At 45.7% G+C, this 57,671-nt stretch carries 46 protein-coding genes (2 of these 46 cut by a window edge); 19 read left to right on the top strand and 27 right to left on the bottom strand.

All coding sequences use genetic code 11. The annotated features are described in order from the left end of the window. The 3 genes from epmB to QQL66_RS05550 all read left to right on the top strand — a co-directional run. On the top strand, nucleotides 1-702 hold the 3' portion of the coding sequence (gene epmB, locus QQL66_RS05560; RefSeq protein WP_284379740.1) for an EF-P beta-lysylation protein EpmB. 306 nt of this gene lie to the left of the window's left edge; only the last 702 of its 1,008 coding nucleotides appear in the window; the start codon falls outside the window, past its left edge; its stop codon occupies nucleotides 700-702. 212 nt (nucleotides 703-914) lie between these two features. Then, a complete protein-coding gene (locus QQL66_RS05555; protein WP_284379739.1) occupies nucleotides 915-2,750 on the top strand; it encodes a GTPase in 1,836 nt (611 codons plus the stop codon). Between the two features lie 79 nt (nucleotides 2,751-2,829). Further along, nucleotides 2,830-4,917: an EAL domain-containing response regulator gene (locus tag QQL66_RS05550; RefSeq protein ID WP_284379736.1), complete on the top strand. Its 2,088-nt coding sequence runs from the start codon at nucleotides 2,830-2,832 to the stop codon at nucleotides 4,915-4,917. Nucleotides 4,918-4,994: 77 nt separating this feature from the next. Here QQL66_RS05550 and serB read toward each other — a convergent pair whose 3' ends face one another. Next, entirely contained in the window at nucleotides 4,995-6,209 is a 1,215-nt protein-coding gene (gene serB, locus QQL66_RS05545) for a phosphoserine phosphatase SerB (RefSeq protein ID WP_284379733.1), read from the bottom strand. A gap of 313 nt (nucleotides 6,210-6,522) precedes the next feature. Here serB and QQL66_RS05540 point away from each other — a divergent pair, with 313 nt between their 5' ends. Further along, nucleotides 6,523-7,773: an adenylate/guanylate cyclase domain-containing protein gene (locus QQL66_RS05540; RefSeq protein WP_284379731.1), complete on the top strand. Its 1,251-nt coding sequence runs from the start codon at nucleotides 6,523-6,525 to the stop codon at nucleotides 7,771-7,773. A gap of 42 nt (nucleotides 7,774-7,815) precedes the next feature. On the opposite strand, the gene QQL66_RS05535 is transcribed toward QQL66_RS05540, so the two are convergent. The 4 genes from QQL66_RS05535 to alr all read right to left on the bottom strand — a co-directional run bounded on the left by QQL66_RS05535 (nucleotide 7,816) and on the right by alr (nucleotide 12,360). Continuing rightward, nucleotides 7,816-8,271, bottom strand: a complete 456-nt coding sequence (locus tag QQL66_RS05535; protein ID WP_284379729.1) for a DUF4288 domain-containing protein — start codon at nucleotides 8,269-8,271, stop codon at nucleotides 7,816-7,818. 79 nt (nucleotides 8,272-8,350) lie between these two features. Then, nucleotides 8,351-10,372 (bottom strand): sensor domain-containing diguanylate cyclase, encoded by a 2,022-nt coding sequence (locus tag QQL66_RS05530; RefSeq protein ID WP_284379726.1) that lies wholly within the window; start codon nucleotides 10,370-10,372, stop codon nucleotides 8,351-8,353. A gap of 75 nt (nucleotides 10,373-10,447) precedes the next feature. Beyond that, complete coding sequence (locus QQL66_RS05525) at nucleotides 10,448-11,278, bottom strand: methyltransferase domain-containing protein (protein WP_284379723.1); 831 nt, start codon at nucleotides 11,276-11,278, stop codon at nucleotides 10,448-10,450. Nucleotides 11,279-11,283: 5 nt separating this feature from the next. Continuing rightward, nucleotides 11,284-12,360, bottom strand: a complete 1,077-nt coding sequence (gene alr, locus QQL66_RS05520) for an alanine racemase (RefSeq protein ID WP_284379720.1) — start codon at nucleotides 12,358-12,360, stop codon at nucleotides 11,284-11,286. Nucleotides 12,361-12,781: 421 nt separating this feature from the next. Here alr and QQL66_RS05515 point away from each other — a divergent pair, with 421 nt between their 5' ends. Next, nucleotides 12,782-13,708, top strand: a complete 927-nt coding sequence (locus QQL66_RS05515; RefSeq protein ID WP_284379719.1) for a porin — start codon at nucleotides 12,782-12,784, stop codon at nucleotides 13,706-13,708. A 114-nt stretch (nucleotides 13,709-13,822) separates the two neighbouring features. On the opposite strand, the gene QQL66_RS05510 is transcribed toward QQL66_RS05515, so the two are convergent. From QQL66_RS05510 to QQL66_RS05495, 4 genes are all read right to left on the bottom strand, one after another. After that, a complete protein-coding gene (locus tag QQL66_RS05510; RefSeq protein ID WP_284379718.1) occupies nucleotides 13,823-14,566 on the bottom strand; it encodes an SDR family NAD(P)-dependent oxidoreductase in 744 nt (247 codons plus the stop codon). 69 nt (nucleotides 14,567-14,635) lie between these two features. Further along, nucleotides 14,636-16,837: a GspE/PulE family protein gene (locus tag QQL66_RS05505; RefSeq protein WP_284379716.1), complete on the bottom strand. Its 2,202-nt coding sequence runs from the start codon at nucleotides 16,835-16,837 to the stop codon at nucleotides 14,636-14,638. A 115-nt stretch (nucleotides 16,838-16,952) separates the two neighbouring features. Beyond that, nucleotides 16,953-17,648 carry a fumarylacetoacetate hydrolase family protein gene (locus QQL66_RS05500; RefSeq protein ID WP_284379713.1) on the bottom strand — a complete coding sequence of 232 codons (696 nt, stop codon included), beginning with the start codon at nucleotides 17,646-17,648 and terminating at the stop codon, nucleotides 16,953-16,955. Beyond that, entirely contained in the window at nucleotides 17,641-19,044 is a 1,404-nt protein-coding gene (locus QQL66_RS05495) for an FAD-binding oxidoreductase (RefSeq protein WP_284379710.1), read from the bottom strand. Before QQL66_RS05495 ends, QQL66_RS05500 begins: the two co-directional genes overlap by 8 nt. 163 nt (nucleotides 19,045-19,207) lie before the next feature. Between QQL66_RS05495 and serA the strand changes: the two genes are divergently transcribed. Further along, nucleotides 19,208-20,437, top strand: a complete 1,230-nt coding sequence (gene serA, locus QQL66_RS05490; protein ID WP_284379708.1) for a phosphoglycerate dehydrogenase — start codon at nucleotides 19,208-19,210, stop codon at nucleotides 20,435-20,437. A 163-nt stretch (nucleotides 20,438-20,600) separates the two neighbouring features. Further along, complete coding sequence (locus tag QQL66_RS05485) at nucleotides 20,601-21,206, top strand: LPP20 family lipoprotein (RefSeq protein ID WP_284379706.1); 606 nt, start codon at nucleotides 20,601-20,603, stop codon at nucleotides 21,204-21,206. Between the two features lie 81 nt (nucleotides 21,207-21,287). Here the strand turns inward: QQL66_RS05485 and QQL66_RS05480 are convergent, their stop codons facing one another. The 14 genes from QQL66_RS05480 to tkt all read right to left on the bottom strand — a co-directional run bounded on the left by QQL66_RS05480 (nucleotide 21,288) and on the right by tkt (nucleotide 39,950). Further along, a complete protein-coding gene (locus QQL66_RS05480) occupies nucleotides 21,288-22,316 on the bottom strand; it encodes an LPP20 family lipoprotein (protein ID WP_284379704.1) in 1,029 nt (342 codons plus the stop codon). A 66-nt stretch (nucleotides 22,317-22,382) separates the two neighbouring features. After that, a complete protein-coding gene (locus QQL66_RS05475; RefSeq protein ID WP_284379703.1) occupies nucleotides 22,383-23,000 on the bottom strand; it encodes a penicillin-binding protein activator LpoB in 618 nt (205 codons plus the stop codon). A gap of 77 nt (nucleotides 23,001-23,077) precedes the next feature. Then, complete coding sequence (locus QQL66_RS05470; protein ID WP_284379701.1) at nucleotides 23,078-24,835, bottom strand: COG3014 family protein; 1,758 nt, start codon at nucleotides 24,833-24,835, stop codon at nucleotides 23,078-23,080. Nucleotides 24,836-24,889: 54 nt separating this feature from the next. Next, entirely contained in the window at nucleotides 24,890-25,876 is a 987-nt protein-coding gene (locus QQL66_RS05465; RefSeq protein WP_284379699.1) for an alpha/beta hydrolase, read from the bottom strand. A gap of 99 nt (nucleotides 25,877-25,975) precedes the next feature. Beyond that, on the bottom strand, nucleotides 25,976-26,536 hold the full coding sequence (locus QQL66_RS05460) for a nitrous oxide reductase accessory protein NosL (protein WP_284379696.1): 561 nt from the start codon (nucleotides 26,534-26,536) through the stop codon (nucleotides 25,976-25,978). Beyond that, the gene (locus QQL66_RS05455; protein WP_284379694.1) at nucleotides 26,536-27,363 is read right to left on the bottom strand and encodes an ABC transporter permease; all 828 of its coding nucleotides are present in this window, start codon (nucleotides 27,361-27,363) and stop codon (nucleotides 26,536-26,538) included. The genes QQL66_RS05460 and QQL66_RS05455 overlap by 1 nt, the downstream gene beginning before the upstream one ends. After that, a complete protein-coding gene (locus QQL66_RS05450; RefSeq protein WP_284379691.1) occupies nucleotides 27,360-28,319 on the bottom strand; it encodes an ABC transporter ATP-binding protein in 960 nt (319 codons plus the stop codon). Before QQL66_RS05450 ends, QQL66_RS05455 begins: the two co-directional genes overlap by 4 nt. Then, nucleotides 28,316-29,647, bottom strand: a complete 1,332-nt coding sequence (locus QQL66_RS05445; protein ID WP_284379689.1) for a nitrous oxide reductase family maturation protein NosD — start codon at nucleotides 29,645-29,647, stop codon at nucleotides 28,316-28,318. The genes QQL66_RS05450 and QQL66_RS05445 overlap by 4 nt, the downstream gene beginning before the upstream one ends. 181 nt (nucleotides 29,648-29,828) lie before the next feature. Beyond that, nucleotides 29,829-31,739 (bottom strand): TAT-dependent nitrous-oxide reductase, encoded by a 1,911-nt coding sequence (nosZ, locus tag QQL66_RS05440; RefSeq protein ID WP_431356887.1) that lies wholly within the window; start codon nucleotides 31,737-31,739, stop codon nucleotides 29,829-29,831. Nucleotides 31,740-31,829: 90 nt separating this feature from the next. After that, a complete protein-coding gene (gene nosR, locus QQL66_RS05435) occupies nucleotides 31,830-34,028 on the bottom strand; it encodes a transcriptional regulator NosR (protein ID WP_284379687.1) in 2,199 nt (732 codons plus the stop codon). Nucleotides 34,029-34,306: 278 nt separating this feature from the next. Beyond that, the gene (gene fba / locus QQL66_RS05430; protein WP_284379685.1) at nucleotides 34,307-35,371 is read right to left on the bottom strand and encodes a class II fructose-bisphosphate aldolase; all 1,065 of its coding nucleotides are present in this window, start codon (nucleotides 35,369-35,371) and stop codon (nucleotides 34,307-34,309) included. Nucleotides 35,372-35,460: 89 nt separating this feature from the next. Beyond that, entirely contained in the window at nucleotides 35,461-36,621 is a 1,161-nt protein-coding gene (locus QQL66_RS05425) for a phosphoglycerate kinase (protein WP_284379683.1), read from the bottom strand. A gap of 66 nt (nucleotides 36,622-36,687) precedes the next feature. Then, a complete protein-coding gene (locus QQL66_RS05420; RefSeq protein ID WP_284379679.1) occupies nucleotides 36,688-37,776 on the bottom strand; it encodes a glyceraldehyde 3-phosphate dehydrogenase NAD-binding domain-containing protein in 1,089 nt (362 codons plus the stop codon). 176 nt (nucleotides 37,777-37,952) lie between these two features. Continuing rightward, the gene (tkt, locus tag QQL66_RS05415) at nucleotides 37,953-39,950 is read right to left on the bottom strand and encodes a transketolase (protein WP_284379677.1); all 1,998 of its coding nucleotides are present in this window, start codon (nucleotides 39,948-39,950) and stop codon (nucleotides 37,953-37,955) included. A gap of 282 nt (nucleotides 39,951-40,232) precedes the next feature. Between tkt and QQL66_RS05410 the strand changes: the two genes are divergently transcribed. From QQL66_RS05410 to QQL66_RS05360, 11 genes are all read left to right on the top strand, one after another. Next, nucleotides 40,233-41,201: a hypothetical protein gene (locus tag QQL66_RS05410; RefSeq protein ID WP_284379676.1), complete on the top strand. Its 969-nt coding sequence runs from the start codon at nucleotides 40,233-40,235 to the stop codon at nucleotides 41,199-41,201. Between the two features lie 30 nt (nucleotides 41,202-41,231). After that, on the top strand, nucleotides 41,232-42,290 hold the full coding sequence (locus QQL66_RS05405; RefSeq protein WP_284379674.1) for a hypothetical protein: 1,059 nt from the start codon (nucleotides 41,232-41,234) through the stop codon (nucleotides 42,288-42,290). Between the two features lie 317 nt (nucleotides 42,291-42,607). After that, entirely contained in the window at nucleotides 42,608-43,270 is a 663-nt protein-coding gene (locus tag QQL66_RS05400; protein WP_284379672.1) for a CsgG/HfaB family protein, read from the top strand. Between the two features lie 137 nt (nucleotides 43,271-43,407). Further along, entirely contained in the window at nucleotides 43,408-43,761 is a 354-nt protein-coding gene (locus QQL66_RS05395; protein WP_284379670.1) for a DUF4810 domain-containing protein, read from the top strand. Further along, a complete protein-coding gene (locus QQL66_RS05390) occupies nucleotides 43,761-44,447 on the top strand; it encodes a DUF799 domain-containing protein (RefSeq protein ID WP_284379669.1) in 687 nt (228 codons plus the stop codon). The genes QQL66_RS05395 and QQL66_RS05390 overlap by 1 nt, the downstream gene beginning before the upstream one ends. Before the next feature lie 279 nt (nucleotides 44,448-44,726). Next, nucleotides 44,727-46,622 carry a hypothetical protein gene (locus QQL66_RS05385; RefSeq protein WP_284379668.1) on the top strand — a complete coding sequence of 632 codons (1,896 nt, stop codon included), beginning with the start codon at nucleotides 44,727-44,729 and terminating at the stop codon, nucleotides 46,620-46,622. A 112-nt stretch (nucleotides 46,623-46,734) separates the two neighbouring features. Continuing rightward, nucleotides 46,735-47,739: an ArsR/SmtB family transcription factor gene (locus QQL66_RS05380; protein WP_284379667.1), complete on the top strand. Its 1,005-nt coding sequence runs from the start codon at nucleotides 46,735-46,737 to the stop codon at nucleotides 47,737-47,739. Nucleotides 47,740-47,826: 87 nt separating this feature from the next. Continuing rightward, nucleotides 47,827-49,038 carry a methionine adenosyltransferase gene (metK, locus tag QQL66_RS05375; RefSeq protein WP_284379665.1) on the top strand — a complete coding sequence of 404 codons (1,212 nt, stop codon included), beginning with the start codon at nucleotides 47,827-47,829 and terminating at the stop codon, nucleotides 49,036-49,038. A gap of 90 nt (nucleotides 49,039-49,128) precedes the next feature. Then, nucleotides 49,129-50,508: an adenosylhomocysteinase gene (gene ahcY, locus QQL66_RS05370; protein ID WP_284379663.1), complete on the top strand. Its 1,380-nt coding sequence runs from the start codon at nucleotides 49,129-49,131 to the stop codon at nucleotides 50,506-50,508. Between the two features lie 183 nt (nucleotides 50,509-50,691). Then, on the top strand, nucleotides 50,692-51,537 hold the full coding sequence (gene metF / locus QQL66_RS05365) for a methylenetetrahydrofolate reductase [NAD(P)H] (RefSeq protein ID WP_284379660.1): 846 nt from the start codon (nucleotides 50,692-50,694) through the stop codon (nucleotides 51,535-51,537). Nucleotides 51,538-51,711: 174 nt separating this feature from the next. Next, nucleotides 51,712-52,116: a hypothetical protein gene (locus QQL66_RS05360; RefSeq protein ID WP_284379658.1), complete on the top strand. Its 405-nt coding sequence runs from the start codon at nucleotides 51,712-51,714 to the stop codon at nucleotides 52,114-52,116. Between the two features lie 13 nt (nucleotides 52,117-52,129). Here the strand turns inward: QQL66_RS05360 and QQL66_RS05355 are convergent, their stop codons facing one another. Further along, complete coding sequence (locus tag QQL66_RS05355) at nucleotides 52,130-53,812, bottom strand: Na/Pi cotransporter family protein (protein WP_284379655.1); 1,683 nt, start codon at nucleotides 53,810-53,812, stop codon at nucleotides 52,130-52,132. Nucleotides 53,813-54,020: 208 nt separating this feature from the next. Between QQL66_RS05355 and QQL66_RS05350 the strand changes: the two genes are divergently transcribed. Then, nucleotides 54,021-54,749, top strand: a complete 729-nt coding sequence (locus tag QQL66_RS05350) for a 16S rRNA (uracil(1498)-N(3))-methyltransferase (protein WP_284379654.1) — start codon at nucleotides 54,021-54,023, stop codon at nucleotides 54,747-54,749. Nucleotides 54,750-54,771: 22 nt separating this feature from the next. Here QQL66_RS05350 and QQL66_RS05345 read toward each other — a convergent pair whose 3' ends face one another. The 3 genes in view from QQL66_RS05345 to QQL66_RS05335 are tightly spaced (at most 31 nt apart) and all read right to left on the bottom strand, a layout consistent with a single transcriptional unit that may run on beyond the window. Next, nucleotides 54,772-55,221 (bottom strand): chemotaxis protein CheW, encoded by a 450-nt coding sequence (locus QQL66_RS05345; protein WP_284379652.1) that lies wholly within the window; start codon nucleotides 55,219-55,221, stop codon nucleotides 54,772-54,774. A 31-nt stretch (nucleotides 55,222-55,252) separates the two neighbouring features. Continuing rightward, the gene (locus QQL66_RS05340) at nucleotides 55,253-56,401 is read right to left on the bottom strand and encodes a chemotaxis protein CheB (protein ID WP_284379650.1); all 1,149 of its coding nucleotides are present in this window, start codon (nucleotides 56,399-56,401) and stop codon (nucleotides 55,253-55,255) included. Nucleotides 56,402-56,413: 12 nt separating this feature from the next. Next, a protein-coding gene (locus QQL66_RS05335; protein WP_284379647.1) for an Hpt domain-containing protein crosses the window boundary here: on the bottom strand, nucleotides 56,414-57,671 show its final stretch. It continues 7,019 nt past the right edge of the window; only the last 1,258 of its 8,277 coding nucleotides appear in the window; the start codon falls outside the window, past its right edge; the stop codon is at nucleotides 56,414-56,416.

Raw genomic sequence — 57,671 nt, 5'->3', positions numbered from 1 at the left:
CTTATCCACAAATACCACAACCGAGTACTGTTGATTGGCGCTCAAACCTGTGCGATCAATTGTAGATACTGCTTCAGACGCCATTTTCCCTATCAAGAGAACCGCTTGAGCTCCCAGCAACTGTCTGACATCGAGCATTACCTCCATGCACACCCCGAAGTAGACGAAGTAATCCTGAGTGGCGGCGACCCATTAGCCAACAATGACCAACAGCTAGCAAAACTCATTACGCGGTTGAATAACATTCCGCACCTTGAACGCTTGAGAGTACACACCCGCTTGCCCGTGGTGATTCCATCCAGAATTAACGATGCCTTGCTGGACTGGGTCAACCAGAGCCGCCTGCCCATCACCTTTGTGTTGCACATCAACCACCCGAATGAAATCAATGATGAGCTTAAAGACGCCGTTGCTCGATTAAAGAGCACATCCAGCATCCTTCTGAATCAGGCCGTGCTCCTTAAAGGGATTAATGATGATGCGGATACCTTGCTGGCACTGAGCAAGAAACTGTTCAACGCTGGAATACTTCCCTATTACTTAAATCTGTTGGATAAAGTACAAGGCAGCCAGCACTTTGAGGTTTCAGAAGAAGAGGCACGGGAACTCTACCAAGCACTGATGAAGCGTACTTCAGGGTATCTTGTACCTAAGTTGGTTCGAGAACTGCCCGATGTTCCCTATAAGAAGCCAATAAAGTAGTTCCCAGAAGCCTCAGCAAAGTCGTTTAACTAGTTGATATTCCTAGCTCTTAGGGTATTATCGGAAGCTACTAATAACAATAATTCACAGAGATTCGAGCAACTTGGCACGAATTTAAGTATTTTTCTGCATTTACTTTGAAATATTTAAGCCAAGGTAAATTATAAAACTATACTTAGGTTTCCAGTTGAGCGAATACTTGGTTCTTAGGCATGAGTGCACCGAAATCTATCAAGCTAAATATCCCTGAACAGGATTTAACCCGCCTGACATTCTGCGATGCGAATGTTCGAAGCCTACAGGCTTGGGTTGATGGATTGCCAATGACCAACATTGGAGAAACCTCTAAGCGCCTATACCATGCGATTATTGAACTCAACCGGTTACATCTGACACCACAAGTTCGTTATCAACTCCTTGAGCTACTCAGGCCCGCGATTTACTTCATCAGTCGAGCCCTAGGCAAACACTATCTTCAACAACCCGTGGTCATGCCGGAAAAGCCACTCAAGATTGCAAATCTTGCTCAGGCACTTCAAGCGCATTTAGCCGCAGGTTATAAAATTGCTATCGCTCAAGGGCTGGAGTTATCGAACAACGAAAAACACCGTAAATTATTGGCGTTCTGCTCACATAGAGCGATCTCTGATCTTGGTAGAACCATTCTTCGAGCTTATCAACTGTATCGACCGACTCCCGCAAATACCTGGTCTGAAATTCATCAACTCTATATGCTCGCGGAAAATCGAAACCTGCTGGACTACCGGGTCATCGACAAACCGAACTGTAAGCGTGATCACACTACAATCACGGATGCCTATCTTCGAATATGTTTATTAGGTACCGCAAAGCCGAACCAGATTCGCCAACAAGAATTAACCAAGACCTATGATGCTCTGGAAAACTGGGTTGATTATGTAAAGGTCTGTTCTCCAGAAGAAAAACATGCCCTGTTTGTGGCTCAACTAACCAATGATGCGCCACCGATTTATCGCATCAAAGCCACCAGCGCCAGTAAAGATTTACAACGAGGGATTGAAACCCAGCACTTAGTTGATCTGCTAAACCAGCAAAGCAACTTACCAGAAAAGAGTGACGAGTTTTTCATTCAAATCCCTCAGGATATCGGCCCTAACTTGCTTCAGCACCTCACCATTGCCTGGGGGCGAATGACTGAGCGAGGATTTGCACGCGCACCAGCTCATGGGTCGATGGAATTACTGATCGGTCTAGCCTCTGTGCACTTTCATCTTGCAGGCGAGCGCACTCTACATGAGCAACTAGGCCAGGACATCGAAACCGTGGTCTTAGGAGGAAGCGACAATCCCTTCCTTCAATCCAAAGTTGGACGTTCGAATGTCGGTAATGGTACCGATGCGTGGTCCAACGCCTTCGATGCAGGTGGTGGCGCCATGCCAAACATGGACGGCATCTCCATGGACAGCATCAACTTCATGCCAAACCAGCTGGCCGATGAAGAACGGGAAAGAATCAAAAAACACCAGGCGCCTATCCATATCATTGACACCCTGGATACCAGTCCTGGAGGCTACTGTTTACGCTGGAGTTCTGATGTGCCACTCAAGGCACAATCAGGAGAGATCATTGCGTTAAGAGAGAACCAACATCAAGGTTGGAGTATCGCAGTTGTGCGCTGGATCCGACATATCAATCAAAAAGGCACTATGATGGGCGTCGAACTATTAGCCCCCTCAGCATCACCTTGTGCAATCAGATTGATACAAAAAAGTGGAACGATGTCTGAGTTTTTACATGCGCTATTGTTGCCTGAGTTGGCTGCAATAGGTAAACCCATGTCAATCATTGCCCCACGACTTCCGTTTAAAGTCGGCAATAAAGTGATGGTAAACCTGGCAGGAAAAACTTCACAATATCAATTAAATAAAAGACTTACAGCCACTGCGAGTTTTAACCAGTTTCAGTTAAAATCAGCAAGCTCAAACATAAACATTACAGAAAAATCCAAAACTGAAAAGCCTTCTTCTTCCTTAGGAGACGACTTTGACTCTCTTTGGCCTAATCTTTAATTGTTTCATCGCCTGCTCATTTACTACCACCAAGAGCTAGCGTCGCCAAAGAGACTACAAGGAAATAGTTGTACATTACATGCGTGAAATAAAGTTTGATCAGACCATTAAGTTGTTACTTCTGGACCATTCTCAAAATGATGCAGAATTGATGGTTAGCTACCTCAGGAACTCGGGCCATGCCACCCGAGCAGAGTACGTAGACTCTTTAGAAACCTTTTCAGAGCTTATCAAATCAGGACACTGGGATCTGATGATTGCTCGTTATGAAGCAGAAAACCTGCCGTATAACGAAGCGATCGATGAAATTCTAAAACAAGACAAGGACATTCCAAGCGTCATTGTCTGTGATAACTTCACGCCTGAGCTCGTTGTAGAAACCATGATCAACGGTGCATCTGCGTTAGCCCCAAGAGATGATGCAGACCATCTTTTGCCAGTCATTAAAAAAGAATTACTCAGTCTGGCGTATCGCAGAGAATTAAGAAGCACCTACATTAATCTGCGAGAAGCAGAAAAACGCTGTAATTTACTTTTGGCTAACTCAAAAGATGCCATCGCCTATGTGCATGAAGGCATGCACATCTACAGCAACGATGCCTATATGAGTCTCTTCGGATATGACGACCCAGATGAGTTGGCTTGCATTCCGATCATCGACCTTGTTTCATCCGACAATCAAGACGATTTCAAACAGTTCCTGAAAGATTACCGAACGGATCCATCCAAAAAAGAATTCTCATGCTTGGTCAGTCGAGCCGATGACAGTGATGTTAAAGTCATCATGGAATTTACCGACGCCACTTATGATAACGAACAGTGCACCCAGGTAATTATTCGTCCAGACCAAGACAGTGAAAAGCTGGAAGCAAAACTGAAAGAAATCAGCAGCCAGGATTTGTTAACCGGCCTGTTCAATAGAAACCATTTACTGGAACAACTTGAAACGGCGTGTTCGCATGCCATCCAACACAACAAACCAAGTTCCTTCATGTACATCGAAATCGATGACTTCACTACCGCCAATATAGGCGTCAGTGTTTCTGATCTCGATATCATTCTGACTGACATTGCTCAATTGGTTCAGACACAACTGGGCGAGAAAGGTTTATGTGCGCGAGTAGGCGATGATGACTTTGGAGTCCTGTTCCCGCATTCTGACATTGAAGGCTGTAAACAACTTGGCGAAGAATTAAGACAACTGATCGAAGACCACTTATCTGAAGTAAACAGTCGCACGATTCAGGTGACAGCCAGCCTATCTTTGGTTCCAATCAACGAGACCACTACCAGTGCGAATGAAATTCTGACCCGCGCTACGGACACAGTCGCAAAAGGCAGGGAAAATAGCGAAAACAAAGGCAACTTCGTTCTCTTATACGTTCCTGAAAAGCCGAAATTGAGCGGCGAAAGCGCCATGGCAGAAGAACTCAAACAAGCGATAGAAGATAATCGCCTGAAAGTGCTCTTCCAACCAATCATTAGCCTTCGAGGTGATTCAAGAGAGATCTATGAAGCTCTGATTCGAATGGTGGATGAAGATGGCAAAGAAATCGAACCAAGCGACTTCCTGAAAGCCGCAAATCTTCACGGCATGTCGCTGGCGATGGACAAATGGGTCATCATCAACAGCATTAAACTGTTAAGCGCCCATTTATCCAAAGGGCATAATACCGTTCTCTTCATCAATATCACTGCTGCTAGCTTGTTAGAACCAACATTGCCGTCCTGGATCAGCAAAGCCCTAAGAGCTGCACGATTGCCAAATGATGCAATCGTCTTCCAGATTGCAGAAGAAGATGCCATTACGCATTTGAAACAGGCAAAAGAGTTCACTCAAAAACTGGCCGAGTTGAAATGTAAAGCGTCCATAAGCCACTTTGGTTGCGCTACTAACCCTTACAACACGCTGAAGCATCTGGTTGTGGAATACATCAAAATTGATGGTTCCTACACATCTCAGATTGAAAAGAGTGATGAAGGCTACGACGAGCTCACAGATATGATCAACGCGATTCAGGGCCAGGGAAAACTGTCTATTGTCCCTATGATTGAAAGCGCCTCAACCTTAGCTCAACTCTGGCAGACAGGTGTTAACTACATTCAGGGATACTTCCTGCAAGCGCCATCCAATACGATGGATTACGATTTTGGCGGAGATATCTAAGAAATTCAGCAATACACCACCATTAAAAAAGGCACCTTAAGGTGCCTTTTTTAATTCATCCTAATGACAATCATAAATCAAAGATGACTCTCGTCCCGATCTCTCATGCCAATTAGATAAAGAATTGCATCCAAGCCTAGATTTGAGATAGCGTGTTTTGCGGTTTTTCGAACTAATGGTTTTGCACGGAAAGCAACCCCCAAACCTGCCACACTCAACATCGGCAAGTCATTGGCACCGTCACCGACAGCAATTACCTGATCGAGAACAATACCTTCACGCTCAGCAATCTCCTTCAACAACTCGGCCTTTCTCTCACCATTTACAATGGTGCCCACCACGTCACCCGTAACCTTACCGTCCTGAATATCCAGCTCGTTTGCATGAACATAATCAATATTCAGTTTTTTCTGTAAATGCCGTGCAAAATAGGTAAAGCCACCCGATAAGATTGCAGTTTTATAACCCAAGGTATTCAGGGTTTTCAGTAACTGTTCGGCACCTTCTGTAAGTTTCAGCCGATCAGCAATGGAAGCCAGCACAGACTCATCAAGTCCTTTTAACAAGGCGACTCGACGACGGAAACTTTCATCAAAGTCGATCTCCCCTTGCATGGCTAATTCGGTAATTTCAGAGACCTGCTCACCCACACCCGCTTCTTTTGCCAGCTCGTCAATAACTTCAGCTTCAATTAAGGTTGAGTCCATATCAAAGCATACTAAACGACGGGTACGACGATACATATCGTCCTTCTGAACCGCGATATCCAACTCTAATTCAGCAGATACCTCCAGGAACTTAGCTTTCAATTCCGTCACATTATCAGAATCACCACGCACCGATAGTTCAACACAGGCTTTCTCTCGCTCGCGAGAATCATTCAACCCGATCCGACCAGACAAACGACTGATGTTATCAATGTTCAATTCAAACTCAGCAATAATGCTGGAGACTCTGGCAATGTGTTCAGCGGTAATTTTACGAGATAACAAGGTTACTATATGACGATCTTTCCCCTTATCGGATACCCATTCCTGATAACTTTCAGGCGAAACCGGAGAGAACCGAGACTGCAACCCCATATCATTAATACGGAACAGTACCTCCTTTAAAGCAGGCCACGAATCAGATCCTGAAAACTCTGCCAAAATTCCCAATGCCAACGTGTTGTGAATAACAGCTTGGCCTACATCTAAAATATTTACATTATGTTTTGCGAGAATGGCGGTTACTGAAGAGGTGACCCCTTGTTTATCAGGGCCTGAGATATTAATCAGAATTATTTCTTTCACTACGAAACCTGCATGAGACTCTGTCGTTAGGGTTGGAAAGCGTACGGCGCAAATGGTAACAGACTCGATTACAAAATAAGAGACTCTTGTTCTATTTAATCAACGTGCAAGATATACTTATTTTTTCATCTCTAAGTTATGCAAATCTAATTTTTCGAGCAACAATTATAACTATAGCTCCTCATTGAATGTGTACTCTATCGTGAAACAGTATTTCCTCGCAGTCGTTTCTAATTTTCGCTCATTGCATGCAGTTTTTGTGTGTTTGTTTACCGTGCTCTTATGCATTTCCAGTTGGTTAATATGGAACCAGTTGGATATACACGTTCGCTCCGATCTGATCCATCAATACAAGTCCATTGTTAAAACAACAACGGAACAAGCTGCACAGACCGCAAAGCCACTGATTCAAGCCAACGACCGCCTTAGTCTTCAGGTTTATGCAAAAGAAAGCATTGAGAAAAGACAACTCGACAGCATTACTTTTTACAGTCCATCCCAGGAAATTTTGGCGTATGCCAACCGCAAGAATGCTGCGCACATTTCTCAACGCGTGACCAGCTCAACGCAAATCACGTCAGACGATGTAACGCTTGGGAGTGTTACTGTGGTTCTTTCAACCGAACCAATTGAAAGTGTCCTGAACCAAACTACCAATCAGATTATTCTCATCTCTTTGGCGGTCTGGATCCTTGGAATCATTTTGTTGCGATCCCTGTTCCATGTGTACGATGTAAAAGTATCCTCTTTGGCACAGCGAATTAAGAATCCACAAAAATCGACACCTGAAGCCTCTGGGTTTCTTGAGCTTAAACCGCTTGAAGTTGAGCTCCATGAATTTGAGCAGAAAATTCTCGATCAACAGGAATTATCCAGCAACTTAAATCAACTACTGAACAACCAAGCACTTCAACAAGTATCCAAAGAATCAGAAAACCCTGAACTCTCAGTTCAAACCCGTACATCTTCCATTCTCTACGTTAAGGCGATGGGCCTAGACACCATGAGCCTTACCCTTTCAAAGAAAGAAAGTGCACGCTTGATCTCTGAGTACGTAAATCTATTGCAGCAAGCAGCGAAGCTGTATAACGGTTTTGTTCAGGTACAAGCCAATGGTCTGACGGTAATCTTTGGTGCACCTCAAACCATGAATGACCACTGTCTTCATGCGGTGTGTGCCGCCAGCTTCCTTTACCGACTATTAAATAATTACAATCAACAGCGCCATACTCAATCCAAGCCGCTTCTTAAATTCCAGATAGCGATTCACAGCGGAGATGTACATTGTTTTAACACGCCCGAACAAGCATCTATGGCGATTTTTGGCGATGCGATTTTCGAAGCAGCACAGCTGGCAAGCATGGCAAGGCCAGGACAAATCCTTCTTAGTGAAGAAGCCAGAAAGCAACCGGATTTAGAAAATAAGGTAGTTTGTAAAGGACCTTACAACTTGGGCAATCAGCAAGGGTTGCTGGTTTATCAGGTAAGCAGTTTGGAAGAAAACTATGACCAACTGATCGAACGTCAGGTGAAACATATCTCGTCGTTAAGACAGCCTGCCTAGTATTAACTAGGCAGCTTTACAGAGTCTCAGACTTGGCAACAATTACCAATCTGCATCGATGGTTTCAACAATCTCACCATCAGAATCATCCGCTTCAAATTCCTGACTCAGAAACTTCTTGCTGAATCGCTCATCGTCATCAGTGACTACACCCAAACGCATGTCGGTAATTTCAGTATCAGAGGTATCACGACTGATTAAAGAAGTACTACTAAATACCTCAACCGATTCTGCAGGCGACTCCCCTAACATATAAGCATCACACGCTTCGATATAGTTAATACAGATTCGCTGCCCATAAGGGTTAGTCTGCTCAACTCGGGCATACTCTCGCGCCTCTCTTTCAGCCTGTTCGATGGCATCATCGAAAGAATCTGCACGAAGAAGAACGATTCGCTCTTCCAGCATATCTAAATCTTCACGATAATCCGCATCAGGGTTTTCCACAAAACCATCAGTGAAGGTGCGATATAGCGTTTTAACAGCGTACCAATTCATGTTGAGCTCCTAAGTTAGATACTCGCATTGTAGTAAATTTGGCTTAGCTTACAATGGCTTTCTTCGAACTCCTTTGAGTTCAGTCTAAGTTTGGTGAGTCATCCGCACCAATAACACGATTTCGCCCTGCTTCTTTTGCCTTATACAAAGCCTCATCGGCCAGTTTTATCAATTCTTCATACCGGCCAACTTCTTTCGGCTTGGTCGCCACGAAACCGATACTCATAGACAGTGGTACTCGCTTACCTTCAAACGTCATTTCCAGCGACATAATATTAAGACGAATCATCTCTGCTAAGTATCGGGCTTTCTCTTTGGATGCCCCAGGAAGAATGGCAACAAACTCCTCACCACCGTATCTGGCAATGGTATCGGACGTTCGCTGCACGTTATCACTTAGAACTTTGGCCGTCGCTACAAGGCAAGTATCACCAAATAAATGACCATACTTGTCATTGATCTGTTTAAAGTTATCCAGATCCATCACCAACACAGCCAGTGAATTTCTATCCCGCTGAGCGCGCTTATATTCTTCCTCGGCTTTTGTGTCTAAATACCGTCGGTTATATAAGCCGGTCAAACTATCACGAATAGTTAATTCCTGAAGCTTATCGTTCAATGCTTCTAATTCAGCGGTTCGCTCCTGCACTCGCTGCTCCAAACGTTCGTTATCCTGTCGTTGTAGAGCCAATGCATGTTCTTGTGCTTCACGAGCCAGCCGCTCCTGAACAATAGCTCTCTGCTGAGCAGCAAAGCGCTTTTTCCGTTCCATATTAATCTGTTCAACCAACGCCATGGACAAAAGAATAATCTGCAATGCAGATCCATAGAGAGAAGCATTTTCCGTAAATAAGTTTCTTGGTAAAACACCAAATTTATTGAGCGCCAGAATCAAGCCACCCGCAAATAGGAACAACCAAGCCAAGGTAAAATACTGGATTGACCTACCAATAGAACGCCACAGATATAAGCCACCAGCCATTGCACAAAGACAAATCACTGTGCTCGAAAAGACCATTACACGAATCATAAGGTCATACGACAGGACGAAAGATAGAACGATGCACACGACACCCAACCAGGTTGCCCCTCGATAAAATAATTCCAACCGAGGTGAGCTCAATCTTAGGTCAAGATAAGAACGTATAAAGATGGTACCGAACACCAGCGACAAAGCCAGACTGACCAAAATACTCTGATCATTCCAATGAACGCCGGACGGCCAAATATATTGATACGCCAAACCAATCAAAGACGCCTGAAAAAAGCCATAGCTGACGACATAAAACACATAGTAAAGATTACTGCGCTGCCGCACTGTCAAATAAATCAGGCCATTGTACAAAGCCATCACTAGCAACAAGCCGAAATATACGCCAATAATCAGAATATCAATCTGATCATATTTCATCAGACCGCCATAACTCCACAGCCTGACAGGTACCTGGACAGCACTGCTGGTCTTCACCCGAATAAAGATATCTACCTCATCTAATGGCGATAACGTTACCGGAATGCGGAAATTTCGATGTTCAAATACACGGTTTGAAAAAGGCTGTTTATCCCCTAATTTGTAGAAGCTCTGTACATCGCCCTTCTTAACGACATACAGATCAACAAAGTCCAGAACAGGATAAGCAACTTCCACTACCCAGTCTGAGCTGAAGTGAGCAGCATTTAGTAGTGGCAGATGAAACCAATAAACAGAATGGGAGTAGCCAAAGTTTGGAGGGTTATGTTTGACACGATGCCAGACTCCGGAAGAACTCTCTTCCGACAAATCATTCAATGAGGAACTTCGATTCCGAGTTTGCCACTCTAAAGAAGAGAGTAATACTTCCTCTAAACTGGCCTGCCCTTCGACATCCTCATAAACGTACAGGTTATCAGATATTTCTTGATCTGAGACCTGATCAATACCCGCCAGATCCAACCTAGGGAAAAACTCTTCAGATGCAAAAGATGAGCTGGAAACAACAGATAACAGCGCAACAAGAACAGCCCAACGCCTAAAAAACAACAGTAAATATCGGAAGAGCTGACTCAAGAGAAAACCGTTTTCATTATTATCATAAGTAGGAAAAATACTGAGCGTAACCATAGAGCTTTAAGCCTAGAATCTCAAGTCATAGCTAGGGACAAACAAAGCATAGTAGTAGTGATACTAATAGGCACATCAGTAGAGCTTTTGACCTAAAAAATGAACATAACGCCCCATTGAACAATAAGGGCTACGAACACCAAAATAAGACTCTTTTTCCAAAATATCTTCCTGAGAGTGGCCTTTTGTTAGATGCTTATTTAAATAATCATCTAACACTCGAATGCCGGTCTGCTTGATCACCTGGCAATTTAACTCACTCAACCAGGTTTCCACTGTATCCGGCAGCAAAGGCCCCGGTGGGGTTAAACTTCGACCTTTAATCATCGTCAGAGCGGGATCAGCATTGGGGTCATCCATCTGCTCCATCCAACGATCCACCCAACGAAAATTACCTTTCAGTAAATTCCGGAAATAGACAGCCCCTTTGTTATAAACCGTCAGCGAGAAATACCCACCCGGCTTTACAAACTTTATCACGTGTGTGAGAACGTCTTTGGGATCGATCACCCATTCCAGAACCGCATGACACATCACAAAATCAAATGAGGAACCCGGCAAATGATCTGAAAGTGCCTGAATAGGAGAATGAACGTACTGATACTCTCCCAATAGCTCAGAATTGGATAACTCGCTTAAGTGTGTTCGTTGTGCCAAATTCAACATTTCCTTTGAAATGTCAGAGAGCACCGCATTGTGGCCTAATTGTGCCAACTCAAAACTGAGCTGCCCAAATCCACCACCAGCATCTAGAACAGACAGTTTGTCACCGGAAAACAGCTCGGGGAGGAAATTCTGAAAGTCCGTCCACAACCGGGCAAGACGAATATAGCCTTTTTGACTGCCGTATATTTTAGTAAGAAAGTGCTCAGCTATATCATCAAAATTTCTGTCTTGCTTACTCATTGATATCAACGCACATAATGAAAAGTAACTCGATTCGTTAATCCGGTAAGCAGTACATAACCGATGGTATCGCAACAAGCAGCGACCTGTTCAACAGGCACATGCTCGCCCCATAACTCAACCTGATCGCCCAACTTAACCCCTGGCACATCAGTCACATCAATGGTCAACATGTCCATAGATACACGCCCAACCAACTCAGTCATAACACCATTTATATAGCACGGTGTCCCTGTGGCAGCCGAACGAGGATACCCATCACCGTATCCCAAAGAGACAGTTGCAATCAGACGATCACTTTGACATTGATAGGTCGCGCCATAACCGATCCAATCTCCGGCACTGACGCTCTTTAATGCAATAACAGACGCTTTAAGCGTCATCACAGGGCATAAGTCATCAATCAACTGTTCGCTACCAAATGGAGATACACCATAAAGCATGATACCCGGGCGCACCCAATTACGATGCAAATCAGGCCTAGATAGAATCGCAGCAGAATTAGCAATGGACTGAGCAAAAGGTTCACCATCCACAATCTGCTCAAATACACTTAATTGGTTTCTGTTTTGTACATGCTCAATTTCATCAGCACAGGCCAAGTGAGTCATAACAACGATATCGATATACTGTTCTATTTGGGAAATCAAAGGTCTCGCTTCTAACCACTCAGACGGTGAAAAGCCTAATCGATGCATTCCGGTATCAAGTTTTACCCATACCCTCGAAATACCTTCCACACCCTCTTCAATAAGCTCACGCAGCTGTACCAAATTGTGGATAACAAGGTCTAGCTTATGCTCCTTCGCAACCGCTAATTCATGAGCGAAATTAAAGCCCTCTAGCAATACAATTGGAGCTACAATCCCGACACTGCGTAACGAAGCAGCCTCATCCAAGGTGGCCACACCAAATCCGCCCACCTGCGACTCTATAACTCGAGCCACCTCATTCGCCCCATGCCCATAGGCATCTGCCTTGACCATCGCAAGCACCGAGCTTTCTGGAGCCAAACTACGAATAATGTTTAAGTTATGAGAAATTGCGGCTAAATTTATCGTCGCAGATACACGAGAAGACATAAGTATTTCATACTAAAAACTATAAGAAACAGGCCGATAAGTTTACCAGATAAAAGTGCCAAAATATTAAAACAGTCAGATAAAAAATTTGCACTCGATCACATTCAACAAACCAACATATAAACAACCACTTATCGGCATAACATAAAGTAACTTATTTTTTTTAGTTTCTAACTCGACAAATAGAAATCAGTGACTACACTACGAAATTAATAAATGGGTAACATACGCACCAATTATTGACATATCGCAGTAAGTAAGTGTTAATTACTGGTGCAGTTATCTTAATAATAATTTTCAGGACGCCCACAATCTTAGGGATAAGAATTGGCACAAAGTCTGCTTTACTTACCCCACAAGATTATAGGCACAACCAATAACGGTTGACTTGGATATTTAACGTAAGTAAAAGGAAAACACTATGGCACAATTTACACGTCTTGCAGCAGCAATCGCAGCAGCTTCTCTTGCAGGTGCGGTTCACGCAGGTGATGTTGAAGTAACTATCGGCGGTGAAGTAGACTTCGCTTTTGAATACCACGATAACGATACCACCAACAGCAGCTCTTCTGTATACTTGGACACAGCTGAGATTTCTATTGAAGCTACAGATGGTACAACAACTGCTGGCCTAACAGCTGAATACCAAGGCGACAAAAATGACGTCACTGGCGCTGACAAAAAAGATACTCTAGGTATCGATAACGCCTTCCTAGAACACAAACTAAACGACAATTACTCTCTATTCGCTGAATACGACGACACTGTAATCGGTCTACAAGGCGAATCAATGATGTGGAACGACTCTTTCCACAAAAACGCAATTTATGATTACACCGACACCATGGCTGGTGTAAAAATCAAAGGCGGTCCTATCTCTTCTACCATTTACGTAGCTCAAGGCCGCTCTGGTGACGACGATCTACAAGAGTTCGGTACGTCTGTTGACTACTCTGCAGACATGTTCACTGCACACTTCGGTTATGTAAGTGACGCAGTCGATAGCGTTGGCAGCCCTGTAGGCGCATTCTCTTTCGGCGGTACTGCAAACGTTAACAACATTGTTTTGATCGCAGAATACGTAATGCTTTCTGATGAAGTGAACGACGAAGACCCTACTTTCCTTCAGCTAGAAGCTAACTACGAGATGAATGGTTACACCTTAGGTGCAGCTTACTTCACTTCTGACGAAGCTGAAGCATTTGGAGAGCCAGAAGATCGTATCGCTCTTTCTGTAGCTAAAGACATCTCTGACATGCTTTGGGTTCAAGCAGAAGTTGATTTCGACAGCGCTTATAATGACAACGATGACAACTCTCTATGGCTAGTTGCTGGCGCTTCTTTCTAAGCTGAAGCCCGATACTAGTATCGAGTAAAAAGGCACCCTAGGGTGCCTTTTTTATTTCCACGAAGATATTAAATGAACTTCAAAGCGATTATTTCTGCCCCTCTGTTACTATCTCTAACTTAATTTCGCCAACACAGATTCAGGGACCGCTTTCATCAACTGACTAACTACACTCCAGGGCTTTTTAGGGACAGTAGATACCTTTACTCCCTTCTGAATTAAGCTCAACATTTCTTTTGCACCTTGCTCTGCAGAGATCAGAAATGGACGACTCGCCATATGCTTATTAATGTCAGTATCAATATACCCAGGAAACAAGGTGGTCGTTAGAACCTTAGACCCTATTAACTCCATTGAGAGAGATTCCATATAGCTCTTTACTGCCACTTTCGATGCACAATACGAGGAATGATTTGGCAACCCCCGAAATGCAGCCACAGATGAAATAGCAACAAACTGCCCTGCGTTTCGTTCTTTAAAAAAGGGAAGGATGGCCTCTGCTGTAGCCATAAGACCTAAAACATTAGTTTCAATTACAGATTTATGAGCTTCAAAGCCACCCACACCTACAGGTTTACTCACACTGATACCTGCATTAGCAATGACTATGTCAAGACCACCTAACGACTGATCAGCGACACTAATAACATCAAATACACTTGGGTAATCAGTCACATCTAAAACATAGATTTCAACGTGCGCACTGGGATTCACACTTACAATCTCTTCCCGAACTTCTGCAAGTTGCTCTTGATTACGCCCGGTTAAAGCCAACAAATATCCGTGTTTAGCCATCTCAACAGCCAACGCCCGACCAATCCCCCTTGCGGCACCAGTAATCAAACACGTCTTTGACATATGCTCCTCCTTTTGTTGTAAGAATGAGCATACCCCACATCACGCTATGCTGAAACTTAATCCTACGATCTACTCCAAGCGAACACGATACGCCTCATCCAACGAAATCACACCTTCTCGGGCCAGTTTCAACGCACACTCAGTAAGAGGCGTCATTCCTTCTTTTCTAGCTAATTCTTCCAGCTGAACAGGATTCGGATTGGACACGATCAGTCGGCGCATCTCCGGCCCAACCTGAAGTAATTCATATACTGCCCGACGCCCCATAACACCAGTTTGCATGCAATCCACGCAGCCCTCGCCTTTATGAAACACCTCATCAGCCGATACTCCCACCAACTCACACATACCGGCATCCGGTTGGTATTCGTGAGAGCAATGCGGACAGTTCAAACGAACCAACCTCTGAGCGATCACCGCAATTAAACTGGAATTGATCATATAGGGCTCAATGCCCATTTCCAGAAGGCGACTAATGGATAAACTCGCGCTGTTTGTATGCAGAGTAGAAAGCACCACATGCCCGGTTAACGCACTTTCTGAAGCGATCGTCGCCGTTTCTTTATCCCGAATCTCACCCACCATAATGACATCAGGGTCATGCCGAAGCATCTGTCTAAGCACTCTTGCAAAGGTCATATCAATCTTTGACTTCACTTGAACCTGAAGCACATCAGGCATGTGATATTCCACAGGATCTTCTACGGTAATGACATTCACATTCCGTTTCACAATCTCATTCAGCGCAGCATAGAGCGTGGTACTTTTCCCCGACCCCGTTGGCCCGGTAACTAAAATCATCCCTGAAGAGCGATTGATTAAGTGTGTAAACTTCTCTCTATCCGTCTCGGAAAAGCCAATTTCATCAATACCTTTCAAGCCCGCTGACGTATCAAGAATACGCATAACCACGCTTTCGCCGTAGACACTGGGCAAGATTGAAATCCTCAAATCCACGGCCTTTCCGGAATGTTTCAAATGCGTACGACCATCTTGCGGTAAACGGTGCTCTGCAACGTTCATTCGGCCAATAATCTTGATTCGACTAACCAAAGAAGACAGCATCGACCTAGAGAATCTTTTTATTGGAATTAACGAACCATTAACCCGAAAGATCAGATCAACGTGTTTTTCTTGAGGTCGAATATGAATATCTGATGCTTTCTTATTAATTGCATCCGAGAGAATGTTAGCCACCAAACGAACGGTAGGTCGATCAGAACCGTCAGATTCACTGGTTACCTCTTCAGCCTGATCGTAGAGCTTTTCATCCCCATTATTCGATGACGCCTCCGCCTGAATAAAAATTTCGTCGGAGGAGAGAGGGCTATAGAGATTATCAATTGCGTGTCTCAGTGCCCGCTGATTAGTGACTACCGGTTCAATGTCTTTACCCACCAAAAAGCGTAGTTGTGTCATTACGCCATAGTCAGCAGGATTCGTCATCGCAACGACGACACGATCCTTATGAAACATAATGGGGAAGATATTCAAATTTCTCGCTGTAACTTCATCAAAGAGCGCAATGGCCTTTTGATCCGGCTCGATCATATCGACCTCAACATATGGCAACCCCAGACATTGAGCACGGGCGAGCTGAATATCACCCTCCCGATATATTCCCGTTGCCAATAGATGCTGAATTACATCAGAATCTTTCTTCTTATCCTGTAACTCCATTGTAAGGCTTCTGAATTCGTCTTCAGAAAGGTGATCATTAAACCTTAATTGCTCCAGAATCGACTTCCGGGTAGGTAACAAACCGGTGCGTAACATCTCCCCTAACTGCGCCCGAGAAGTGATCTTCAAATCAACGCTCTGCAACTTGCTCTCGGATTCCACTTTCAGAGATGTTTTCACATGATATTGCAGAAGATGCGCCCTCGGTATCAACACCCGATACACATTGTTATCGTGCACTCGAAATACGTGCAACAAAGCAGGCGTTTCCACAATAGCTACAGCTCGACTGACAAACACCTCTTTATCACTGAAAACAAATTCGTAGCACTGGGCATCCTGCTCAATATCAGCATCAACATCCAATAAGGGATCAGAAAAAACGATGGCTCGATACTCAGACAACAGATCGGTTCGCTTGCAACCATTCTCAAATAAGGTCAAGGTTCCATCTTTTACATCGTAACGAAGTAAGGTTGCAGAGCCCCCTTTTTGATCACAGCGAAAGTACGAGACCGTAGGTTGCTCCAAGGTCATGTCTTTACCGTAGCCATCAGGCGGATTACACCAAGAATCAGATTCAGCGAGCATAAAATTATTTCCCTATAGACACACATTGAGTATATGCCAAGAAACAGGAAACGAAGGGGAAAATGCTCAGGAATTAATCAGAAGACAGCGGTAACGCCATCTCCTGAAAAGAGGATCAAACCGTAACAGATTGAAATGTAAAAGTTTGATCTAGGGACAAGGACAGCGTTTGTCCTGGAAGAATTTGCCCAACCCCTTTTGGAGTTCCGGTCAGAACAACATCCCCCGGCATTAAGCTGAAGAATTGAGAGGTATAACGCAATAACTGCAAAATAGGGGTCAGCATATCGCTGGAGTTGCCAGATTGTACTCTATTGCCATCAATATCCAGTGACACATCCAGGTCAGACAGATCACTTAACTCTGAAGGCTTCACAAATCCACCAATTGGGCATGAACCATCAAACGCTTTGGCTTTTTCCCAAGGCTGACCTTTTTCTTTTAATTGAGACTGCAAGTCTCTCAAGGTCAGATCCAGCGCACCCGCCACGCCAAGAATGGCTTTTTCACAATCAGCCAATGACGGTAACTCACCGTCCTGCGCAATAATGGGCTCACCAATCAAGATGGCTATCTCAGTTTCGTAATGAACCTCACCAAACCCTTGAGGCACTTTGACAGGCTGAGAAAAATCCACCAAAGACGTGGCTGGTTTCATAAACAATAATGGTTCAGTAGGAATCGGGTTATTCAGTTCTTTGGCATGTTCCGCGTAGTTGCGTCCCACACACACGACCTTACCCACAGGAAGAGGAATTTCCTCCCCTCCCTGCCACTGATGTTTGTAAGCAACACGTTGAGTCTTAGACATCCAAGATTTTCCCAGGATTCATAATATTGTTTGGATCGAACGCCAGTTTAAGCGCCTTCATATACTCAATCTCAGCTTCACTGCGAGTATAAGTCAGTGCATGTTTCTTGGTCATACCTACACCATGCTCAGCAGACACAGAGCCCTGGTATTTTTCAACAATCTCAAACACCCAACGACTTACATCCTTACACTTGGCAAAAAAGTCTTCTTTAGGAAGATTTTCTGGTTTCAGGATATTTAAGTGCAGGTTGCCATCGCCGATGTGACCAAACCAAATAATTTCGAAATCAGGGTAATGCTCAGTAACAATCGCTTCAATTTCATTCAGGAACGGAGGAACCTTAGACACAACCACTGAGATGTCATTCTTGTACGGTGTCCACTCTGAAATGGTTTCAGAGATGTCTTCACGCAGACGCCATAGGTTTTTGGCCTGAGTTTCACTCTGACTCATCACACCATCCAGAACCCAACCCTGCTCCATACATTCTTCAAACAGAGTCATGGCAACATCTGCGGTCTCATCGGATAGATTTTCAAATTCAAGCAGCGCGTAATATTCTGCTTCGGTATCGAACGGACGAGGTACATCACCACGAGCAATCACTTTCTGCATCGCTTTCTCAGAGAAGAACTCAAATGCAGTAAGATCCATCTTAGATTGGAAGGTATTAAGTACACTCATGATCGCTTCAAATTCAGGCACACCTAACACAAGCACCGTAAGAGGCAATGGCTGACGAGCCAAACGCATGGTTGCTTCGGTAATCAAGCCCAGAGTGCCTTCACCACCGATAAACAACTGACGCATGTCGTAACCTGTGTTGTTTTTCACCAAGTCTTTATTGAGCTCTAGAACATCACCCTTACCGGTAACAACTTTAAGCCCTGCAACCCAGTCACGTGTCATGCCGTAACGGATCACCTTAATCCCTCCGGCATTGGTAGAAATGTTACCACCGATCTGACTAGAACCGGCCGACGCAAAATCTACCGGATAAAACAATCCATTATCTTCAGCAAACTGCTGTAATTGCTCGGTAATTACACCAGAACCACAAACAACCGTACGGTCTACTGCATTGAAATCACGAATCTCGTTCATGTAATCCATTGCAACCACAATTTCACCATTGGCTGCGACAGCACCAGCACTTAAGCCAGTGCGACCACCGGATGGAACAATCGCCACTTGCTGTTCATTCGCTAGCTTTACAATCTCCTGAACCTGTTCGGTGGTTTTCGGAAAAACGATCGCCAATGGCTTTGGCTCGTAGATTTTTGTCCAGTCTTTGCCGAACTGCTCTAAAGAATCCTGATCGGTTCTAACCTTATCAGCGCCCACAATTGACTGTAATTGTTCGATAATTTGTTCTGAACTCACGGTACTCATGCCCTTCTAAACGCTCTCGCTTATCAAAATAATGCAGCAAATTGCCACAAGCCACTACCATTGACGGGCGCCTATGGTAACATAAGTGCCCTCAAAATTGAGCGTCTCGTATAATACGGGATTTCTCGGGAAAGATTGACAAATTATGTAAGGTCAACGAAACATGTCCAAGACATCTCTTGATAAAAGCAAGATCAAATTTCTTCTTTTAGAAGGTGTTCACCAATCCGCGCTGGACACTCTGGAACAGGCTGGATACACCAACATTGAATATCTTAAAACGGCACTACCTCAGGAAGAGCTGAAAGAAAAAATCAAAGATGCTCACTTCGTTGGCATTCGCTCCCGTACTCAATTGACCAAAGAAATCTTTGATTCGGCAGAGAAATTAATTGCAGTTGGCTGCTTCTGTATTGGTACTAACCAAGTAGATTTGAGTGCAGCAACAGAGAAAGGCGTTGTAGTTTTCAATGCACCTTACTCAAACACTCGCTCTGTAGCAGAACTAGTGATCGCAGAAGCGATCATGCTACTTCGTGGCATTCCTGAGAAGAATGCCGTTTGCCACCGTGGCGGTTGGTTGAAGAGCGCTGCTGATTCCTATGAAATTCGTGGCAAAAATCTGGGTATCATTGGTTACGGCAGCATCGGTGCACAGGTATCGGTTCTTGCTGAATCGTTAGGCATGAAAGTGTTCTTCTACGACACGATTACAAAACTGCCTTTGGGTAACGCCACTCAGGTTCGTGACTTAAACGAACTACTAGGCATGTCAGATATCGTTACTCTGCACGTTCCTGAAACACCAGAAACCAAAAACATGTTCGGCAAAGCTGAATTCGATGCAATGAAAGACAAGAGCATCCTTTTGAATGCGTCTCGCGGTACTGTTGTTGATATCGATGCATTGGCAGCTGCGCTAGCAAGCAAGAAGCTACTAGGTACAGCCATTGACGTATTCCCGGTTGAACCACGTGGCAACGATGACGAGTTTGTCTCTCCTCTACGTGAATTCGACAACGCCATCCTGACACCACACATCGGTGGTAGCACTCAGGAAGCCCAAGAAAACATTGGTCTTGAAGTAGCAGAGAAACTGGTTAAGTACTCAGACACTGGTACGTCAATTTCTTCTGTAAACTTCCCAGAAGTAGCACTTCCAGCCCACCCAGGCCAACACCGTATTCTTCACATCCACCAGAATGTTCCTGGTGTATTAACTGAAATAAATACAGTGTTCTCTCAGAACAACATCAACATCAGCGGTCAGTACCTGCAAACCAATGAGAAAGTGGGTTATGTAGTAATTGATGTTGAGGCTGATTTCAGCCAATTGGCTTTGGAAAAACTACAACAAGTGAATGGAACCATCAGAATTCGTCGCTTGTTCTAAGAAGCCCTTTTTAAGAAACCGTACTAAAGTGTTTCTTATTGAAAAAGCCTGCAGTTAGTTACTATACCCTGCGGGCTTTTTTGTATTAGACTTATCACATTCAGTGCATCAAAGGACACTGATTTATTGAAATCAGTATTATCACTTTAACGGAGAAAGTTAAATGAAGAAACTACTACCACTGGGTGCAGCTCTTGCAGTGACTGTTGCGCTTACTGGCTGTGAAACTCAACAGCCTCAACCTGTTGCAGCAGCGCCGGTTTACGATTGTGTTTTCCCTGACGCACCTAATACACCAGCTCCAGGCTGGATTTGCGATGAGCCTGTAGAAGGTGTTGAAGTTTCAGCAGTAGGCTCCTCTCAGCATTCTGCAGCTGGTCATTCGCACATGAAACAAATGGCTGCAACGGATGCTCGTGTTCAGCTAGCTCAACGCATGAAAGTACATGTTCAGAACATGGTAAAACAGTACGTTGAAACTACTGGCGCTGGCGACACAGAAACTGTAGACCGCGTAATGACCTCTGTAACCAAGCAGATCACTGACGAATCTTTGGTTGGTAGCCGCGTATACAAAAGCCGTAAGAGCCCGAATGGCACGCTTTACGTTCTTGTTGGCCTAGACGATATGCAAGCTGAAGAAGCAGCGAAAGAAGCACTTAAAACGTCTATGAAAAACGAACGTGCTTTATGGCAGCAATTCAAAGCCCAAAAAGGCCATGAAGAGCTAGCTGATGAAATTGCTAAATACCGTGAAATGAACAAGTAATCACGAGTTTAGCGGCAGTCGAACATATCGACGGCCATAAAAAAACCGGGCAATGCCCGGTTTTTTGTCACTGATAAATGGCTAGAGATACTCAAACAAGCCTTTAACCAGATCACCACCCATCTTATCCGAGATCTTCTTCATCGCCCTCTGGCGAGCCAGGTCTTGATCATAGGCACCACCTTTAGCATCAACACCATACGCCTTAAGGATCTGCCCCTTGTCATCCTTCACTTTCATATTGCCTTGCAACAACACGAACTGAGTTCCCTGGTTTTGTTTTTCGATCTTCGACAGATTAAAACTAACCACTAACTCGGAAGCACCATGAGACACCACCTTAACTCCCTGCCCGGTTAGCTGTTCAGCCAATTCGATGGCCATTGAACGGGCAAGTTCATTCTCTGGGTACAAACGGACTCGAATGCGTCCCAACATATCGTAAATTCGCTGCTGCAACCCCGACGGATCGTAATTCAAGGTACTGGCCGATTTATCATTTGCGGCTAACAACTTCAATTTATCAGCGTTTAACTGATACGAACGAATCTTTGGTAACGCCGGCAAGAAGAACTTAATGTCGTCCATCAAATTGCCGGATTCGCTACGATTTTCAAACTGAGATAAATCCAGCTCCATCGTTTGTAAATCCTGACGCAATGATGAGATAGCGCGTACTCGATCCAAACGAACTAATGCATAAACAGATCGGGCAACCGTATCCTCAAATGAATCCAGGCGCTCGATACCGGACATTTCAGTCTCAGGCACACGACTCTTAACAATAACTTCCGCCGTTCTCGAAACCACAGAGTCATTGACATTGGTCGTCGATGTCAGACTTTGGGAAACATTCACCTTTAACTGCTTGATCAGATCACCACGAGCCACGTCTTCCGCTTGCTGTAAGGCTCTGATTTTGTCGCCATAGACTTCTGCACTGCCGACTCCGTAAAGATATTGAGAATCGTGTGGCGGTGTCATCACCCACTCAGGCGCACCTTGGCTTTCTAATCGTTGCTCACTGGATGCCGGCGTAATCACATGAGACGACTTACACCCCACAAGAGCAACAACCAACCCAATCCCTAGCGCTCGAATTAATGTCATTTTCTCTTCCTTAAACGAACAATGCCGAGAGTTCTCACCCCCGGCATCTTTATCCACTAGCCCGGATTAAAAACCAAAGCTGCTTTTTTCTTGGAATTTCTGGATCTTTTTAGTGCCATTCCACACTTCGCGATTGGTCAGCATGTCGATCAACTTTAAGTCCACTTGATAAGAAGTTACGCGATCGCCATCCAGAGAATCCACAAAGGAGTTAATGGAGCCGGATAGAGCAAACCGTGCACCAGTCTCTTCACCCATAGCTACCTGGGTATCGGTACGCGCATTAAACTCCTGATCTCGACGCTCTGAACGCACATCATCACGCTCCGAACCACCAGCAACGAAGTCTGCACGACCACTGCGAATCACCGCGCGCTTCAAATCGTTTGAGAAGGTCTCTACCGCAATGTGTTCATGAGACTTATTGCGAATACGCTGAATAATGACTGTCGGACGCGTACCCGGGTTCTGACGCTCGTAATCCGCCGCCCAAGGGAATGACAACATATCAGAGATCATTTCTTCTGATACCAAGCGTGAATCGGTCGCATTCCAGCGATCGGTCAACGCCACTTCCGTGTTGGTATCAACGCGAGATACTTTAGTCGTCTGACATCCTGCAACTGCAGTCAGTGCAGCTACCGTCATAATAGAAAGGGCGGTCTTTTTAAATGCGTTAGTCATTTTTTCTTCCTTGCCACAAATTTTTATTAAATCACTATGTTTAAAATTCTAACAGATCTGACCTGTACGAACGAAAATTAGTTCAAATACTTCCCAAACGCCGAAAATGCGTTGGACTCAGGTTCACTCTCTTCCTGAATCAGCGTCTGTTGCTCAACATGACTCAGCTGAGGGAAAGAACGCTGGCGCCACACATGAATCTGGCCTTTCTCTAACTTCACCATCTGGTCAGCAGAAACGATTCCTCGACCTCGGGAAAAGGTATTTGAAAGCGATAAATTATATTCACCCGCCACCATAGGCACCCGAACGACGTGAACTTCCGCAGGTAAGGTTAACCAGGTTCGGGTATCCGCCCGAGCCGTGGTAGCGGTCAACGCTTTCAAACCATAATTAATCAAGGCGTTGTCTTCACCAAGCGCACTGCTGGCAGACTCAACCAACAAGGTATTCTTGAGAGTCTCACGAGCCAACGCCTCATACAAATCGGTACGCGCTTTCAGAATTTGCTCATTCAAAGCCAAGCGAGCCAACGATTCAGCTTTCACCAGTGGATACTCTAAGCCATTAACCGACAATATATTTTGATCCGTCACAGAACGAACTGGTGGATAGTAAGGTACAGCCACACGTACACCTCCGTCTCTCAGAGCCGTATCTATGTTCAGGCTCTCTACCAAATCCCAGGCAGGCCCTAGAATTACACGCTTATTTATTAACGTGCGAACCACATTATCCAAACCACCGTTGGAATAACGCTCCACCACATCCAAAATACCTTTGTCGGCGTACATCATCCAAAACCAGGCGTACTTGTCTGAACTCTCTTGCCCAGCCCCGGTTAATAACGGTGTTAGTACCATCTCTTGCCGAGACGGCTCGACGTACATAACGAAGTTCAACTCTTTCTTCTGTGGAACAAAATCCAGATGATTCAGAACAACCAACTCTGCATCGGAATTCTTATACTCACGAAGCTTGTCGCGTAAGTCATCATCGAGCTTTTCCCACTTTAATTTACTGATGCTTGAATCCCAACCACCCGCTTTCTGCATCATGCGAATGGTATCCAGCCAAGCTTGCCCGACCATGTCATCGCCGACACCCACTTGCTTGGCGTAGCCTTTTTCATAGAGTTCCGCAGCTTTCTGATAGGAAATACGAGCATCGTCCCATTCTTTTTGTTGCTCATAGAGCAAGCCGGACAAGTAATGGGAATAAGCGTTCTCACGGAAGATCAGCTTGTCTTCATCAATGTAGTTGCCTAACAACTTCTCAAATAAAGATAAAATTTGTGTGAAGGTTTGCTCTTCTTTGTCTTCAGCATCCTGATAAGAGCCGCGCTCATTTTTCAATTTCGTCAATTTATTATCCAGACGACGAGCCTCAACCAATGCACTGTCTAATAGCTCTGAGCGCTGAATACGGCCACTCGCCTGCTCTGCCAAGAACAAATAATTCAACGCCTTATAATAATTGATATAGACATCTTCAAACACCTGGCCTTTGTAATCAGCAATAGTTGGGTTGCTCATAGCGACCATCAAAGCTTCACTGACACTTTGCGTATAAAACTCCTCAACGAGTCGCTCAGCTTCTTCCAATAAGCGATTGCTCTGCTCATACTCGCCATTCAGATGTTTGAGCACACCTAATTCCATGTAATAAAGAAGTCGATCTGAACCGTCTGGTTGAACGACTTTTTCAAATTCTTGAGCGGCCTTATCGGGCTGACCAGATTGAGCGTAGGTTAATGCCGTTTGAATATCATTCCCGTAGGTGGCACAGCCACTGGCAAACACCACAAACCACAAGATAATGAAATGTCGATACATTCAAGTTTCCCTTTGATCTTTTTTTGTTCTATGTCGACGAAGGTCGGAATTTGATTAGTCTATAATACTTAACGCTCTACGCAAGTGTGCAAATACCTTCTCACGGTATTCAAGACTTTCACACACCAGATGATGACGACCGTCTTCGATAGTGTATAAAGCCACTTCGGAGAACAATCGCTGAAGCACCTTAGTATTATGACGCCAATCTACCGTTTGGTCGTCCGTCCCCTGAATAATGGAAATGGCCATATTAACTGTAGGGCGTTTTTCAACATCGGGAATCCAACGTTCGAGAGCTGAAACCCAATCCACTTCCAATCGATGATGTTGTAACGGGTCTGAGGTACGAATAAATTTCAGGAAGGCCTGATCATGACTGTTCTCAGAAAAAGAACGAACGATGCTGTCTACAAACGGACGCAGTATTGTCAGCATGACTCGGGCTTTAAACCAGCTCACAGGACGAACCAAAGGTGCAAGCAGCACCACATTCGCAAACGGGCAAGAATTTCGATCAAACCCATGCTGAGTCAGATAATCGACCAACACCGCACAACCGGTACTCTGTCCGATTACACTCCAGCGATGTTCTGAATTGATGCCGACATGCTCCATCACGGCGGTTAAGGCATCCTGATAACTTTCGAAAGAATCAATGGTGGCCCGTTCACCGGTGGACAACCCATGACCTGGTAAATCAAAGGCGGTGACAGAAAATCCGAGTTCGAGGCATTCACGTATTAAATACTTATATAAGCCCACATGGTCGTAATAACCATGCAGCACCAACACCTTGCCCAACTCATTCTTGGCTTTAAATTCCTGAACACAAATATCGTAGTTATGAGACTTAACCAGCCAAGCGGTTTGTGTGGCTAAGCCAAGAGAATAGAAATCCAGCCCGTAGAACTGCCAATAGGATTTCATGATAGGAATCACATCATCACTGTTGGTAATCCTATGATGAACCCCTACAGTATGTTGTTTCTGGCGAAGTTCAGAAAGCCCTGATCTGATATCGTCAGCTGACCAATCCATGTCTCAATTCTACGTCTATTAATGGAGTCCCTAGATTAGTTGTCAGCGCCCTAAATGAAAAGCGCTTTTTCAGGTCGCCCCTGAAATAACAGGGCTCTTCTAGTTCAAATGACCCGCGTGGCTATCGGCCATTTCCATGTGATTCAAGCTATTTATCAGGGATTGATCAATCTCCTCATAGCGCTTTAGCTCCCCACCAAAGTGATCAGCAAACTGTTGTGCCGCCGATTTGCTAGAAAACGCTGCTAAGGTTGGTCCCATTGCACCCAGCTGTTGATGACCGATCACATAATAAGCCGACTTTGCATCTACATATGTGGCGTTACTCATATCTTCCCAGCTGGCAGACGATACATCCTGAACGAAGACATTCTGGATTCGATGGCTGTGCTCAGGCTGTAACGCATAAGCAAAGAGATCGCGCGTTGAGCAAAACGCTAACGGTCGGTCACTGCCACGGGTAAATAACTGCCCTTTTGGCCCTGGGAATTGATTGATGATCATCCCGCAGAGGTCACATTCCTGTCCGTTATGAATATGCACAGGAACTTGTTCAACCTGTGCCACCGGCTCTTTTTCGCCACAGCCAAACAACCCGAACACCAACACCAAGCTAAAAACCGAACCAACAACTGATCTAGTCAGTGAGAACGCACTCATTACGATAACTCCTTGCGTTTTAGGATCCATGCAGACAAGAGTAATGGCAGCGCCACCCAGCTCAACATCACAACACTCAAATGAACAATACCGTTTGAACCCTGATCGGCAATGCTTAACACGCCGGTCAAATTAGTACTTCCAACAATCATATAGACAAAAATACGAAACACATCGGTTGGATTGAACCACAACAGATAAGGTACCCAGGTTTGATTGATATCGCCCTCACTGGCCACCAGCAACGCCATCAACATCAAATCAAACACCAAGACAAACAAGAACCAAACCACTAATGCCAAGCCAGCCGCTTTCGACTTTTCCGCCACACACAAGCTGATCACATAGGCCAAGGCAATAAATACCCAGCCAAGAACACTTGCCGCAACAATAAAGGCGCTAAAGGCCAACAGCACTTCAGCGACGTTCACATCACTCATGATTGAAATCACCACCGCCGGAATACCAAACCCGACCAATGCCGCCGCACTGAGAATCGCCGCCTGCCCCATAAATTTGCCTAACAACAATTGGTTATGACTGAGCGGATAGGTCAGCAATAACAGCAAAGTACCCTGCTCCAACTCCCCCACAAAACTGTTATAAGCCAACATCAATGCAATCAAAGGCACTAACATCACACACAGGCTACCAAGACTCACCAGCGTTGATTCCAAGGAAGAAAAACCTAGCACCCCAGCGGTTGCCGAACCGAAATAGGCCAAGCCCAAAGAAAGCAACACAAACACCACTGCAATGGAGATCGCCCAGCGATTGCGAATGCCATCTCGAAATTCTTTTTGAGCCACAATCAATATCTTATTCATCGCTCAACCTCCGCCATAGCTACGTCAGATGTCATACCAGCCACCCCACCCGATAAGTAGAAATGATACAAATCTTCCAACGACGGTTGTTTGAGTTGCAGATCCTGCACTTGCTCCTGGGCCAATAGACGCTTCATCACATCCAGTTTATGGTCTGCGGTTACAGTAAAACGCTCTCTGCCCTCTGAATCCGCCAACCAGGTAGAATCCTTGAGATGGCCATTCAACAAACTTTTAATTTCACTCTGAGACACGCCGGAAACCATCACTTCCGTCGGAAGCGCCGCTTCCGCTCTCAGCTCATCCAGTGTTCCCAAAGCCAATTTGCGTCCTTTGCTGAGAATCATCGCCCGGTCGATATGCCCTTCGATGCCAGGCAGTACGTGCGAACAAAGAATGACTGCACAGCCCGAGGTCTTGAGGCGATCCACCGTTTGATAGAACTCACGCGTTGCCACCGGATCAAGCCCCACCGTTGGCTCATCCAATATCAATAACTTTGGACTGCCCAGAAACGCTTGCGCCAAACCTAACCGCTGACGCATCCCTTTCGAATAGGTTTTCACCTGACGATCAGCAGCGTGAGCCAGATTCACTTCGTCCAACAAGCTGTCGGCATGACCCTTGGTATGACCTTTCAACTTGGCAAAATAATGAAGCACTTCCCGACCGGTTAACTGATCGTAGAAGCTGACATTTTCCGGTAAGTAACCAAACTGGCGACGATATTCGTGTGCGCCATTGGAGCGAGGACAATGTCCCAACGCCAAAACCTGACCCGAAGTCGGGGCTAACACACCAAGAATCAGTTTCATCAAGGTACTTTTACCGGCGCCGTTATGACCAAATAGCCCTAAGGCTTCACCAGCAGGTAAAGAAAAGGTCAACGGATGTAAGGCCTGCACGCTACGGTAGTACTTACTTACCTGTTGAAGTTCTACGACTGCATCGTTCATCGATGATCTCCTGCCAGTAAGTTATTCGTCTCTGTTTTAAACACCGTAGGGTCATTCCCCGGTGACATCATAGGAAAGGAATCTTTCACGCCGGTGGATTTCAACACGGGAAACTGCTGCTGCACCCAACGCAACAACAACACTGCGGGGCTGTCCATCAACATCTTGGCTTCCGGGTACTTCCAGAATAACTTATCGACACTGTCATTGGGCTCAAAGGCCACGTCACCATAGCCATTACCATCCATGTCCCACCCGCGATAATTACTCCAGTAATTGCCTTTACCATCCTGACTCCATTCCTGTGTCCGATTCGAGACATATTTCACCTGAACCGGATTTTCAATAAAGCTATTTCCGAAGACTTTGACATTCTCAGAACCCGCAGTGAGATGAATACCAATCTCTGCGCGTTCGATGTAGTTATTGCTGATGGTGTTATAGCCTGAGTTGTAGATGAACAAAGCTTTGCCATCTCGCCCAAGGACTTTGTTCTCAGGCTTGGTCCAGACGTTCTTAATGACATTACCATCGATGGTGGAATAAATGATGTAGTTCATCAAGAAACCATAGTCCTCACTGTTCTCAGTGATGTTGCCACGGATTTCTAGGTATCGGGAATTCATCATCGCGTACCCGGCTCGGGTACTGTACGCATAATTGTTAAGAATTTTGTTGCTGTAGGAATACATGTAGTGAATGCCATAGCGCAAATCGTGCATCACATTTTTTTCTAACACATTCCCCTGGCTGTTGATGACATACAGCCCATCACGGGTTTTACTGACTTCATTGCCCGTAACCTGACTGTCTTTCATGCTCGACAACTGAATGCCATTGCCTCTGTCGGCAGATCGCAACGCTGTATTACCTACGACTCTGTTATTAATGACTTTACTGCCACTGCCTCTTTGCAGCCAAATGCCAAAACCACTGCCTTCCAGATAATTATTTTCAATCACCAGCCCGTTGGAGTCCCGCTCTGAATAAATACCGGAATTTTGCTCGGTTAAATCATCACCCCAATTTTTGATGGTTAAGTTTTTAAGCGTGACATTTTCCGCCAGCACCAACACAGCATGACCCTGTCCTTGCGCATCAATAACGGCTTCGCCAGAACCTTCTAACGCAATACTGGTCGAGATCGTATAATTCCCTAAATAGAGACCGTCTTCGAGTAGTACCCTGTCTTCGTTCTGCGCTTGATCCAGAACGGCTTGCAGATTTTGTGCAGGCGTGACATTCCAGTCTTTAGCCTGCAGTGGTGAGACCACAAACCATAAAGACAACATCATCAGATGGAATACTAACCGCATTGCACGCTGCATAAGCTGCTCGATAAATCCTAAAAAATAGACCCTTTAAACGTAAAACAAGCATAGCGCTATTCACACTATGCTTGCTTGAGCCAGATCAGGTCGAACCTATTCAGGTCGAACCTATTCAGGTCGAACCTATTCAGGTCGAACCTATTCAGGCCGAACCTATTCAGGCCGAACCGTTCAAGTTTTACGCTTCTACCAGCATCCGCCCACGCATCTCCATATGAAGCGCATGGCAGAACCAGTTACAGTAGTACCACTGAACCCCTGGTTTATCGGCAATGAAGGTCACAGAAGAAGTCGCCTGAGGCCCGATTTCCATTTGTACACCATGGTTGGTCATACAGAAACCGTGCGTTACGTCTTCCACCTGATCCAGGTTAGTTACCACAACGGTCACTTCATCACCCAGCTTCACCTTAAACTCGGTCATACCATAGTTAGGTGCGATGGATGTCATGTAGACACGAACCTTATTACCGTCTCGAATAACCTTGTTGTCCACTTCCAGGTTGACGCCATCGGCCTTCGCCATTTCCACGGTCTCAGCAAAAATCGGATCATCTCGAGTCCATAGTTTCTTAGGCTTCAACTTACTGCGGTGTACGATCATACAATCGTGTGGTTCCGCATAAGTTGGACCATCGTGCACCAGCTTCATTTCGTCGCCGGAAATATCGATCAACTGATCGTTCTCTGGACGTAATGGACCCACAGGCAAGAAGCGGTCTTTTGAGAACTTACAAAGTGAGATCAACCATTTACCATCGGCATCACGGGTTTCACCGGCAGACGTGTGGTTATGACCCGGCTGATAATGCACATCCAGTTTTTGACGGATGTAATTTACTTTCTCACCTTTATACGCACGGATCGCATCTTCTACGTTCCACTTAGCAATCTGGCTGTCAAGGAACAAGGTGGTGTAAGCATTACCTTTATTATCGAACGCTGTATGCAAAGGCCCTAAGCCCAATTCTGGCTCAGCCACGATAGTGTCACGTGGTTTGATCTTATCGGCAAAGAGAGCATCCAACTTATCAATCGCAATCACAGATACGGTTGGAGACAACTTACCATTTGCCACAAAGTACTTACCACTTGGAGAAGTGTTCATACCGTGTGGAGATTTAGGCACAGGGATATAACGAGTCAGATCAGACCCTTTGGTACCATCCAATACAGGAACATTATTACCGTTATAGGTTTTGAACTTACCTGCTTTCACTGCCGCTTCACAGCGCGCCAGGTTGAATACCACCACATGGTCACGTTCACTGGCGATCATTTCACCCAGGTTCATACCCATTTCAGAGTTATAGCAGGTAGAAGCAAAATACTTACCATCGTAATCGGCATCAGTGTTATCCAGGTTACCGTCTACCATCACCTGGAATGCCACTTCCATGTTCTCTGCATCAATCACATTGAACAAAGAACGATACTGCGACACATCTTCCAGAGACGCCTTACCGTCGTTAACGATAGGCACCTCAAACTCACCATTACAGATCACATACTTAGTGTATGGCACTTTCTGTACGCGCAAACCGTGAATCGCCTGACAGTTTGGAACAGTGATCATCTTGTCGGTTTTCATCACATCACAACGGATACGGGCAACACGTGTATTCGCTTTATCGTTGATGAACACATACTTACCGTTGTAGCGACCATCCGTCATCGACATGTGAGGGTGGTGAGAGTCGCCAGCCAACAAGTGCGCGCTTTCACCTTTAATGCGTTTACTTTCGTTGGTCAGTCCCCAACCGGTTGCACTGTCTACGTTAAACACAGGAATACGCATTAATTCACGCATGGACGGGATACCCATGATGCGTACTTCACCAGAGTGACCACCACTCCAGAAACCGTAGTACTCATCCAAATCACCTGGATGCACGAAAGGTGAGTTCTTGATCTCAGCCGCTTGCGCTTTTGCGGTTGCTGCAAACATAGCGGCCGTCATTGGCGCGGCTACAGCCCCTGCTGCACCGGCTAGGGCACCGGCCCCCAGAAAACTACGACGGCTCATGCCCTCTTTTGATGGCTCTTCATGTTGAGCGCCATTTGTTACTTCACTTTGATGCTTATCCATAGTGATGCTCCTGACTTGCTTATTTATTGACCGTTAGTACGGTTATTTTTTTGGTTTTAATGTTTGGTTTTAATTAATTGTGAAAACACATCAATTAGGCTCAATGATCCTGACTGGCTCTGCTTTCACGGTATTCGGATCTACATTGGTTACCGCGCTGGTGTTTGCCGATGCGGATTTCTTCATGCGTTTACGTTTCTTGTTCACCAATGGCGGACATTTATCGTCATTCCAGTACGTCACCTGACAATCCAGACAGTGGTGACATTCACGCAAGTTAATTTCACCGTTCTTCTCAATGGCGCCGATCTCACATTCCACGGCACACAACTGACATGGCTGACCGCAATCTTTGCGACGCTTCAACCAGTCGAACAAACGCACACCGGATGGAATGGCTAATGCCGCTCCCAGTGGGCAAATATAACGACAGTAGACTTTGCGACTGAACAGAGAAATCACGAGTAAAATTAAGGCGTAGGTTATGAACGGCCAGTCACGATCGAAACGCAGCAAGAAGACGGTTTTGAACGGTTCCACTTCGGCGTACTGTTCAGCCGTTTGAAGAGACTCTAACGACAGACCAAACAGTGCCAACAAGATCAGATACTTCACCGCCCACAAGCGTTCGTGCAACGCAAACGGCACCACGTATTGAGGAATTTTCAGTTTCTCGGCCAACTCACCTGCCAGCTCCTGAAGCGCGCCGAACGGACACATCCAGCCACAGAAGATGCCACGCCCCCACAACAGAATGGTCACCGCGACAAACACCCACATGCAGAAGATCACCGGATCAAGCAGGAAGGTCTCCCAGTGGAAATCGCCCATCAGTGATTGAGTGAAAGTAAAGACATTCACCACCGAGATCTGCCCCATAGAGTACCAACCGATAAAGCCCACGGTATAAATCAGGAACACTCGACGGAATTGGTGTAGGAAATTCGGGAAACGAACCAGCCAGTCCTGGAAGAAAATCACCAAGGTCAACAACACCATGCTGGTAATCAAAATGATCACGGACGTTTCTTTCTCGGCCCAGACTTGTTTCCAAAGCGGTTGATCTTCAAGGCTTTCTTCCGCGATCGGTTCAGGACGGTCTACATACTTATCCAATGGCAAGTAATCGGCTTTAAAGCTGCTGAATAAGCTGTCCACCGGCCCGGTCTGACGGCGCACCAACAGCTCGACCTGCCAATCGGCACCAGGATTAAAGTCATGATGCTCGCGAACGATGAAGATCGACATTTCCTTAAAGTAAGGGGTGCCCTCAGCGTAGAGATCGTTGATTCGATAGTGGTCCAGATCCCGGAAACTAAAGACATTATCGCCCTGGTGAATCTGAATGCGATCAAAGATACCGCCACGAACATAGCCAGAGCCTTTGAAGGAAAAACCATTCCCCATCAAACCAATGGCATGCTCACCCGGCTTCAAAGTATCAACCAGCCACTGGAATTCACTGTCGCCCAACAAGGAACGGCCAATGGTCGGAATATCCAGTAAGGTGTAATAAAGATCAATAAAGGACGCATTCGCCTCCTCTGGAGACAAAGCTGTGTCATTCGCAGCCTCGGTGCCTGCAAACGAATCTTCTACCTGCTGATTGTTCAACGCCAAACGACGAATAGACCCGTCGCCGGTCAAAGTTACCCAATCGCTTTGCTGATAGATGTCTTGTTTGATGGTGGCCATTGCTGTCGCAGAGGCTTCATCAAAATCAATGATGCCTTTCGCTTTGGCGACTTTCTTCGCTGCACGCATGATCGCCAGGTTTTCAACCATCACAGTAACGGTTGCGCCGGACAAACCATCAACATGAACGACATTATCTTCCTGCAGGCCACCGATTTTGACCGTATCGGAAACGGCGAGTCCTTGATATTGATCGGTGAAGATCTGAAGTTTTTGCTCTGGAATCCCCACCAACAAGATAGGCTCATGATGCTCAAGTACTTTGGCCGAAATGATCTTCCCTTCCGGGTCAATCATCACCAACACATTAACAGGCTCGCCAGAATAGGCAGGAATAGGCGCGATGTCGTTGGTTTCGAAGGCATACCCCAAAACATCATCATTTTGTTTGATGGTCCAGGCGAGAGGCTCACCTGCCTTGACTCCGTAATCCGTAGCATTCGGAAAGGTTTCTTTAATGAACGGCTCGGGCGGTTTGGCAGGGCTGACAGTCAAACCTCCGGCCCAACCCGAGGACGCAATCAGGGCGAAAAAAAGACCACATAACAGCATCCAAAAAGATGCACTGCCTGAATTTACTTTCCCGTTACTCATACAACCGACTCACAATTTAGACACTAAAAACAACCGTGGATTTGAGTATCTATAGGGTGCGTCAAATTGTCACACCAAGAATCAGGCTCTGTTGATGTACGTCAAACGATCAGAAAAAGTTTTGCAATGAGTCAAAAATTGGCAAGCCACCGGAGTGGAAAATAAGGACAAAACCCTACACAGAACAAGGGTTTATAGACATAAAAAAGGCGGTCTTCTATGACCAGAAAGACCGCCTTTTTATAAAGATCAGATTATTAATCGTTCGGGATGAATGATTAACCAATCTTAGGAGCAAGCTCGCCTGCTTCGTATTTAACGAACATATCATCCAAAGAGATTGGCTTGATCTTAGAGGCATTACCTGCGGTACCGAACGCTTCATAACGCGCGATACAGATATCTGACATCGCTTCAACAGACACAGCCAAATACTTACGAGGATCAAACTCGCTGGTGTTGTTCGCTAGGAAACGACGAATTGCACCAGTTGATGCCAAACGCAAGTCTGTATCAATGTTTACTTTACGAACACCGTGCTTGATACCTTCAACGATCTGCTCAACCGGCACACCGTAAGTTTCAGGAATCTCGCCACCGAATTCGTTAATCACAGCCAACCACTCTTGTGGTACCGAAGACGAACCGTGCATTACCAAGTGAGTATCAGGAATACGCTTGTGAATTTCTTTAATACGGTCGATCGCCAAAATGTCACCGGTCGGTGGACGAGTAAACTTGTAGGCACCGTGTGATGTACCACAAGCAATAGCCAATGCATCTACCCCGGTTTTCTTAACAAAGTCTGCCGCTTCTTCTGGGTCAGTCAGCATCTGATCGTGCGTCAGTTTACCTACTGCACCGATACCGTCTTCTTCACCCGCTTCACCCGTTTCCAAAGAACCCAGGCAGCCCAACTCACCTTCAACCGATACACCGCACGCATGCGCCATATCAACGGTGCGCTTAGTCACATCAACATTGTACTCGTAAGAAGTTGGTGTCTTACCGTCTTCGCCCAAAGAACCGTCCATCATTACTGATGAGAAGCCCAACTGGATAGAACGCTGACATACTGCTGGCGAAGTACCGTGATCCTGGTGCATACACACAGGAATGTGAGGAAACTCTTCAATTGCCGCCAAGATCAAGTGACGTAAGAAAGGCGCACCCGCGTACTTACGGGCACCCGCAGACGCCTGAACGATTACAGGAGAATCGGTCTTGTCTGCCGCTATCATAATCGCGCGCATTTGCTCAAGGTTGTTTACGTTAAATGCAGGAACGCCATAACCAAATTCGGCTGCGTGATCCAACATTTGGCGCATTGAAATAAGTGCCATGTGTTTTTCCTCTGTTTATATTTTGCTTAACGCTGGACGGAAAACGGAAACAGCTAAAACATCCAATCCAGCATTCTATTCAATTCGTTTTATTTAGCGCGCTCTTCTAAAATCGCTACCGCAGGAAGTGTCTTACCTTCAACAAACTCAAGGAAAGCACCACCACCGGTTGAGATATAAGACACCTTGTCTGCAATCTCATACTTATCCACAGCCGCCAAGGTGTCACCGCCACCAGCAATAGAGAAACCTTCGGAATCAGCAATCGCAAGAGAAAGCGCTTTCGTACCTTCACCAAACTGATCAAACTCGAATACGCCTACAGGGCCGTTCCAGATGATGGTTTTTGCTTCTTTCAACGCCTCAGCCAATGCCGCAGCAGAATCCGGACCAATGTCGAAGATCATATCGTCGTCCTGAACCTCTTCCGCCGCTTTCAAAGTCGCTTCTGCAGATTCAGAGAATTCTTTACCACACACCACATCGGTTGGTACCGGAATAGCTACTTTTTCCATCAAAGCTTTCGCGTTTGATACCAAGTCTGCTTCATACAGAGACTTACCAACCGGCTTCCCTGCAGCTGCCAGGAAAGTGTTGGCAATACCACCACCCACGATGATTTGGTCACAGATATCAGACAAGCTTTCAAGTACTTCCAGCTTAGTCGACACTTTTGAACCGCCCACGATAGCAATCAAAGGACGAGCAGGATTATCCAATGCTTTGCCCAGCGCATCCAATTCTGCAGAAAGAAGCGGACCAGCACAGGCCACAGGTGCAAACTTGGCAACACCATGAGTCGATGCTTGTGCACGGTGCGCGGTACCAAACGCGTCCATCACGAAGATATCACACAAAGATGCATAGGCTTTCGACAGCTCATCTTCGTCTTTCTTCTCGCCTTTGTTGAAACGAACGTTTTCAAGAAGCACCAACTCACCGTCGTTCAACTCAATACCGTTGTTGAAATCTTTAACGACAGGTACATCACGACCCAGCAATTCAGCCAAGTAGTTAGCCACTGGCTGCATAGAAAACTCTTCAGCGTACTCACCTTCGGTCGGACGACCCAAATGAGACATCACGATGACTTTTGCACCTGCGTTAAGGGCATGTTCAATGGTTGGCAACGAAGCACGGATACGCGCATCTGAAGTTACTTTACCGTCTTTTACAGGAACGTTTAGATCTTCACGAATAAGAACTCGCTTACCCGCCAAGTCCAAATCAGTCATACGAATTACAGACATCTTTCTATCTCATCTATTAGTTAAAAAGTTTTTAACAACTTAGGGATCAACACCTGCTGCCAGCTCTTATGGAGCCATCACCAGTGCTGTATCCAACATTCTATTGGCAAACGCCCATTCATTATCAAACCAGACCACCAGCTTCACCATCGAGCAGTCCTTTTGGGTATCTAGTGTAGTCTGATTTTCAGAAGACTCAGTGCCTCCGGTCACAGCATCAACCGCAGCGCCAACAACATGAGTTTGAGTCCCGTCTACGATGCCTGAACGAACATCGTGGTTAAAATCAATCGACGCATGAGGTTCTTCGGTATAGCCCAATACGCCCGACAAGCCATTTTCGGAGGCTTTTTTTAACAACTGATTTACCTCATCAGCCGTCACTTTATGATTCAACTCTAAGGTTAAATCCATCAAGGATACATTCTGAGTCGGCACACGCATGTGCAACGCGACAAAGGCATCTTTGAATTTCGGCAGCACACGTTCAATCCCGGCAGCTAACCCCGTATCAACAGGAATAATCGACTGCCCGGCACTGCGCGTTCGACGTAAATCGCTGTGGTAAGCATCAATCACAGGCTGATCATTCATCGCAGAATGAATGGTAGTAATAGTGCCACGCTTGATACCGTAGGCATTGTCTAATACCGACAACACAGGAATTACGCAATTGGTCGTACAGGAAGCGTTAGAAACGATCACTTCCTCGCCCGTCAGAGTCTGATGATTGACACCGTAAACGATGGTGGCATCCACATCCGACGACGCCGGTTGCGAGAACAATACCTGCTTCGCACCGTTTTCAATATGTTGCTCAGCGGTAGCACGATCTGAAAAGGCTCCGGTACATTCCAGTACCAAATCCACATTCAACTCAGACCAGTTGAGTTCGGCCACATCCGGTTGATTAAATACCCGAATATCCTGACCCGCAATGGACAACCAGTCTTTACCATCGTCTGAACGACAACTGACTTGCGCCGGGAAACGCCCGTGAGTGCTGTCGTATCGGGTCAGATAACAAACGGTTTCCAGATCCGCCAGCTCGTTAATTGCGACTAACTGAATTCGATCTGTGTAGCCATTTTCGAACAAAGCACGTACGACGCCCCGTCCTATTCGACCATAACCATTTACCGCAATTCTTAGCATTAACGTGCTCGACTCAAACTTCCGTGATAAAGCAATATCGTGATAAACCAATGTCCTGATCAATCAATATATCGATAAACAAATACCCTGAGGAACATATACCCTGAGGAACAAGTGTATCGTCAATCGACATAATAAAGGGCTTCTATTAAGAAGCCCTTTATTGATCGGCTGTACTAGCCCGCAACTTTTTCCGCAACAGCAACAACGTTGTCCACGGTAAAGCCAAACTCTTTCATCAGATCATCAATTGGCGCAGACTCACCGAAAGTACTCATACCCACGATGTCACCGTTCAGACCAACCCACTTGTACCAGTAATCTTTGTGTGATGCTTCAATGGCAACACGAGCCGTAACAGAAGATGGCAATACAGATTCACGGTAATCCGCTGATTGCTCAGCAAAGATTTCAGCACATGGCATAGAGACAACACGAACCGCTTTGCCTTTTGCAGTCAACGCTTCTGCTGCTTCACGAGCAAGCTCAACTTCAGAACCGGTTGCAAGAAGGATGACGTCTGGCGTACCCGCACAATCAACCAAGGTGTACGCACCTTTTTCAATATTCGCGATTTGCTCATCAGTACGTGTTTGGTGAGGCAAGCCTTGACGAGAGAACGCCATCGCCGTTGGACCGTCTTTACGCTCAATCGCAGATTTCCAAGCAACCGCAGATTCTACTGCGTCACATGGGCGCCAAGCGTGCATGTTTGGTGTACCGCGCAAACTTGGAAGTTGCTCGATAGGTTGGTGCGTAGGGCCATCTTCACCCAGACCGATAGAATCGTGCGTGTAAACATGAATGACAGGCTGCTTCATCAACGCCGACATACGAACAGCGTTACGCGCGTACTCCATGAAAATCAGGAAGGTTGCACCGTAAGGACGGAAACCACCATGAAGGCTCAGACCGTTCATGATCGCAGTCATACCGAACTCACGTACACCGTAGAATACGTAGTTACCAGAGGCATCTTTCGCCTCAACGCCTTTTGAACCACTCCAAAGAGTCAGGTTAGAACCAGCCAAGTCCGCAGAACCGCCCAACAATTCAGGCAATAGTTTTGCATACGCTTCAATACTGTTTTGAGACGCTTTACGAGACGCTACTTTTTCAGCCTTGTCGTTTACTTCTTTAACGTAAGCGGCCGCCTTCTCAGAGAAGTCCGCTGGCAATTCACCGGCCACACGACGCTTAAGCTCAGCGGCTAATTCAGGGTACGCTGCTTCATACGCTGCGAACTTCTCGTTCCAAGCTGCTTCGGCTGCTGTCCCTTTTTCACGAGCATTCCACTCACCTGCGATCTCAGATGGCACTTCGAATGGACCGTGAGTCCAGCCCAAACGCTCGCGAGTTAGTTTAATTTCGTCGTCACCCAGAGGTGCACCATGACACTCTTCTTTACCTTCTTTGTTTGGCGAACCAAAACCGATGATGGTTTTACAACAAATCAAAGTAGGTTGATCAGCATTGGCTTTTGCTGCTTTGATTGCAGCTTCAATGGCTTCCGGGTTATGACCATCAACCGCAGGAATCACTTGCCAACCGTAAGATTCAAAACGTTTCACTGTATCGTCGGTGAACCAACCTTCTACTTCACCATCGATAGAAATGCCGTTGTCGTCATAGAACGCAACCAGCTTGCCAAGACCTAGCGTGCCTGCCAAAGAACATACTTCGTGAGAAATACCTTCCATCATGCAGCCATCGCCAAGGAAAGCATACGTGAAGTGGTCAACCACCTCGTGGTTGTCACGGTTGAATTGATCGGCAAGAATCTTTTCAGCCAATGCCATACCAACCGCGTTTGCAATACCCTGACCTAGTGGGCCAGTGGTCGTTTCAACACCTGCGGTATACCCATACTCTGGGTGACCAGGCGTTCTTGAATGCAACTGACGGAAGTTTTTCAGGTCGTCGATCGACACATCGTAACCGGTAAGGTGCAGCAAAGAATAAATCAACATAGAACCATGACCGTTTGAAAGCACAAAACGATCGCGGTTCATCCACTCTGGATTCGCGGGGTTATGCGAAAGAAAATCGTTCCAAAGAACTTCAGCAATATCTGCCATGCCCATTGGGGCACCTGGATGACCTGATTTAGCTTTTTGAACTGCGTCCATGCTTAATGCGCGAATTGCATTAGCGCGTTCGGTACGAGTTGCCATTAAGAGACTCCTGAACAGTGTATGTTCACGTAAGGATAGATGACTTAGCCAAAGCCATAATCCACTGGGTTAATTTAAGAACCAAAAAATGCGCGTATTTTCGCTTTTTTGTATCGAGACATCAATGGTTATCCCGCAACAGTTTTAGTAGTTTGCGTAAATTGATTTGAAACTCGCCCCTATGCCCAATGGCCTCTTTGTTTTATCATTCCACTGCGCGAGCTATTTAAGAAAAATTAATGACGCGCACTTATGGAAAACTAACAACTTGAAGGATCAAGAATGTCTAAACTTAACTGGATACTCATACCGCTTTTCGCGCTGTTTTTGAGCGCTTGTCAAACCCAACCTACCAGCCTGCCGGACTGGATCACCAACCCACTGCAAGACAGTGAATACATCAGTGCCATTGGCGAAGGCGCTTCTTTGAAAGAAGCCAGAATGAATGCCAAGCAAGCATTGGCAGCACAATTACTCAGCCACGTGAGTGACGAATTATCCGTATTATCAATTGAAGATGGAGAGTTTCATCGTACTTATACTGAACGCGCCAGCTCGGTAAAATTCCACGAGATTCCTCTTCCTGCAACGCGTTACAATCAAGCCACCCGTTTTGACGGTACCTATTTCGCTCAAATCCAGGTCAACAGACAGACACTCCAAGCGTTCCTCCAGACCAACCTCGAAACACTGACTGAGGAAAACAAAACCTTGCTCAGCAACATCAAGTCACTAAACAATCCTTTCGAGCAGTGGTGGAACTACGAAACACAGACACAGAACATCAATGCATTGATAGATCAGACGCTGATCTACAACAGCTACTTCACACCAAAGAATGAAAGCGCCTCAGAACTTGTGAAAGAGTTTAACAGTGCTTACAACCAAGCCAGAAACGGCTTGATCCTGGCGATTAATGATGACACGCCAATACCAGGGCTAACAAAAGCATTGGAAAGCCAGCTCAACGAACATGGCATTCTTTCCAAAAAAGTCCGTCAGTTCAGTTCTCGCCCGGAGCTTCACGCCACGCTTAAAAGCAAGACTGAGCGTTTACAAGGTGATCATTACGCGACCTCAACACTGACACTGGACCTGAAATCCCACAAAGGTCAGACCATCCGCAGCATCAGCATTGATGCAAAAGGCGTATCGGTTGCCTCCACCAGCGATGCCAAACAAAAGAGCTATGAAAAGCTGATTACTCAGCTCAACAACGAAAATATTATCGAACGACTCAAAGGCGCGTAATCACGCGCCTCACCCAGGAGAACCATTCTCGTGATGTTTAGAAGTATGAAATACGCTCTTGTGATGCCCCTGATGTTATTGGCAGGCTGCCTGCCATCCACTCAAGGCCAATACGATCACCTCATCAAACTGGGCGAGCGTCCACTTCAAACCGCACAACATATCCCTACCGATGCAGAGCTGGCCGGAGATCCAACTAACGTCTGGGTATACATCGAAAGCAATCGTAAAACCGATAAGCTGGATATAGAAAACGAGATCCTGAGTCGCTGGGCCGAAGCCATGAGAAAAAGTGGCGTCACCCTACATAGCCCGCCCACTGATTCTTTGGGCTATTTAGGACAAATTTACGGTAAACGTTCACCCAGCCAAAACACGCTTAAAGAGTTAATCCAACAAGCGGGTTACAGCAGCTCCGGTGAATACCTGGGTCGTCAAACCGTCGACTATGTAGTCGAAGTAAAAGTAAATCGTTCTACCTTTCTGGATACTTACTCAGACCCAACCTACGTTCCTTTCATGGACCCGAAACGTCCAGGCAGCTGTGACTATGAAATGGAAGCGCATCTGGACATCAACATCAAACCGCTACCTCAATACAGGACATTAAAATCCTACTGGCTGGAGTCTAGCGAGTCGGATGACATTGAAGGTTATAAATGCCCGCACAGCAGCGATCACAAAGCCAAAAACCTTTACAAACAAATGCGTAAAGAAATCCTTGAGGAGATTGGCGACTGTGGCGGCGTCGCCCTTCAAAAGTTCCTTACCCCCAAAGGCTACATCCTCAATTACTTCAGCGATGGCAAAGAACACATTTTTGAAATTTCCGGCGGAACCGCCGCTGGTTTTCACTCAGGACAAAGCCTGAACATCTTCCGTATTGGTAGCTTGGGTAAACACAACGGCGACCTTCTGGGTGAAGCAACAGTGGAAGAAGTAAAACCCAAACGCAGCTTAATTAAAGTCAGTGATCCTGCGTTGATAGAACAGATCAAAAAATACGATTTGGTGAAAGTAGAGAATGGCAACTTACTGAGCAACACCTACAACACGGTAAGTTGTTCGGGGAATATTACGGAGTTGTGAAGCCAACACCTACGCATCCTGAAACCAGAAAGCCGACTTGGTCAGTGAATACATCTGCCGCGTCATCAACCACTCAGCTAAAACAGAGATGCAGATTGCCTCACCAAAAGACAAGCAATCCATAAACTCATTCCCTTTTAGTGACGTCAACTTCATTAGCGATAAAGACTTACCTGCAATACAAATATCAAGATATGAAGAAGCACAAAAGCGTATGTTTGTACATTTTCAAGAACTTCTTTTCTTTTTGGTATATACAAAACGAATTTAAACGTTATCCTTCCCGCAAAAATTAAGAAGTAAAAAAGGAGCTTACAATGAAAGGACTACAAATCCTCACAGCGATGATTCTTACCGTTTTTATAACGGGCTGTGCGACAGAAAGCCATCGAGCAGTTGAAATACAAAAAGTTGCCACTTACGGCACTACATATACAGGAAAACGTAGCACACTTGTGGTGGGAGGCTTTTCGAACAAGTCGAACTACATGCAAGGGTTATTTTCCTCAAACATAGACCGCTTAGGCGGCCAAGCGAAAACCATTCTCAAAACTCACCTACAACAATCCAACCGTTTTAATCTTATGGATAGAGACAACATGGATGAGTTGAAACGAGAAGCTGAACTCTCAGGTGTAAAACAGAAAATTGCGGGTTCTCGTTATGTACTTACCGGCCATGTAACTGAGTTTGGCCGTAAGGTAACGGGTGATAGACAACTCTTTGGCATTTTAGGCCGAGGTAAAGAGCAAATTGCTTATGCAAAAGTAACGTTGCAATTGCTCGACACCCACACCAGCGCCATTATTTATTCTACCCAAGGAGCTGGTGAATATTCTTTAAGTAATCGAGAAGTTATTGGCTTTGGCGGGACTGCAGGTTACGACGCGACGCTTAATGGCAAAGTTTTGAACTTCGCTATCACTGAAGCCGTGAATGCTTTCGTTCGCGATATAGATGCACACGTAATCGAGCTGTAATTCGTCCAAATAGAAATATCACAGAAGAAATATTAATGATCGGGAAGTGCGCCCGATCACCTTCTAAAAATAACTATAAGCGCACTAATACTACACATATTTAACAAAAAAGACTAAATAGCATTTAGGACTAACTAATGAAAAAAAATCTTTGGCTGCCGGCAATCGCCCTGGCATTCATGACTGGCTGTACAACTAGTCATAAAACTCTTTATCACTGGGGAGAGTATGAAACCATTCTACTGAATATGTATACCGATCCAGGTGAAGCAGATAACTACACGCAAATCACCAAAATCAATGAAAGTATTGCTTATGCAGAAAACAAAGGCTTAAAAGTAGCCCCAGGTATCTATGCTCACCTAGGTATGATTTATGCGAAGAATGGCGATATGCCTAATGCCATTTCGGCATTCGAAAATGAAAAGAAACACTATCCAGAATCTGCCACATTTATTGATGGTATGTTAAGCAGAGCGAGTGCCAACTAATGACTAATTTATATCACACTAAATGTGCCTCTTTGCTTAAAGCTCTTATCATCAGCCTAACAGTTCTGGCAACAGGCTGTGCTGTTCAGCAACCGTATGACTATACGGCGCTTAGAGCAAGTAATCCTAAATCTATTCTGGTAATACCGCCAGCAAACCAAACCGTTGAAGTGAGTGCGCCATATATCTTTCTTTCTACGATCACCTTTCCACTAGCAGAAAGAGGGTACTATGTTTACCCGGTTGCAGTAGTGGATCAGCTCTTAAAAGATAACGGCTTACCTACTCCAGCGGAAATGAACAGCATTCCGTTGGATAAAATTGATGAAATTATTAACCCTGATGCCGTACTTTACATCACTATCGATAACTGGGGACAAAGCTATCAGTTGATTCAATCAGTAGCGACTGTTTCCTCATCATGGAAACTCGTCGACACCAAAACGGGTCAGACGTTATGGGAAGGTAAAGCCTATGCCCAACAAAAATCTGGCGACGGTGGTGGCGGCATCATTGGTATGCTTGTGGCCGCAGCAGTAGAGCAAGTAGCCAGCGCTATGGACGATAAGACACCTCGTTTATCTCGCTTTGCTAACTCTGCAGCGGTCTACAACTCTCACAATGGTTTATTACCAGGTCCGTACGCTCCAAAGCCTGAACCTAAAGAATCAGCTACACCTCAGTAAACCATGTAAAAATAGTTTCCAAGAACTCCACAAAAAACGCATCACTCTCGATGCGTTTTTTGTATAAGATTTTACATTCTTATTAATCCGACTCCCAACGACTTAGCCCTAACGAAGTTTTAAGAAAATCAAAAACGTAACAGACTTAGCTTGATTTTCTTTGCCTGCCCGAACATAAAAAGTTAACAATATAGGCATCAATATTTACTCCAACTAGCTTACAATACTATTTTACATGGTAAAAACTTCAACCAAGCACATTTCAAGCAAGGAGAATGTATGGCGTTTGATTACGGGTCGATAGATCTGGGATTAAAGAATCCTTTTAAAGCAGAAGGTTACGTCACAGCAGTACGCGGACTGATACAAAGTGGTTTAGGTATCTTTCTACTGATATTAGCCGCAGGCAAAGTCAAAGAAGATGCAACCAGCGGCTGGATTTTAATGCTTTTCGGGGTAGTGACATTAGGCTTAGGCATTAAATCGCTTTCAACCGGAATTTATGCAACCTTACGCTATTTTGTAGGCCGTAATCATCCGACGTCACTTGCGCTGAACTACAGCAAATCTGAAAGTTCAACAGCGGCAGAAGAGAAACCATACGTTGCTTATACCGCCAAAGAACTGGAAGAAATGTTAGTTGGCCGTAAGAACACGACCTTTGTTGAGCCTCAAGGCTTCCTTGCTCGCCTGCTGCATAGCCTTCTACCAAAATTGCTTTTCATGCCCTACCCGATCCGAAACATGGCGCAAAGACTGTTTGGTGCATGGATCAGTACGCTGGTTGCATTGTGTGCCTATGGTCTGGTTGCCTTCATATCACTGGCAGGGTTTGCAGGCAGCATTGGTGAGTTGATCTTCCCTGTCTATTCCACCCTACTAATGGTTTACATGCTCTTAACCTGGCGCTCAGCGGGCAAAGCCATTTCCCGCAAAGCGGAAACAGAGATTGAATCGTTAGGAAGCGGCGCACTGGTAAAAATCATCAGTATGTCATTGATTCTGCCGGCCGTTATTGGTGTGTCTGCTTCTTGGTTGATAAACCAAATTCATCTGTCTCCCGAAGAAATTTCTCACTGGCTAGAGATCATCCCAAGCTTCTATGTAGGTGCCTACTTAATCGGCATTCTGGCCGTTGCCGCATTGTGTAGTAGCGTTTTATTGATCATGTTGAAGAAACGCTTAAACGCAATTATCAGTAACGCAGAAGTGTCTGAATTGAGAGAAAACTGGCAAGAATCTGTTCATCCTAATGAAATTTTTATCAATCTCGACAACTTGGTGATGGCAAATCGTCGTTACAAAGAAGTACCTAACCGAGTCTACCGCGAACTTGATCCGGAGCTTCATGAGCAAGTGGACGGAAAAGGCGGCTTTAAAGGAGAGATGATTCAAGAAGTCCAGCCCAAAGTTAAACCACTTGAACTGGGCAACATGTTCAGTAAAACCCGCCTGATTGCATTAGTATCAGGCAACGCACTGTATGTCATCGCCTCCATTTTTTCGGTATTTTTTGCGTTTTCTTTGATCGATGTTTATCAGCAAGGATCTGCCCTGAGCGGAGCACTGAAAAACCTTTCTCTCCCTCAAATACAGACCATGCTGGACATCACAGCCGTCTCGTTACACTTGTTTGTCATTGGTATCCTGATTCGTTCATTTGCAGGCCTGCTTAGCAATACAGCACATCTCTTCTTTGCTGAAATGCAGTTCGAATCCATGCTTATCTACTTTAAATGCGAAGGCACCTTCACTGAGTCCAAGATCTCCACCGGCACAGGTATCCACGACAGTACTCGCTCCGAAAATGTGTTGGTGCGAAGCAGCATTACTCCTTGGGTCATTGTCTCTCGCATTGTCTCTACTACCTTTGCATCAACCGGTATGAGAAACCTGGAATTTCCTCGATACATTCTGGAAATGCACAAAGATGAGCAAGAGCTGCAAGACATCAAAAAAGACGTTATCAGCTTCCTGAAAGACAGAGAATCCATTGCCGCGATTACCAGTGAGCGAGACTTAGGAAATGCCTCTCAGATTCATCAGCTCAACCAGCAAACCCGCGCAATTCCTACCGAGCAACGTCTGGCCCATGATGAAGAAGCAGCTGGTTTCCTTGAGAAGCAAGCGGAGATAGAAGCCGAAGGCGCTGAGTTGTCCAAAGATAAAGATTAAAGACACCCTTCTTTAATCTTTTGATCCTCTCACTTCCTTACATCAATACCTATATCAAAAAATTTCGATATAGGTATTGACCTCAAATTTTATAGTGCTAGTCTAGTTCACCATGAACATGATTAGCCCATCTACAGAAGCGCCACAAAAAGCTTCTATCGACACAGCCAAACTTGCCCAACTCTGCAAAGCAAGTGCAGACCCTTTGCGCCTGGATATTTTACGTACTCTGCGCGATGGTTCGTTTGGTGTAATGGAGCTATGCAAGATCTTTGATGCGAAGCAATCAGGCATGAGTCACCACTTAAAAGTGATGGCGACCGCAGGCTTGGTGGAAACACGCAAAGAAGGCAATTCGATTTTTTATCGCCGCACGACCAATCTGGAACAACATGCACTGAAGCCGTTGATCGACGCCCTGTTTGTGTCCGTAGATCAAACGGTACTGCCTGAAAGCATCCAACAACGCTTAACCGAAACCTATGAAGAACGGGCTCAGCTCTCTCGCCAATTTTTTGAGAAGAATGCTCAACGTTTCAGAGAGCAGCAGGATCTTATTGCCAGCTGGAAAGACTATGGCCCATTTGCTTCCGACCTGATCCGGGACCTTACCCCTCAGGGGGATCAGCTAGCCATTGAGTTTGGCCCTGGCACCGGTGAAATGTTGGTGGAATTGGCAGAGAGCTTTGATCAGGTAGTCGGTATCGATACCTCTGAAGAAATGCTTGCTCAGGCTCGGACAACCGTGGCTGATATCCACAACATTGATCTGTTACACGCCGATGCCAGTAACTCGCAAAACGCCGATCAAGCATCATTTCAGACACAAGCCAATCTGGTTATCAGCAACATGGTATTGCACCACGTACCTGCACCCGAACAGCTAATTGAATCAGCAGCTCACGCCTTAACAGAAAATGGCTATCTGCTGATTACTGAACTGTGCGCTCACGACCAAAAATGGACGCAGGAGCACTGCGGAGATTTATGGCTGGGCTTTGAGCAAAGCGACATCGATCGCTGGGCCAATCATTTTGGATTAATTCCTGAGAGTCAGCAGTTTCTGGCCCTGAGGAATGGATTTCAAATTCAAGTACTGATTTACCGAAAAGGGTAAATCAGTAAGCAATTAACTTGGATCGTCACGCGGTTGTAGGTTTATTCAAAACGCACACCGATCCCTAACAATAAAAAGGAAAGCGGAATGAGTGAATACAGCATTTTTACTTCTGAATCAGTATCAGAAGGTCATCCGGATAAAGTAGCCGACCAGATCTCTGATGCGGTTCTTGATGCCATCATTGCTCGTGACCCATATGCACGTGTAGCCGTTGAAACTCTGGTTAAAACAGGGATGGCAATCGTAGCAGGTGAAGTAACGACGTCTTGCTATGTTGATCTTGAAGACATCGTTCGTGACGTGATCACAGGCATTGGCTATAACAGCTCTGACGTAGGCTTCGACGGTGCAACCTGTGCGGTACTGAACGGCATTGGTAAGCAATCTGTCGACATCAACCAAGGTGTTGACCGTGCCAAGCCTGAAGATCAAGGCGCTGGTGACCAAGGTCTAATGTTCGGTTATGCAACCAACGAAACTCCAAGCCTGATGCCTGCGCCTGTGTACTACGCGCATCGTTTGGTTGAGCGTCAGTCTGAACTTCGCACTAACGGCACACTGCCTTGGTTGCGCCCGGACGCGAAATCTCAGGTCACTATTAACTGGGAAGGCGACACACCTAAGATTGATGCCGTAGTTCTGTCTACACAGCACGATCCAAGCATTTCTTTGGAAGATCTACGTGAAGCAGTGCTTGAGAACATCATCAAGCCGGTACTTCCAAAAGAGTGGCTAACCTCTGATACCCTTTACCACATTAACCCAACCGGTAACTTCGTAATCGGTGGCCCAGTGGGTGACGCAGGTCTAACCGGTCGTAAGATCATCGTTGATACCTACGGTGGTATGGCTCGTCACGGTGGTGGTGCTTTCTCTGGTAAAGATCCATCAAAAGTAGACCGTTCTGCGGCGTACATGGGTCGTTATGTAGCTAAGAATATTGTGGCTGCTGGCCTAGCAGACAAGTGTGAAATCCAGGTGTCTTATGCAATCGGTGTGGCAGAGCCAACTTCAATCTCTGTAAATACCTTCGGCACAGGCAAGCTGTCTGACATCGAATTGGCGAAAGTGATTCGTGAAGTATTTGACCTTCGTCCTTACGCGATTCAAAACCAGCTAGAGCTGTTGAACCCTATGTATCAGATCACAGCAGCATATGGTCACTTCGGTCGCGAGCCGTTTGAGCACACATACACCTACACCGAGAATGGCGAAGAGAAGTCTAAGACCTTCACTGCCTTTACTTGGGAACGTACCGATAAAGTTGATGAGCTTAAAAAAGCGGCTGGTCTGTAAGAGACCAGCTGTAATCGCTGAGCCTTTAGAACATATACATAACATTTATTACTGATTTGAATGCTATTCAGATCATAAAAGGAAAAGAACATGTCATTCACAGACTACAAAGTTGCAGACATTGCATTGGCCGATTGGGGCCGTAAAGAAATTCAAATCGCTGAAGGTGAAATGCCTGCGCTAATGGCGCTTCGTCGTAAGTACAAGGAATCTCAACCGCTTGCGGGTGCGAAGATCATGGGTTGTATCCACATGACCATTCAAACTGCGGTTTTGATCGAAACTTTGGTTGACCTGGGTGCGGACGTTCGCTGGTCTTCTTGTAACATCTTCTCAACTCAGGATCACGCAGCCGCAGCAATTGCAGCCGCTGGCATTCCTGTGTTCGCATGGAAAGGTGAAACAGAAGAAGAATTCCTATGGTGTATCGAGCAAACCATCCTTTCTGAAAAAGATGGCAGTGACGTTTGGGATGCGAACATGATCCTGGATGACGGCGGTGACCTGACTGAAATGGTTCACAACAAGTATCCAGCGCTTCTAAACGACATCCACGGTATCTCTGAAGAGACAACGACTGGTGTTCACCGTTTGCTTGAAATGATGGAAAAAGGCGAACTGAAAGTTCCTGCGATCAACGTAAACGATTCAGTGACCAAGTCTAAGAACGACAACAAGTATGGCTGCCGTCACTCATTGAATGACGCCATCAAGCGCGGTACTGACCACCTGCTTTCAGGTAAGAAAGCTCTTGTTATCGGTTACGGTGACGTAGGTAAAGGATCTGCAGCCTCTCTTCGTCAGGAAGGCATGATCGTTAAAGTAACTGAAATCGACCCTATCTGTGCAATGCAAGCCTGCATGGACGGTTTCGAAGTGGTTTCTCCGTACATCAACGGCATCAACACAGGCAAACTGGATGGAATCGATAAAGACCTACTAGGTAAAACAGACTTGATCGTAACCACTACCGGTAACGTTAACGTATGTGACGCCAACATGCTTCAAGCCCTTAAGAGTGGTGCAGTGGTATGTAACATCGGTCACTTCGACAACGAAATCGACACCGCTTACATGCGTAAAAACTGGGAGTGGGATGAAGTTAAACCACAGGTTCACAAAGTATATCGTGACAAAGCCAACGATGATCATTTGATTCTTCTTTCAGAAGGCCGCTTGGTTAACCTAGGTAACGCAACAGGCCACCCAAGCCGTATCATGGATGGTTCTTTCGCGAACCAGGTATTGGCTCAGATTTACCTTTACGAGCGTAAGTTTGCAGACCTTATGGATGCAGAGAAGAAAGAAAGCATCTACGTGAAAGTTCTTCCTAAGAAACTGGACGAAGAAGTAGCAAAAGACATGGTTGAAGGTTTTGGTGGTGTGATCACTCAGTTGACCACAGACCAAGCAGCGTACATCAATGTGGACGTTGATGGGCCGTACAAGCCAGAGTCTTACAAATACTAATTGTTGAGCCTACTGCGCTTGTAGATTCTTTGTTAAAAACTTCTTTGGTTTGCTCACTTACATAAAGTAAGCTCCGCCACCAAAGAAGTTTTTGCCTCGAATCTAAGTCGCTCGCTACCGCTCTTTCCAAAGCCGACTGCGAGCGAAACTCTAGAATGATTGAATGACAGATTGAGAAAAATTATGAGCGATTTCAGATTAAGTTTTGAGTTCTTCCCTACGAAGACTGACGAAGGCCACAAAAAACTGTTAGCCACCCGCGATATGCTGGCGACTGAAATGCCTGAGTTTTTCTCAGTGACTTACGGTGCCGGCGGTTCAACGCGTGATCGTACTCTCAGCATCGTAACTGAAATGAACAGCATGGGCATTCCTGCAGCCCCTCACCTATCGTGTGTGGGTGATACCAAAGCAGAAATCCGTGATCTTTTAAACATTTATAAAGAGAACGGCATTAATCGCATTGTTGCACTGCGCGGTGATTTGCCATCCGGTATGAAAGCATCGTCTGGTGAATTACGTTACGCCAACGAATTGGTTGAGTTCATTCGTGAAGAAACCGGTGATCATTTCCAGTTGGAAGTAGCGGCCTACCCTGAAATGCACCCTCAAGCTCAGAACTACGAGCAAGACCTGGACAACTTTGTACGTAAAGTCCAAGCCGGTGCAAACTCGGCGATTACTCAGTACTTCTACAACATTGATTCTTTCTATTACTTTGTAGATCGCGTTCAGGCAAAAGGCATTCAGATTCCAATCGTGCCAGGCATTATGCCAATCACCAACTACAGTAAGCTGGCTCGCTTCTCTGACGCATGCGGTGCAGAAATCCCTCGTTGGATTCGTAAGCAACTTGAAGCGTACGGTGACGACATCGAGAGCATTCAGAAGTTTGGTGAAGAAGTAGTGACGGACATGTGCCAAGAGTTAGTCGATCAAGGTGTACCGGGTCTTCATTTCTACACATTGAACCAAGCAGCACCTAATTTAGCGGTATGGCGCAATCTTGACTTAGGCGAAGAGTCGTAAGTCTAACAGAACAGATTCATTTTCCGTTTCACAGTTTATTTTGCGATCCACAAATAAACTGTCTTTTCAGGCAGAGCTGGCGATCCCGGTCTCTGCCTTTTTTATGCTTCTTATCTTTAAAAACATTGTGTAGAGTAAAGGCTTCAATCAAATTACCGGAAAGCGCGAGCGGTTATGAAGCTGACAATTAAAGGAAGTGTAGGCGACTCAAAAGTAGACCTCGAAGTTGAGTTACAGGATTCAGACGTTCGACAAGCCCTCGCTCTTCTTAAAGACGCCAAAATAACCACCGACGCTCCCGTGACAACGGATACCCCTGTCTCTGAAGCTCCTCTGGTGAGAAGCCGCCCCGAAGCAAAGTCGTCTGAATTGGCGCTTTCGCTCCAATACATCGAGAACAAAGGCGAAGTAACTCAATACCAGTTGATCGATCACCTTGCCGATGAAGGCCACCGAGATGCAAACATCAAACGAGCCATTATGTGGTTAAAACATCACGCAGATGTAAAAGTCGATACAGTCTCTCGCGGCGAGCACAGTCAGTATTACGTCTTCCGTTGGTTACCTCACAACGGCTAACCTGCTACTACCCTTAAGTATCCGGAGCTATGTGCTTTGGAAGCATAAGAATGGCAATTCGACGTGCTAATGAATAGATATGCCGAGCCTGCTCACAAAACGCCATTTCTACCCGAAATACCATCACACGATTAGACTCACGCTTTAATTTCATAGCCTGACGATCCAGCACCCGACTGATTACGGACTCGATATCATCCGCCAGCAAAAGAACATCCTGCGCGGCTTTTTGATCTTCTGAGGCGACGGCCCTCATGGCGTAAGCAAAAGCCGTTTCCAGCTTTGCAAACAGCAATTGAAAATCCTCTCTCGTCTCCTCACTAACCTCTACATCAAACTCCACGAACTTTCTGGCAACACGTGCAAGCCCCACCGAAATATCGTCCCCCACATGCTCTATATGATCGATGGTTGCCATCAACTGAACTACCTCTTGCATCTGGGCATTAGTCAAACTAGTGCGCTTAATTGACCCCAAATAACTCAGTAATTTATCCTGAAGTACGTCCACCTGATCATCGATTTTACTAACCTCATTTACTTTTTTGAGTTCATTCGACCCAATCACCTGTTCAAACCGCGCAATCATACTCAACACCAAACTGCCCATATGGGCAACCTCCAGTCGCACGCGCGCCAATGCCAACGCAGGAGACTCAATCAACTCGGAGTCCAGATATTTCGCAACAATGATGTCCTTCTCTGTCCCCTTGCGATCAGGAAAAAACCAACACGCCAGCCGCCCTAAGGTATGAGCAAACGGTAAAAAAAGTAAGGTATTAATGACATTAAATAACGTATTAGCGTTGGCAATCTGCCTCGGGGCATCTTTGGCCATCTGTTCTACACCCGATAAATGAACGGTTTCAGGAGAAATCATAATACTGAGAGACGCCAACACAGAGATCAGCGGTAACCAAATCATCACCCCTAAAATATTAAAGAGCACATGAATCATCGCAGCCCTTCGTGCTTCTATGGTTTTGCCTATGGAAGCCAGCACAGCGGTTGTTATACAAGTGCCGACATTCGCCCCCAATGCGAGAGCAATCCCCGTTTCTAATGTAATGAATCCCTGACCCGCCATCACGACCACAATCGCGGTGGTTGCCGACGATGACTGAACTAAGGTGGTAAATAATGTCCCGATCAAAATAGATAACACAGGGTTGGACATCGTCATCAGGAGTTCAAGAAAGGGCGGATAATCCTTTAGCGGCTCCATAGCCTCGCTCATAATATTCATGCCCAGAAACAGCATGCCCAACCCAAGAATGATGCTGCCATAGGCTTTGATTTTTTCTTGTTTTCCAAAGAACCAACAACTGAAGCCAATCGCCACTATCAAAAGAGAGATTTTGGTCACTTTAAAGGCAACAATCTGAGCTGTTACTGTGGTACCGATGTTCGCGCCCATGATCACGCCAATGGACTGCGTCATACTCAGCAAGCCAGCGGAAACGAAGCCTACCACCAGCACCGTCGTCACCGAAGACGACTGAATAACCGCTGTCACCGAGGCGCCGGAAATGGCACCCAGCCAGCGATTTTTTGTCACCGACGCCAACCAACTTTTTAAACGCTTACCCGACACCTCCTGCAGCGAGTCACACATTTTGCCAATGCCATAGAGAAACAGAGCTAACCCACCAAACAGCCCCATAAACATAGATAGCCATTGAATATCGTCATTCACAACATCCACTCCTAAACACATTGATAGAAATAGAATCATTCCGACATGGATAAACGCATGGCGACTATTTACAATTAATCCATCTTGGCCCTTACAGTCCTGTTTGAAAGGTAGACCTCATGTCGTCGATGACCGACCAGACGAACCATCAGCAGTAAGCCAACACCGTAAACACAGAACAACAAATACAGAACAGCAGACAAACAAAATGCGTATACCCCGTATATATACCAAAGCACTAGATCAGGCTCTTGACAACTTATGGCTGGATGCAGACACCAGTCACTACTTAGGTCGTGTGCTCCGCATGAAGCCCGAACAACAGCTGTATTTGTTTGATGGTCAGGGGTATGAAGTACTGGCTCGTATTATCCAGTTCGAAGGGAAACAAAAGACCCAGGTTGAAGTCTTGGAGATCATTGACAATAACACCGAGTCACCGGTCAGAATTCATCTGGGTCAGAGTATCTCCAAAGGCGATCGCATGGAGTTTACCATTCAGAAATCCGTAGAACTGGGGGTTGCCGAAATCACCCCGCTATGGGCAGATCGCTGTGAGGTAAAATTGAAGGGAGAACGCCTGCAAAAGAAAGTGGAACATTGGCAATCCATCGCAGTCTCCGCCTGTGAACAATCCGGCCGAAGTGTTGTACCACGAATCAATATGCCGAGCACCGTGAATGAATGGGTCACAAGTTGTTCAGAGAAAACCAAGATCACACTGCATCACAGAGCAACGACCAGTCTGAAATCCATTGAAGCACCAGACAGTGCTGCACTATTGATTGGTCCCGAAGGTGGGCTGACAGAACAGGAAATCGAAACCAGCGAGGCGGCCGGTTTTGAATCGATTGCGATGGGGCCGAGAGTACTTCGTACAGAGACAGCCAGTTTGGCGGCTCTGTCGTTAATGCAGTACGAGTGGGGAGACTTTTAATCTCCCCTAAAAAGACGAGCTTTTAAGCCAGCTCATTGACCATAATTTCGAGCTTCTCCAGATCAGGAATTACAACCACCTGCTGCTCTAGTTGAGCCAAGCTCAATTCCGATGCCTGAGTAGTACCGTCCTCAGGCTTCAGGTCTTCTTCATGCACCCGCACCAAGGTCGGTAAGTCTTTAATCAACACAGCAAAAAACTCGAACTTCGCTGAGTCAGATAACCGATTGATCACCGCCAATCGAGTTCGCTCATTAACGTCTAATTCCGCCTCTCCATTAACCAGTTCCATAGAAACCACGGGGACTTTTGTGTTTCTCCAGGTGAAGAACCCTTTAAACCATTCTGGCCCACTGTCTTTCAATGGCGCTTTATAAGGAATCACCTCAGCGACAGAAACGTTAGGCAATAACAAGTTATTGGGATCTTTTGGAATCCGTAAGCACGCCACCTGATTCGTTTGTTCTGCCATGAAGTTTTTCCTATTAGATAACCAAGTTTATTTAGAAAGGGTAAATGGGGTCATCAATTGAGACATCATCACCATGCTCATCAATTCTCAACGCGTCCTGATGACGGGATGCGATAATCTGAACCAGCTTTTCCGCCAACTCTTCCGGTGTTCCCTGAAAACTGCTTCGGCCCGTGCCAATTACAGCTTCCGGCATTGATGCGCTGGCACAGGTATTCAGTCTTTGTACCCAAACTTCTGCTCCCGCATCCGACATAGCCATTGCACCATCGGAGGCATCATCGCCCATCCCACTAAAAATAATTGCCCCTGTATCCGGGCCATAACAACTCGCGAACTCTCTCATTACATGAGAGATATTCGGACTATATAATCCCTGCCACGGACGATTGTGAACAAAAATGATGCCATCACTTTTCGAGCTTTGAATTTGATGATTTACAGGCACAATATGTACTTCACCAATGCCGACTTTACGCTTATGCCCGCACTGGCGCATATCAAACACCGAATGGCGGCCCAGAACTTGATGCAAAACGGGCAAAAAGTTGTTATCGATATGCTGAGCATATACAAAGCCAACAGGAAGCCCCTCAGGCAACACATCCAGGAAACGCTTCACCGCACCCGGACCACCTAACGATGCTCCTAAAACCCAAACGTATGGAGCAGGACTGCCCTTTTGCCAGTTCCCGGTAATGTTGGCAGGTAAAGATATTCGAGCTCTTGGCTTCTCCGGTGCCATGCCTGAAACCATAGACTCCGAATCATCTGCTGCATTCTTATTTGGCAGTTTGATTTCGGGAATTTCAGGGATCTCAATTTCTGGTATGGAAATCGTTTCAGATGGGCTCAACAGAGATGTCACTTTTTTATTGAAGCGACGCTGCCAACGGATAAATTCGTCACTGTTAAAAGCGGGAACTTCACCCTCACCAAACAACAACGGGGCAGTCGCCAGATCTAATAGGTCGTCCAAAAAGTCAGACCAACGATCTTCATCCGCTAAATCGATCACCCAAGCAGAAATATTCTCATCGCTTATTTCTTCTTTCGTCACACGATCAGGAGACGTATTGAGAGCCACTACTAAGCCAAGCTCATTGAGAGCCTTGCTTAGCGTGCTTTTACTTAATGGTTGATCCGATACAATCGCAACCTTTCTACCTTCAATAGTCAACCCAATACCTATTTATTTACCAACCAACAACTCAATGGTTTCTAACAGTGCCGCTTCCTGGAACGGTTTACCCATATAGTGATTCACACCAATCGACATTGCTCGATCTCTGTGTTTTTCACCCGTTCGGGATGTAATCATAATTATAGGAAGATCTTTAATTTGTTCATTGTGACGAACATGCGATGCCACCTCAAAGCCATCCATTCGAGGCATCTCAATATCCAGAAGCATAATATCAGGACGCTCATCCTGTAATTTAGCAATGGCATCCACGCCGTCTTTGGCCGTGAACACTTCATAGCCCTGACGCTGAAGAACACGTGACGTTACCTTACGAACTGTCACCGAATCATCCACCACCATCACTTTCAATGGTCGATCGGACACAGCAACCTTTTCCGTCGCCACATGATCTTGGTTGGCTTGCTCCACAAAACGAGCATGCTCAGCCCTGATTAGTGCAGCCAAATCCAAAATGATAACTACGCTACCATCACCAAGAATAGTCGCTCCAGAAACACCTTCAACAGTACTGAACTGAGCGCCAAGTGATTTCACAACCACCTCACGGCTACCCATCAGGCTGTCTACCTGCAATGCAATCGGATGCTCTGCACCACGCACCAGAAGTACTGGCAACGGCAGAACTTGTCCTTGCAGCTTCGGCGTATGACCAGATTGCAGCAGCGTCCCCATATATTCCATACGATATTCTTTACCCGCATAGATATAAGGCAAATCAGAGCCTTCTTTGTAGAACTCTTCCAGTTCATACGGACTGACACGCACAATACCTTCAATGGTATTCAACGGAACGGCATAAAGATCATCACCCACCTTCACCATCAAGGCACGGTTAACCGATACTGTAAACGGAAGACGAATTTCAAACTCAGACCCTGAACCGTATTCAGAATCAATAGCAATGTTACCACCTAGCTGCTTGATTTCGCTGTTCACAACGTCCATACCAACGCCACGACCAGAGATTTGAGTCACTTTCTGAGCAGTGGAGAAGCCTGGACTAAAGATAAACTGCATGATTTCGTGATCGGTTAAATCCGCATCAGGCTTCATCAAGTTTCGTTCGATGGCCTTATTACGAACGGCTTCCAGGTTAACTCCGTTACCATCATCTTTCAGGCGAAGCACAACATCACCGCCCTCACGACTGACCGTCAGCTCGATCGTACCTTTGGCTTTTTTACCCGCTTTCTTACGGACGTCAGGCATTTCAACACCGTGGTCAACCGCATTACGAAGCATA

The sequence above is a fragment of the Litoribrevibacter albus genome (assembly GCF_030159995.1).
Classification (GTDB): Bacteria; Pseudomonadota; Gammaproteobacteria; order Pseudomonadales; family Litoribrevibacteraceae; genus Litoribrevibacter; species Litoribrevibacter albus.
This window is presented reverse-complemented; position numbering and strand designations above follow the sequence as displayed.

Coding starts and splice junctions, on each gene's coding strand:
- nosZ (WP_431356887.1), bottom strand. CDS start 31,739: ATGGATAAGCATCAAAGTGAAGTAACAAATGGCGCTCAACATGAAGAG.
- QQL66_RS05455 (WP_284379694.1), bottom strand. CDS start 27,363: ATGAATAAGATATTGATTGTGGCTCAAAAAGAATTTCGAGATGGCATT.
- QQL66_RS05505 (WP_284379716.1), bottom strand. CDS start 16,837: ATGCTCGCTGAATCTGATTCTTGGTGTAATCCGCCTGATGGCTACGGT.
- QQL66_RS05360 (WP_284379658.1), top strand. CDS start 51,712: ATGAAGCTGACAATTAAAGGAAGTGTAGGCGACTCAAAAGTAGACCTC.
- QQL66_RS05395 (WP_284379670.1), top strand. CDS start 43,408: ATGAAAAAAAATCTTTGGCTGCCGGCAATCGCCCTGGCATTCATGACT.
- QQL66_RS05535 (WP_284379729.1), bottom strand. CDS start 8,271: ATGAATTGGTACGCTGTTAAAACGCTATATCGCACCTTCACTGATGGT.
- serA (WP_284379708.1), top strand. CDS start 19,208: ATGTCCAAGACATCTCTTGATAAAAGCAAGATCAAATTTCTTCTTTTA.
- QQL66_RS05410 (WP_284379676.1), top strand. CDS start 40,233: ATGTCTAAACTTAACTGGATACTCATACCGCTTTTCGCGCTGTTTTTG.
- QQL66_RS05345 (WP_284379652.1), bottom strand. CDS start 55,221: ATGGCAGAACAAACGAATCAGGTGGCGTGCTTACGGATTCCAAAAGAT.
- nosR (WP_284379687.1), bottom strand. CDS start 34,028: ATGAGTAACGGGAAAGTAAATTCAGGCAGTGCATCTTTTTGGATGCTG.
- QQL66_RS05470 (WP_284379701.1), bottom strand. CDS start 24,835: ATGTATCGACATTTCATTATCTTGTGGTTTGTGGTGTTTGCCAGTGGC.
- metK (WP_284379665.1), top strand. CDS start 47,827: ATGAGTGAATACAGCATTTTTACTTCTGAATCAGTATCAGAAGGTCAT.
- QQL66_RS05465 (WP_284379699.1), bottom strand. CDS start 25,876: ATGGATTGGTCAGCTGACGATATCAGATCAGGGCTTTCTGAACTTCGC.
- fba (WP_284379685.1), bottom strand. CDS start 35,371: ATGGCACTTATTTCAATGCGCCAAATGTTGGATCACGCAGCCGAATTT.
- tkt (WP_284379677.1), bottom strand. CDS start 39,950: ATGGCAACTCGTACCGAACGCGCTAATGCAATTCGCGCATTAAGCATG.
- QQL66_RS05555 (WP_284379739.1), top strand. CDS start 915: ATGAGTGCACCGAAATCTATCAAGCTAAATATCCCTGAACAGGATTTA.
- QQL66_RS05400 (WP_284379672.1), top strand. CDS start 42,608: ATGAAAGGACTACAAATCCTCACAGCGATGATTCTTACCGTTTTTATA.
- QQL66_RS05445 (WP_284379689.1), bottom strand. CDS start 29,647: ATGCAGCGTGCAATGCGGTTAGTATTCCATCTGATGATGTTGTCTTTA.
- QQL66_RS05450 (WP_284379691.1), bottom strand. CDS start 28,319: ATGAACGATGCAGTCGTAGAACTTCAACAGGTAAGTAAGTACTACCGT.
- metF (WP_284379660.1), top strand. CDS start 50,692: ATGAGCGATTTCAGATTAAGTTTTGAGTTCTTCCCTACGAAGACTGAC.
- QQL66_RS05550 (WP_284379736.1), top strand. CDS start 2,830: ATGCGTGAAATAAAGTTTGATCAGACCATTAAGTTGTTACTTCTGGAC.
- QQL66_RS05460 (WP_284379696.1), bottom strand. CDS start 26,536: ATGAGTGCGTTCTCACTGACTAGATCAGTTGTTGGTTCGGTTTTTAGC.
- QQL66_RS05420 (WP_284379679.1), bottom strand. CDS start 37,776: ATGCTAAGAATTGCGGTAAATGGTTATGGTCGAATAGGACGGGGCGTC.
- QQL66_RS05500 (WP_284379713.1), bottom strand. CDS start 17,648: ATGTCTAAGACTCAACGTGTTGCTTACAAACATCAGTGGCAGGGAGGG.
- QQL66_RS05510 (WP_284379718.1), bottom strand. CDS start 14,566: ATGTCAAAGACGTGTTTGATTACTGGTGCCGCAAGGGGGATTGGTCGG.
- QQL66_RS05385 (WP_284379668.1), top strand. CDS start 44,727: ATGGCGTTTGATTACGGGTCGATAGATCTGGGATTAAAGAATCCTTTT.
- QQL66_RS05475 (WP_284379703.1), bottom strand. CDS start 23,000: ATGACTAACGCATTTAAAAAGACCGCCCTTTCTATTATGACGGTAGCT.
- QQL66_RS05380 (WP_284379667.1), top strand. CDS start 46,735: ATGAACATGATTAGCCCATCTACAGAAGCGCCACAAAAAGCTTCTATC.
- ahcY (WP_284379663.1), top strand. CDS start 49,129: ATGTCATTCACAGACTACAAAGTTGCAGACATTGCATTGGCCGATTGG.
- QQL66_RS05480 (WP_284379704.1), bottom strand. CDS start 22,316: ATGACATTAATTCGAGCGCTAGGGATTGGGTTGGTTGTTGCTCTTGTG.
- alr (WP_284379720.1), bottom strand. CDS start 12,360: ATGTCTTCTCGTGTATCTGCGACGATAAATTTAGCCGCAATTTCTCAT.
- QQL66_RS05390 (WP_284379669.1), top strand. CDS start 43,761: ATGACTAATTTATATCACACTAAATGTGCCTCTTTGCTTAAAGCTCTT.
- QQL66_RS05530 (WP_284379726.1), bottom strand. CDS start 10,372: ATGGTTACGCTCAGTATTTTTCCTACTTATGATAATAATGAAAACGGT.
- QQL66_RS05350 (WP_284379654.1), top strand. CDS start 54,021: ATGCGTATACCCCGTATATATACCAAAGCACTAGATCAGGCTCTTGAC.
- QQL66_RS05485 (WP_284379706.1), top strand. CDS start 20,601: ATGAAGAAACTACTACCACTGGGTGCAGCTCTTGCAGTGACTGTTGCG.
- QQL66_RS05495 (WP_284379710.1), bottom strand. CDS start 19,044: ATGAGTACCGTGAGTTCAGAACAAATTATCGAACAATTACAGTCAATT.
- QQL66_RS05525 (WP_284379723.1), bottom strand. CDS start 11,278: ATGAGTAAGCAAGACAGAAATTTTGATGATATAGCTGAGCACTTTCTT.
- QQL66_RS05425 (WP_284379683.1), bottom strand. CDS start 36,621: ATGTCTGTAATTCGTATGACTGATTTGGACTTGGCGGGTAAGCGAGTT.
- QQL66_RS05515 (WP_284379719.1), top strand. CDS start 12,782: ATGGCACAATTTACACGTCTTGCAGCAGCAATCGCAGCAGCTTCTCTT.